Annotated in this window: 45 protein-coding genes and 1 pseudogene (2 of these 46 only partly in view); 27 read left to right on the plus strand and 19 right to left on the minus strand. The window is 73.2% G+C overall.

What is annotated here, in order from left to right; genetic code table 11:
- Positions 1-181: the 5' portion of a hypothetical protein gene (locus ACGFML_RS14170; protein ID WP_393543371.1), read on the minus strand. Its footprint begins 2 nt before the window's first position; only the first 181 of its 183 coding nucleotides appear in the window; the start codon lies at positions 179-181; the stop codon is cut by the window's left edge — 1 of its three bases falls inside, at position 1.
- Positions 182-329: 148 nt separating this feature from the next.
- On the opposite strand from ACGFML_RS14170, the gene ACGFML_RS14175 reads away from it, so the two are divergent.
- The 7 genes and pseudogenes from ACGFML_RS14175 (at position 330) to ACGFML_RS14205 (ending at position 11,340) form a co-directional block, all read left to right on the plus strand.
- Positions 330-3,254: a DEAD/DEAH box helicase gene (locus ACGFML_RS14175; RefSeq protein WP_393543373.1), complete on the plus strand. Its 2,925-nt coding sequence runs from the start codon at positions 330-332 to the stop codon at positions 3,252-3,254.
- Complete coding sequence (locus ACGFML_RS14180) at positions 3,251-4,591, plus strand: SWF or SNF family helicase (RefSeq protein ID WP_393543375.1); 1,341 nt, start codon at positions 3,251-3,253, stop codon at positions 4,589-4,591. The genes ACGFML_RS14175 and ACGFML_RS14180 overlap by 4 nt, the downstream gene beginning before the upstream one ends.
- Positions 4,592-4,818: 227 nt before the next feature.
- Positions 4,819-7,692 carry a glycoside hydrolase family 2 TIM barrel-domain containing protein gene (locus tag ACGFML_RS14185; protein WP_393543779.1) on the plus strand — a complete coding sequence of 958 codons (2,874 nt, stop codon included), beginning with the start codon at positions 4,819-4,821 and terminating at the stop codon, positions 7,690-7,692.
- Positions 7,693-7,767: 75 nt separating this feature from the next.
- The gene (mmuM, locus tag ACGFML_RS14190; protein WP_393543377.1) at positions 7,768-8,688 is read left to right on the plus strand and encodes a homocysteine S-methyltransferase; all 921 of its coding nucleotides are present in this window, start codon (positions 7,768-7,770) and stop codon (positions 8,686-8,688) included.
- 183 nt (positions 8,689-8,871) lie between these two features.
- Complete coding sequence (locus ACGFML_RS14195) at positions 8,872-9,675, plus strand: basic amino acid ABC transporter substrate-binding protein (RefSeq protein ID WP_393543378.1); 804 nt, start codon at positions 8,872-8,874, stop codon at positions 9,673-9,675.
- An 11-nt stretch (positions 9,676-9,686) separates the two neighbouring features.
- Positions 9,687-10,471 (plus strand): annotated as a pseudogene (locus ACGFML_RS14200) (amino acid ABC transporter permease).
- Between the two features lie 5 nt (positions 10,472-10,476).
- Positions 10,477-11,340, plus strand: coding sequence for an amino acid ABC transporter ATP-binding protein (locus ACGFML_RS14205; RefSeq protein WP_393543380.1), 864 nt, complete (start codon positions 10,477-10,479; stop codon positions 11,338-11,340).
- Between the two features lie 79 nt (positions 11,341-11,419).
- Here ACGFML_RS14205 and ACGFML_RS14210 read toward each other — a convergent pair whose 3' ends face one another.
- Positions 11,420-12,220, minus strand: coding sequence for a hypothetical protein (locus ACGFML_RS14210; RefSeq protein ID WP_393543382.1), 801 nt, complete (start codon positions 12,218-12,220; stop codon positions 11,420-11,422).
- Between the two features lie 266 nt (positions 12,221-12,486).
- Here ACGFML_RS14210 and ACGFML_RS14215 point away from each other — a divergent pair, with 266 nt between their 5' ends.
- Complete coding sequence (locus ACGFML_RS14215; protein WP_393543383.1) at positions 12,487-12,714, plus strand: acetylxylan esterase; 228 nt, start codon at positions 12,487-12,489, stop codon at positions 12,712-12,714.
- Between the two features lie 13 nt (positions 12,715-12,727).
- On the opposite strand, the gene xylA is transcribed toward ACGFML_RS14215, so the two are convergent.
- Complete coding sequence (xylA, locus tag ACGFML_RS14220) at positions 12,728-13,891, minus strand: xylose isomerase (RefSeq protein WP_393543385.1); 1,164 nt, start codon at positions 13,889-13,891, stop codon at positions 12,728-12,730.
- Positions 13,892-14,094: 203 nt separating this feature from the next.
- Between xylA and xylB the strand changes: the two genes are divergently transcribed.
- From xylB to ACGFML_RS14250, 6 genes are all read left to right on the plus strand, one after another.
- Positions 14,095-15,525: a xylulokinase gene (xylB, locus tag ACGFML_RS14225; RefSeq protein ID WP_393543387.1), complete on the plus strand. Its 1,431-nt coding sequence runs from the start codon at positions 14,095-14,097 to the stop codon at positions 15,523-15,525.
- A gap of 52 nt (positions 15,526-15,577) precedes the next feature.
- Complete coding sequence (locus ACGFML_RS14230) at positions 15,578-16,861, plus strand: ROK family protein (RefSeq protein ID WP_393543389.1); 1,284 nt, start codon at positions 15,578-15,580, stop codon at positions 16,859-16,861.
- Positions 16,862-17,032: 171 nt separating this feature from the next.
- The gene (locus tag ACGFML_RS14235) at positions 17,033-18,442 is read left to right on the plus strand and encodes a family 2B encapsulin nanocompartment shell protein (protein WP_393543391.1); all 1,410 of its coding nucleotides are present in this window, start codon (positions 17,033-17,035) and stop codon (positions 18,440-18,442) included.
- Positions 18,443-18,634: 192 nt separating this feature from the next.
- On the plus strand, positions 18,635-20,050 hold the full coding sequence (locus tag ACGFML_RS14240; protein WP_393543393.1) for a family 2B encapsulin nanocompartment shell protein: 1,416 nt from the start codon (positions 18,635-18,637) through the stop codon (positions 20,048-20,050).
- A gap of 243 nt (positions 20,051-20,293) precedes the next feature.
- Complete coding sequence (locus ACGFML_RS14245) at positions 20,294-20,923, plus strand: N-acetylmuramoyl-L-alanine amidase (protein ID WP_393543395.1); 630 nt, start codon at positions 20,294-20,296, stop codon at positions 20,921-20,923.
- A 116-nt stretch (positions 20,924-21,039) separates the two neighbouring features.
- Positions 21,040-22,281 carry a phosphodiester glycosidase family protein gene (locus ACGFML_RS14250; protein WP_393543397.1) on the plus strand — a complete coding sequence of 414 codons (1,242 nt, stop codon included), beginning with the start codon at positions 21,040-21,042 and terminating at the stop codon, positions 22,279-22,281.
- A gap of 153 nt (positions 22,282-22,434) precedes the next feature.
- Here ACGFML_RS14250 and ACGFML_RS14255 read toward each other — a convergent pair whose 3' ends face one another.
- Positions 22,435-22,629 (minus strand): hypothetical protein, encoded by a 195-nt coding sequence (locus ACGFML_RS14255; protein ID WP_361321389.1) that lies wholly within the window; start codon positions 22,627-22,629, stop codon positions 22,435-22,437.
- Between the two features lie 245 nt (positions 22,630-22,874).
- On the opposite strand from ACGFML_RS14255, the gene ACGFML_RS14260 reads away from it, so the two are divergent.
- Positions 22,875-23,432: an Ig-like domain-containing protein gene (locus ACGFML_RS14260; RefSeq protein ID WP_393543400.1), complete on the plus strand. Its 558-nt coding sequence runs from the start codon at positions 22,875-22,877 to the stop codon at positions 23,430-23,432.
- Positions 23,433-23,441: 9 nt separating this feature from the next.
- Positions 23,442-26,756, plus strand: a complete 3,315-nt coding sequence (gene lysX, locus ACGFML_RS14265; protein ID WP_393543402.1) for a bifunctional lysylphosphatidylglycerol synthetase/lysine--tRNA ligase LysX — start codon at positions 23,442-23,444, stop codon at positions 26,754-26,756.
- 102 nt (positions 26,757-26,858) lie between these two features.
- Here lysX and ACGFML_RS14270 read toward each other — a convergent pair whose 3' ends face one another.
- The 5 genes from ACGFML_RS14270 to ACGFML_RS14290 are packed head-to-tail and all read right to left on the minus strand — an operon-like array spanning position 26,859 to position 32,897.
- Positions 26,859-27,902, minus strand: a complete 1,044-nt coding sequence (locus ACGFML_RS14270) for a 2-hydroxyacid dehydrogenase (RefSeq protein WP_393543404.1) — start codon at positions 27,900-27,902, stop codon at positions 26,859-26,861.
- A gap of 29 nt (positions 27,903-27,931) precedes the next feature.
- Positions 27,932-28,558: a histidine phosphatase family protein gene (locus tag ACGFML_RS14275; RefSeq protein ID WP_393543406.1), complete on the minus strand. Its 627-nt coding sequence runs from the start codon at positions 28,556-28,558 to the stop codon at positions 27,932-27,934.
- Positions 28,555-30,054: an FGGY-family carbohydrate kinase gene (locus ACGFML_RS14280; protein ID WP_393543408.1), complete on the minus strand. Its 1,500-nt coding sequence runs from the start codon at positions 30,052-30,054 to the stop codon at positions 28,555-28,557. The genes ACGFML_RS14275 and ACGFML_RS14280 overlap by 4 nt, the downstream gene beginning before the upstream one ends.
- Positions 30,047-31,591, minus strand: a complete 1,545-nt coding sequence (locus tag ACGFML_RS14285; RefSeq protein WP_393543410.1) for an FGGY-family carbohydrate kinase — start codon at positions 31,589-31,591, stop codon at positions 30,047-30,049. The genes ACGFML_RS14280 and ACGFML_RS14285 overlap by 8 nt, the downstream gene beginning before the upstream one ends.
- A gap of 13 nt (positions 31,592-31,604) precedes the next feature.
- On the minus strand, positions 31,605-32,897 hold the full coding sequence (locus ACGFML_RS14290; protein WP_393543411.1) for an MFS transporter: 1,293 nt from the start codon (positions 32,895-32,897) through the stop codon (positions 31,605-31,607).
- 232 nt (positions 32,898-33,129) lie between these two features.
- Between ACGFML_RS14290 and ACGFML_RS14295 the strand changes: the two genes are divergently transcribed.
- The gene (locus ACGFML_RS14295) at positions 33,130-33,912 is read left to right on the plus strand and encodes a DeoR/GlpR family DNA-binding transcription regulator (protein ID WP_393543413.1); all 783 of its coding nucleotides are present in this window, start codon (positions 33,130-33,132) and stop codon (positions 33,910-33,912) included.
- Between the two features lie 29 nt (positions 33,913-33,941).
- Here ACGFML_RS14295 and ACGFML_RS14300 read toward each other — a convergent pair whose 3' ends face one another.
- The 3 genes from ACGFML_RS14300 to ACGFML_RS14310 all read right to left on the minus strand — a co-directional run bounded on the left by ACGFML_RS14300 (position 33,942) and on the right by ACGFML_RS14310 (position 37,971).
- Complete coding sequence (locus ACGFML_RS14300) at positions 33,942-34,415, minus strand: acyl-CoA thioesterase (protein WP_393543415.1); 474 nt, start codon at positions 34,413-34,415, stop codon at positions 33,942-33,944.
- 122 nt (positions 34,416-34,537) lie between these two features.
- On the minus strand, positions 34,538-35,767 hold the full coding sequence (locus tag ACGFML_RS14305) for an alpha-lytic protease prodomain-containing protein (RefSeq protein ID WP_393543416.1): 1,230 nt from the start codon (positions 35,765-35,767) through the stop codon (positions 34,538-34,540).
- An 833-nt stretch (positions 35,768-36,600) separates the two neighbouring features.
- A complete protein-coding gene (locus ACGFML_RS14310) occupies positions 36,601-37,971 on the minus strand; it encodes a hypothetical protein (protein ID WP_393543418.1) in 1,371 nt (456 codons plus the stop codon).
- Between the two features lie 241 nt (positions 37,972-38,212).
- On the opposite strand from ACGFML_RS14310, the gene ACGFML_RS14315 reads away from it, so the two are divergent.
- Complete coding sequence (locus ACGFML_RS14315) at positions 38,213-38,764, plus strand: hypothetical protein (RefSeq protein WP_393543420.1); 552 nt, start codon at positions 38,213-38,215, stop codon at positions 38,762-38,764.
- An 11-nt stretch (positions 38,765-38,775) separates the two neighbouring features.
- On the opposite strand, the gene ACGFML_RS14320 is transcribed toward ACGFML_RS14315, so the two are convergent.
- From ACGFML_RS14320 to ACGFML_RS14335, 4 genes are all read right to left on the minus strand, one after another.
- Entirely contained in the window at positions 38,776-39,924 is a 1,149-nt protein-coding gene (locus ACGFML_RS14320; RefSeq protein ID WP_393543422.1) for an acyl-CoA dehydrogenase family protein, read from the minus strand.
- Complete coding sequence (locus ACGFML_RS14325; RefSeq protein WP_393543424.1) at positions 39,921-41,102, minus strand: acyl-CoA dehydrogenase family protein; 1,182 nt, start codon at positions 41,100-41,102, stop codon at positions 39,921-39,923. Before ACGFML_RS14325 ends, ACGFML_RS14320 begins: the two co-directional genes overlap by 4 nt.
- The gene (locus ACGFML_RS14330; RefSeq protein ID WP_393543426.1) at positions 41,099-42,097 is read right to left on the minus strand and encodes an NADPH:quinone oxidoreductase family protein; all 999 of its coding nucleotides are present in this window, start codon (positions 42,095-42,097) and stop codon (positions 41,099-41,101) included. Before ACGFML_RS14330 ends, ACGFML_RS14325 begins: the two co-directional genes overlap by 4 nt.
- 230 nt (positions 42,098-42,327) lie before the next feature.
- Positions 42,328-43,419: a glycosyl hydrolase family 18 protein gene (locus ACGFML_RS14335; protein WP_393543428.1), complete on the minus strand. Its 1,092-nt coding sequence runs from the start codon at positions 43,417-43,419 to the stop codon at positions 42,328-42,330.
- 106 nt (positions 43,420-43,525) lie between these two features.
- On the opposite strand from ACGFML_RS14335, the gene ACGFML_RS14340 reads away from it, so the two are divergent.
- The gene (locus ACGFML_RS14340; protein ID WP_393543430.1) at positions 43,526-43,702 is read left to right on the plus strand and encodes a hypothetical protein; all 177 of its coding nucleotides are present in this window, start codon (positions 43,526-43,528) and stop codon (positions 43,700-43,702) included.
- Positions 43,703-43,779: 77 nt separating this feature from the next.
- A complete protein-coding gene (locus tag ACGFML_RS14345; RefSeq protein WP_393543431.1) occupies positions 43,780-47,115 on the plus strand; it encodes a CHAT domain-containing protein in 3,336 nt (1,111 codons plus the stop codon).
- Between the two features lie 18 nt (positions 47,116-47,133).
- Here the strand turns inward: ACGFML_RS14345 and ACGFML_RS14350 are convergent, their stop codons facing one another.
- Both ACGFML_RS14350 and ACGFML_RS14355 read right to left on the minus strand, forming a co-directional pair.
- On the minus strand, positions 47,134-47,616 hold the full coding sequence (locus ACGFML_RS14350; RefSeq protein WP_393543433.1) for a hypothetical protein: 483 nt from the start codon (positions 47,614-47,616) through the stop codon (positions 47,134-47,136).
- Positions 47,613-48,263, minus strand: coding sequence for a winged helix-turn-helix transcriptional regulator (locus ACGFML_RS14355; RefSeq protein ID WP_393543435.1), 651 nt, complete (start codon positions 48,261-48,263; stop codon positions 47,613-47,615). Before ACGFML_RS14355 ends, ACGFML_RS14350 begins: the two co-directional genes overlap by 4 nt.
- 123 nt (positions 48,264-48,386) lie before the next feature.
- Here ACGFML_RS14355 and ACGFML_RS14360 point away from each other — a divergent pair, with 123 nt between their 5' ends.
- Positions 48,387-49,598 (plus strand): pyridoxal phosphate-dependent aminotransferase, encoded by a 1,212-nt coding sequence (locus ACGFML_RS14360; RefSeq protein ID WP_393543436.1) that lies wholly within the window; start codon positions 48,387-48,389, stop codon positions 49,596-49,598.
- 60 nt (positions 49,599-49,658) lie between these two features.
- On the opposite strand, the gene ACGFML_RS14365 is transcribed toward ACGFML_RS14360, so the two are convergent.
- The gene (locus ACGFML_RS14365; protein WP_393543438.1) at positions 49,659-50,894 is read right to left on the minus strand and encodes an FAD-dependent monooxygenase; all 1,236 of its coding nucleotides are present in this window, start codon (positions 50,892-50,894) and stop codon (positions 49,659-49,661) included.
- 480 nt (positions 50,895-51,374) lie between these two features.
- Here ACGFML_RS14365 and egtA point away from each other — a divergent pair, with 480 nt between their 5' ends.
- The 6 genes from egtA to ACGFML_RS14395 all read left to right on the plus strand — a co-directional run.
- Entirely contained in the window at positions 51,375-52,721 is a 1,347-nt protein-coding gene (egtA, locus tag ACGFML_RS14370; RefSeq protein WP_393543440.1) for an ergothioneine biosynthesis glutamate--cysteine ligase EgtA, read from the plus strand.
- The gene (egtB, locus tag ACGFML_RS14375; protein ID WP_393543442.1) at positions 52,718-54,037 is read left to right on the plus strand and encodes an ergothioneine biosynthesis protein EgtB; all 1,320 of its coding nucleotides are present in this window, start codon (positions 52,718-52,720) and stop codon (positions 54,035-54,037) included. The genes egtA and egtB overlap by 4 nt, the downstream gene beginning before the upstream one ends.
- A 55-nt stretch (positions 54,038-54,092) precedes the next feature.
- Entirely contained in the window at positions 54,093-54,848 is a 756-nt protein-coding gene (gene egtC, locus ACGFML_RS14380; RefSeq protein ID WP_393543444.1) for an ergothioneine biosynthesis protein EgtC, read from the plus strand.
- Positions 54,845-55,807 (plus strand): L-histidine N(alpha)-methyltransferase, encoded by a 963-nt coding sequence (gene egtD, locus ACGFML_RS14385; RefSeq protein WP_393543446.1) that lies wholly within the window; start codon positions 54,845-54,847, stop codon positions 55,805-55,807. Before egtC ends, egtD begins: the two co-directional genes overlap by 4 nt.
- 196 nt (positions 55,808-56,003) lie before the next feature.
- Positions 56,004-56,915, plus strand: coding sequence for a phosphatidylinositol-specific phospholipase C domain-containing protein (locus tag ACGFML_RS14390; protein ID WP_393543448.1), 912 nt, complete (start codon positions 56,004-56,006; stop codon positions 56,913-56,915).
- Between the two features lie 222 nt (positions 56,916-57,137).
- Positions 57,138-57,671, plus strand: the 5' portion of a protein-coding gene (locus ACGFML_RS14395) for a trypsin-like serine peptidase (RefSeq protein WP_393543449.1). It continues 378 nt past the right edge of the window; the window shows 534 of its 912 coding nt (coding positions 1-534); it begins with the start codon at positions 57,138-57,140; the stop codon falls past the right edge of the window.

Consider the following 57,671-nt stretch of genomic DNA (forward strand, 5'->3'; position numbering starts at 1 on the left):
AGCGCCCGATTTCCTTGCGGGTGACGCGGCGCAGCCGGCGGCGTTGCGAGCGATCGAGCGTCAGATATGCGACGGCCGGGACCCCGATCATCACCAAAAGTGCCGCCCAGAGGGGCAGCAGCCACAGCAGGATCACTCCCACCGCGATGCCGCCGACCGCGACCTTCGCCTGTGTGGACATCCGTCACGTCCCTTCCGCGGCCCACGCCGCGCTCTGTGTATTCCATTGAACGCCGTTTTCGCTCCGCAGGTTCCCTCATGAGCCGTTCGATCCGGTACCCTCGGGCGCTTCAGGCGCCAGTAGTCAAATTTGAGGAGTCTTCGGCCCAGTGGCATCACTCCCCGCGGTCCCGACCGCACACCTCACCGAGCTCGGCCGCTGCGCAGCGGTGTTCCTGCCGTCGGACCCGCCCCGTACCGGAAGGGTGGCGTTCTGGCGCCCCGACGGCGAACCGATCGCGGTCGCCGACGACGGCCACGGGCCGACGGCGGACGAGCTCGCCGTCGTCCTACCGGACCAGAACGGCGAGGTGTATGTGTCCGCCGTCCCCGCCGTGTTCCTTCCGGTGGCCGCGGCGCTGCCCGTCCTGACCCGGGCCCGGGCCGCCCGCGGCGCCGATCCGGCCGCCGCCTTCTGGGGCTCCGCCGGTGTCCTGGCGCTCCAGCTGGCCGCCCGCGGACGGCTGCTGCCAGGGCTCAGCCCCGCCGATCACGACGCCTGGCGCCTGGGCCCGCTCGATCCGGCCGACGTGCAGCGGCTGCGCGAGCTGGCCGCCGCCATGCCACCGTACGCACACGCCACCCCGCTCTCCCCGGACACCGGCCTCCTCGAACTGCCCGAACCGGAGCAGCACGTACGGGCCTTCCTGGACGCGGTCGCCGACGGCCTGCCGCGCTCCCCCGCGGCGGAGCCGGCCGCCGGCGGACCGGCGTTCGCGGCGCCGGCCCCCCAGCACCTCCCCGAGCAGCGTGCCTGGGCGGCGGAGATCGCGGCCGGCCATGACGCGGGCGTGCGGATCTCGCTGCGGGTGGAGGTGCACGGGATCGACACACCCCAGGGAGCCACCTTCACCGCCGTGCTCCAACTGCACGGCCCGGCCGACCCGACGCTGGTCGCCGATGCCGCCGAGGTGTGGGCCGGGGCATCGGCGGCGGGGCGGGCGTTCGGACCGCGGGCCCGGATGGACACCCTGCTCACTCTGCGCCGTGCCGCCGGCAGCTGGCCGGCGCTCACCCCGTTGCTGTCCGCGGCGGTGCCGGACTCGCTGCCGCTGGCCGACGAGGAGGTCGCCGAACTCCTGGGACCGGCCGGCCGCGCGCTGGCCGCCGCCGGAGTGCAGGTCCACTGGCCCAAGGGGCTGGCGCGCAAGCTCACCGGCCGGGCGGTGGTGGGGCCGCCCGGCCCGATGGACGGGGCGGGCTCCCGGATGCCGTCGCTGCTCTCGGCCGATGCGCTGCTCTCGTTCAGCTGGCGGTTCGCGGTGGGCGGCCAGGAGATCGACAGGGCCGAACTGGAGCGGCTCGCCGAGACCGGGCGTCCGCTGGTGCGGCTGCGCGACGCATGGGTGCTGCTCGACCCGGAGGCGCTGCGCGGCGCCCGCGACCGCCGCGACCGTGAGGTCACCCCGCTCGACGCGCTCGGCGCGGCCCTCACCGGGACCGCCGAGGACGACGAGGGCCGCCCGGTGCCCGTGGCGGCGTCCGGCTGGCTCGCCGAGCTGCGCGACCGGCTCGCGGATCCGGAGCGGGCGGACGCGGCGCCCGTACGGCAGCCCGCAGCACTCGCCGCGACGCTGCGCGACTACCAGCTGCGCGGGCTCGACTGGCTGCACCGGATGACCTCGCTCGGACTGGGCTGCACGCTCGCCGACGACATGGGGCTGGGCAAGACCATCACCCTGATCGCGCTCCATCTGCACCGGCAGACCCTCCCGGGCTCGGCCGGGCCCACCCTCGTCGTCTGCCCCACCTCCCTGATGGGCAACTGGCAGCGGGAGATCGAGAAGTTCGCCCCGGGCACGCCCGTGCGCCGCTTCCACTCCGGGCGGCGCAGCCTGGCAGACCTGGCCGACGGCACCTTCGTACTCACCACCTACGGCACGATGCGGCTCGATGCCGGGAGGCTGGCGGAGGTGGGCTGGGGGCTGGTCGTCGCCGACGAGGCGCAGCACGTCAAGAATCCGTTCTCCGCGACCGCAAGGGCGCTGCGCACCCTCCCTGCCGGGGCCCGGGTCGCACTGAGCGGTACCCCCGTGGAGAACAATCTCTCCGAACTCTGGGCGATCATGGACTGGACGACCCCGGGGCTGCTGGGACCGCTGGGCCGGTTCCGGGCGCGCTGCGCCCAGGTCATCGAGAGCGGCACGGCGGGGTCGGCGGAGGCCGCTGCGGCGGCCGACCGACTGGCCCGGCTGGTGCGGCCGTTCCTGCTCCGCCGCCGCAAGACGGATCCGGGGATCGCGCCGGAACTGCCGCCGAAGACGGAGACCGACCGGGCGGTGGCACTGACCGAGGAGCAGGCCGGACTGTACGAGGCCGTGGTGCGTGAGGGGCTCGGCGACATCGCCGGGGCGGACGGGTTCGCGCGCCGTGGGCTGGTGGTCAAACTCCTCACCTCCCTCAAGCAGATCTGCAACCATCCCGCGCAGTATCTGAAGGAGGGGGAGGCGCACGGGACCTCCCCGGTGCACCCTGCGGACGGGAACCCGCCGCGCATCGCCGGTCGTTCGGGGAAGGTGGAGCTGCTGGACGAACTGCTGGACACCATCCTCGCGGAGGGCGCGAGTGTGCTGGTGTTCACGCAGTACGTGCAGATGGCACGGCTGTTGGAGCGGCATCTGGCGGCGCGTGGGGTGGCCACCCAGCTGCTGCACGGCGGAACACCGGTCGCGCGACGCGAGGAGATGGTGCGGCGGTTCCAGGAGGGTGCCGCTCCGGTGTTCCTGCTGTCGCTCAAGGCGGCCGGCACGGGCCTCAACCTCACCCGGGCCGCGCATGTGGTGCATTTCGACCGGTGGTGGAATCCGGCCGTCGAGGCTCAGGCCACCGACCGCGCGTACCGCATCGGACAGACCCGGCCGGTGCAGGTCCACCGCATGATCACGGAGGGCACGATCGAGGACCGGATCGCCGAAATGCTCTCCCGCAAACAGCAGTTGGCGGATGCGGTTCTGGGGTCGGGCGAGGCGGCGCTGACCGAGCTCACCGATGCCGAGCTGGCGGACCTGGTCACCCTGCGAGGGAGCGAGCGATGAAGACACCCGTGGAGAGGGACGCACCCGTGGATCAGTACGGCCCCGAGCGGACCTTCGCGGCGCTGCCGGCGGCTCGCGGTCGAGCGTTCGCACGGAGCTGGTGGGGGCTGGCCTGGCTCAAGGCACTCGAGGACACGGCGCTCGACGGCGAGCAGCTGAAGCTGGGGCGGCGGCATGCGCGCGCCGGTGCGGTGGGGGCGGTATCGGTACGGCCCGGCCGGATCACCGCCGTCGTGCAGGACCGTGACCACACCCGGCATCGCTCCGATGTGCTGCTGCAGCAGCTGAGCACGGCGGACTGGGACCGCTTCCTGGACATGGTCGCGGACCGGGCCGGGCACATCGCGGCGCTGCTGGACCGGGACATGCCGCCGGTGCTGGTGGAGGACGCGGCCGCGGCGGGCATCGAACTCCTGCCGTCCATCGGTGACCTGGAGTCCGCGTGCAGCTGTGAGGCATGGGACCACTGCGCGCATTCCGCCGCGCTGTGCTACCAGTTGGCACGACTGCTGGACGAGGACCCGTTCGTGCTGCTGCTGTTGCGCGGCCGCGGCGAAGAGGACCTGCTCGGCGAACTGCAGGCGCGCAGCGCGCCGCGGGCCGCCCCGGCGGGTGGGGCGGTCCGGCCCACCGCAGGCGTGCCGGCCGCGGAGGCGTACGCCGCGCGCGGCATCCTGCCGCCGCTTCCCGCCCCGCCGCCGGCCGTGCCGGCCCCGGGCCCCGCGCCGGCACTCGGCGGCGGCACCCCGCCCGCCCCCGGAGTGGAGGTGGCCGCGCTGGAGTTCCTGGCGGCGGACGCGGCGGCGCGCGCCCAGCGGCTGCTGGCGGACGCGCTCTCCGCCCGGCACCCGGACAGCCCACCGCCGCCCGTGCTGACGCCCGAACAGGACGCGGTGCGGCTGGCGGCGGCCGGTCCCGGCGAGCCGGCGACCGCGCGGCTCGCGGCCGGTTCGGGGCGTACGCCGCGAAGCCTGGCGCTTGCCGTGCGGGCCTGGGAGTTCGGGGGGACGGCCGGGCTCGCGGCCCTGGAGGAGGACTGGACGCCGGAGCCCGATGAGTTGGCCCGGGCCCGGGACCGGCTCGCCGGCGCCTGGGAGGAGGGCGAGGCCCGGCCGCGGCTGCGCGCCGTCGGCAACCGCTGGACAGTGGTCGGCGGCGGGGCCCAGCTGCGCTACGGCCGCGACGGCCGCTGGTGGCCGTTCCGCAGGGAGCACGGCCGGTGGGCGCCGGCGGGCCCGGCCACGGACGATCCGGCCGGTGCGCTGGCTGGGGTGGCGGACGCCGGCCGCGACGCGGACCACGACGGCCTCGGCCCCGGCCGTCCAAGGGAGGGCTGATCGGCCGAACCTGCCGAATCCGGCTGCGCCGCGCGCCCCGCCGTGATTCGCTGATCCGATCCCCCGACGCCCCGGCCGTCGCCCCGCAGCGAGGAGGACCAGTGACCGGCACTTCGCACCGCGCGCCGCAGCACACGTCGTACGAACCCCCGCAGGATGATCCGGGCCCGTCACCGGAGGCGGGCGTTCCGCCGTACTACGAGGACCGTTCGCCGGGCAGCGGGAGTCTGCCGCCGCGCGCCTGGTACGCGGCGTCGGACGCTGCCCGGCTCTCGCTGCACGGCACCTGGCGGTTCCGGCTCGCCACGACCGCCGCGGCGCACGACGAGTCCTTCGCCCGCCCGGACTTCGACGACAGCCAGTGGGAGGACCTGCGGCTGCCGGGCCACTGGCCGCTCAAGGGGCACGGCGCGCCGGCGTACACCAACACCGCCTACCCCTTCCCGGTCGATCCCCCGCGGGTGCCGGACGAGAACCCGACCGGCGACCACCGGCGCGTCTTCGACCTGCCGGGAGACTGGGGCGAGGGACCGGCGGTGCTGCACTTCGGCGGCGTGGAGTCGTGCGCCAGGGTCTGGCTCAACGGGCAGGAGCTGGGGCACTTCAAGGGCAGCAGGCTGCCGCACGAATTCGAGGTCGGCCAGTTGCTGCGGCCGCGCGGCAACGTGCTGGCGGTGCGGGTCCACCAGTGGTCCTCGGGCAGCTATCTGGAGGACCAGGACCAGTGGTGGCTGCCCGGCATCTTCCGCAACGTGTCGGTGCACCGCCGGCCCCGGGGCTCGGTCGTCGACCATTTCGTGCACGCCGGGTTCGACCACCTCACGGGCACGGGCACGCTGCGCGTGGAGTGCGAGCCGGCCGGACGGGTGACCGTTCCGGCCCTCGGCCTCGATCTGGCGACCGGCGAGAGCGCCACGGCGCCGGTACGCCCCTGGACGGCGGAGCGGCCGCATCTCTACGACGGCGAGCTGATCACCGCGGGCGAGCGGATCCCGCTGCGGATCGGGTTCCGTACGGTCCGGGTCGAGGACGGGCTGCTGAAGGTCAACGGCCGCCGCATCCTGCTGCGCGGCGTCAACCGCCACGAATTCCATCCACGGTACGGGCGCACCCTCGGCCCGGAGGCGATGCGCCATGACCTGGTGCTGATGAAGCGGCACAACATCAACGCGGTGCGCACCAGCCACTATCCGCCACACCCCGCCTTCCTCGATCTCTGTGACGAACTGGGGCTGTGGGTCGTCGACGAGTGCGATCTGGAGACGCACGGCTTCGCGCAGCAGGGCTGGCGGGGCAACCCGGTCGACGACGAGCGCTGGGAGCCCGCGCTGCTGGACCGGGCCCGGCGGATGGTCGAGCGGGACAAGAACCACCCCAGCATCGTCCTGTGGTCGCTGGGCAACGAGTGCGGCACGGGCCGGGGACTGTCCGCCATGGCCGCCTGGATGCGCGAGCGGGACCCGTCCCGGCCGCTGCACTACGAGGGCGACCGCAGTTGCGCCGACACCGATGTGTACTCCCGGATGTACGCGGACCACACCGAGGTGGAGCGCATCGGGCGGCGCGCGGAGGAGGCGCTGGACGACCCGGAGCTGGACGCCCGGCGCCGCCAACTGCCGTTCTTGCTCTGCGAGTACGCCCATGCGATGGGCAACGGCCCGGGCGGTCTCAGCGAGTACCAGCGGCTGTTCGAGAGATATGAGCGCTGTCAGGGCGGCTTCGTGTGGGAGTGGATCGACCACGGGCTGCGGCAGCGGACACCCGACGGCGGGGTCTTCCACGCCTACGGCGGCGACTTCGGCGAGGAGCTGCACGACGGCAACTTCGTCTGCGACGGGCTGGTCTTCCCCGACCGGGTGCCGTCACCGGGCCTGGTGGAGTTCAAGAAGGTCGTCGAACCGGTACGGATCGAGGAGGTGCCGGGCGGCGACGGCGCGACGTGCGCGGTCCGGATCACCAACCTCCACGACTTCGCCGATCTGGGGCATCTCACGTTCGTCTGGCAGTACGCGGTGGTGGGACAAAGCCGCGGTCACGGTTGGCTGGAGGTTCCTGCGGTGGGGCCCGGGGAGTCGGCCGAGGTGACGCTCCCGAGGCCGCCGGCGCCGGAGGACGGGGCCGGGACCGGGGAGGCGTGGTGGACGGTCCAGGCGCTGCTCGCCGCGGACACCCCCTGGGCGGAGGCGGGCCACGAGGTCGCCTGGGGCCAGATGCCTGCTCCCGTGCTCCCGCCCCCCGCTCCCCCGGCCACGGTGCGCGCCGCTCCGCGCCGCGGCGAGGGCAATGTGATCGTCCTCGGCCCGGGCACCTTCGACGCAACCAGCGGAGCGCTGCGCTATCTGGACGGCGTAGAGCTCGTCGGCCCCCGCCTCGATGTGTGGCGGGCGCCGACCGACAACGACGAGGCGGCACCCTGGCAGCCGGGGCCGCGCCCGGCGTCGGAATGGCGGCGGCTCGGGCTGCACCGGATGCGGCACCGCGTCGATGCCGTCGAGGCCGGGGCGGACGCCCTGGTGGTGCGCACCCGGATCGCCCCGGCCGCCACGGACCTGGGGCTGCGCACCGTCTACCGCTGGACGGCCGGGCCCGCCGTGCTGCGGCTGGAGGTGGCCGTCGAACCGGAGGGCGACTGGCCCGGGCCGCTGCCGCGGCTGGGGGTGACGATGGCGGTGTGCGGGAGCCTCGGGCTGGCCGAGTGGTTCGGCGGCGGCCCCGGCGAGGGCTATCCGGACACCGGGGCCGCGGCGCGGGTGGGCCGCTGGTCGATGCCAGTGGACGCGCTGCAGACGCCGTACGTCCGGCCTCAGGAGAACGGCGCCCGGCCGCAGGTGCGCTGGGCACAGCTGACCCGCGGCGACGGCTCCGGCCTGCGGGTCGAGGGTGACCCGCACTTCTCCTTCACGGCACGCCGCTGGTCCGTCGAGGAACTGGCCGCGGCCCGGCACACCACCGATCTCACGCCCGGCGACCGGCTCTGGCTGCATCTCGACCATGCACAACACGGCATCGGCAGTCAGTCGTGCGGCCCGGGGGTGCTGCCGCAGCACCGGCTGGAGGTGGCGCCGGCGCGGTTCTCGTTCGCGTTGTCGACCCTGGGATGACCCCTCGGCCTGCGGCGATACGATCCCGAGGACGGCCGCGTCCCCGCGTCCGGAAGCACCGAGAGGGTAGGCACCATGGTCGGCACGTCCCCGTCGTTCGTCGAAGCGCTTGCCGCGGGGCCCCTGGTGCTCGACGGCGGACTCTCCAACCAGCTGGAGTCCGCCGGGCACGATCTCAGCGATGCGCTGTGGTCGGCCCGGCTGCTCGCCGAGGAGCCCGAGGCCGTCGTGGCGGCCCATGAGGCGTACTACGCGGCGGGGGCGCAGGTGGCGATCACCGCCAGCTATCAGGCGACGTTCGAGGGGTTCGCACGGCGCGGTATCGGCGCCGCGGCCGCCGCCGAGCTCATGGCGCGAAGTGTGGAGCTGGCGCGCGAGGCGGCGCGCCGGGCGGAAGCGGGCGGGGCCGCCGGGCCACTGTTCGTCGCGGCGTCAGCCGGTCCGTACGGGGCGATGCTGGCGGACGGCTCCGAATACCGCGGCCGTTACGGGCTGTCGGTGGAGGATCTGGAGCATTTCCACCGGCCGCGGCTGGAGGTGCTGACCGCGGCGCGGCCGGATGTGCTGGCGCTGGAGACGGTGCCGGATGCCGACGAGGCCCGAGCGCTGCTGCGGGCGGTGCGCGGGCTGGGCGTGCCGGCGTATCTGTCGTACAGCGTGGCGGGCGACCGGACGCGGGCCGGGCAGCCGCTGGCGGAGGCGTTCGCGCCGGCCGCGGAGGCCGACGAGGTGGTCGCGGTCGGGGTGAACTGCTGCGCGCCGGACGACGCGGACCGCGCGGTGGACATCGCGGCCCGCGTCACCGGCAAGCCGGTGGTGGTCTACCCCAACAGCGGGGAGAGCTGGGACGCCGAGGCGCGGGCGTGGCGGGGCAGCGCCGCATTCGACACGGACCGGGTCGCCGGGTGGGTCGCGGCGGGTGCTCGGCTCATCGGCGGCTGCTGCCGGGTCGGTCCGGACGCCATCGCCCGGCTGGCGGCCGGCTTCGGCCGCTGAGCGGGGCGGGCGGCACGTCAGGGGGACGGCACGTCGGCGGGGCGGGCACCGCACGCAGGGCCCGGGGCAGCGTTACTCAGCCGCAACCTGCACGACGGCGGCAGAAGCCCTGGCCAATGGCAGGATGCAGCCAAATATCAGCATGCACGGCTTGGTTGCTCTTCATGTCGCCCTGGAGGACCCGTGTCCGCTCGCTCCGCGTTGCCCGTCATAGCCGCCGCCGCGGCCGTAGCCGTCCTGGCAGGGTGCACCAGCACCGCACCCGGTGGGAAGAAGAACTCCGGTTCCGAACTCGTCTCCGCCGGGAAGCTGACGACCTGCACCCACCTTCCGTATGCGCCGTTCCAGGTGAAGAAGGACGGCCGGATCGTCGGGTTCGACGTGGATCTGGTGGACCTGGTCGCCAAGGACATGGGGGTGGCACAGGAGATCGTCAACACGCCCTTCGAAGGCATCGAGACCGGCCAGGACTTCACCATCCGCAAATGCGACCTGGCCGCCGCGGGCATGACGATCACCCCGGCCCGCGACAAGGTGATGGATTTCTCCGACCCCTACTTCAATGCCACTCAGGCGCTGCTCACCAAGAAGGGCAAGCCCTTCAAGAAGGTCGAGGACCTCAAGGGCAAGAAGCTCGGCTATCAGAAGGCGACCACCGGCGGGATCTTCGCCAAGAAGCACGGCGAGGGCGTCGAACTGGTGGAGTTCGAGGATCTGGGACTGCTGCTGACCGCCGTGAAGTCCGGGCAGGTCGATGCCGGCATCAACGACAACGGCGTGCTCTTCGACTATGTGAAGCAGAATCCGGACACCGAGGTGACCGCGGAATTCAACACCGGTGAGCACTACGGCATCGGCGTCCGCACCGGAAACGACGCGCTGCGCAAGAAGATCAATGCGGCCGTCAAGAAGGCGAAGTCCGACGGGAGTTACGACCGGATATACAAGAAGTGGTTCGGCACCGCGCCGAAGAGCCCGCAGAACTGAGGCCGGCTCCGATGCCCCTTTCCAAACGACGGCGCGCACGGGTCGTCCGCGGCGTCCAGTACGGCGTCCTCGTCGTCGCGGTGGCGGTCTTCGCCCTGGTCGCCGACTGGCATCAGCTGCGGACGGCGTTCTTCGACATCGACGTCGCCAAGGCCCTCTTTCCCGAGATCATCACCACCGCCCTGGTCAACACCGTCGTCTACACCCTCCTCGGCTTCGGCTTCGGTCTCGCGCTCGGACTGCTGCTCGCACTGATGCGGCTGTCGTCGGTGCCGCCGTACCGCTGGATCGCCGTCACCTATATCGAGTTCTTCCGCGGGATTCCGGCGCTGCTGGTGTTCATCGCGCTGGGATTCGGGGTGCCGCTGGCCTTCCAGGTGGCACTCGACATGAACGTCACGGTGATGCTCTCGCTCGGCCTGGTGGGTGCCGCCTACATGGCGGAGACGATCCGGGCGGGAATTCAGGCGGTGCCCAAGGGCCAGACGGAGGCGGCCCGTTCGCTGGGTATGTCCCATGGGCGGGCAATGGTCTCGATCGTCATCCCGCAGGCGTTCCGGATCGTACTGCCGCCGCTGACCAACGAACTGATCCTGCTGACCAAGGACTCTTCGCTGGGTATCTGCTGGGGCTCTCCCTCTCCCAGTTCGAGCTGGCCAATTTCGGCCGGGACGCGCTCAACGAGCACAAGAGCCTGACCCCGATCCTGATTGCCGGGCTGTTCTACCTCGTGATCACCCTTCCGCTCGGCCACCTGGTCCGGCGGCTGGAAGCCCGTACCGCGAAGGCCAGGTGACCCGCATGACCACGGACCGGAAGACGGCGAGCGACCCGGACCGGAACCCGGCGGACGCCGCGGAGACCGCCAACGCCAAGGCCATCGACGTACGGGGCCTGCACAAGTCGTTCGGCGATCTGGAGGTGTTGCGCGGCATCGACTTCTCGGTGGGGCGCGGCGAAGTGGTGTGTGTCATCGGGCCCTCGGGGTCCGGCAAGTCGACACTGCTGCGCTGTGTGAACCTGCTGGAGGAGCCGAGCGCGGGCCATGTCACGGTGGCCGGCACCGAGGTGACCGATCCGGAGGTGGACATCGACCTGGTCCGGCGCCGGATCGGGATGGTCTTCCAGTCGTTCAACCTCTTCCCGCACCTGACCGCACTGGAGAACCTGACCATCGCCCAGCGGCGGGTGCTGCGCCGCGACCGCACCGCGGCGGAGCGGATCGCCCGCGCCAACCTGGAGCGGGTCGGGCTGAGCGACAAGGCGGCCGCCTATCCGGCGCAGCTGTCGGGCGGGCAGCAGCAGCGGGTGGCGATCGCCCGCGCGCTGTCGATGGATCCGGAGCTGATGCTCTTCGACGAGCCGACGTCGGCGCTCGACCCGGAGTTGGTGGGCGATGTGCTGGCCGTGATGCGCTCGCTGGCGCAGGACGGCATGACCATGCTGGTCGTCACCCATGAGATGAGCTTCGCGCGGGAGGTCGCCGACCGGGTGGTCTTCATGGACGGGGGTGTGATCGTGGAAGAGGGCGCGCCGGCGCAGGTGGTGGGCGCGCCACGGCACGCACGGACCCGGACGTTCCTGGCCCGGGTGCTGGATCCGGCGGCGGCGCAGGTGGGCGAGGTCGCGGACTCCGGGGCGGCGGGCAAGCGCGCCGACCGGTGACGGGTGGCGCGGTGCCGGCCGGGCGCGTTGTGCGTCCGGCCGGCGTCGCCGGGCCGCCCGCCCGCACCCGCCGCCCGGCTCAGGAAAGGGGTTTGGTGAGCTTCTTGGTGTTGGAGCGGTTGCCCATCAGGCTGCAGCTGACGGACTTGATGCCGATCTTGTAGCCGCGGATGTTGGGGAACTGGACGTAGGTGCCCTCGGCGGTGCCGGAGCGCTGCCGGGACGCCTTGCTCTCCAGCTCGCGCTTGCACAGCTTGGACGCCTCCGACTCGATGGCCGCGTCCGTCGTGAAGCCGGAGCCCAGACGGTGGGTGGTGACGACCTCGGCATCGTGCGGACCGTTGCAGGAGGCGGCCTTGTTGTTGCCGCCACCCCCCGCCGGCGCGTCGAAGCAGTCGCCCACCTTCATCCGGAAGAAGGGCAGGCTGCCGTCGGTGGGCGTCGGCATGGTGCTCGCCGGGTCCGTGTCGGTCGGCGTCGCCGACGGGGCGGGGTCGTCGGACGACGTGGCCGAGGCGGAGTCCGAGGGGGTCGCGCCGGAGCTGGAGGTGGCGGGCTGCGCGCGGTGCTTGGTGGCACCACCGCTGTTGAGCGCCACGACCGTGATGACGATCGCCACCACCAGGACGCCGCCTGCGATGATCGCCGCGATCACCTTTCCGTTGCCGCCACCGCCCGATGGCGGGCCGGACGGCTGCTGCCAGCCACCGGGGCCGGCCGGGCCGCCGGGGCCGTAGCCGCCGGACGGGCCGTAGCCGGCGGGCGGCTGGCTGCCGGCGGGCGGACCGTATCCGCCCTGGCCGAAGCCGCCGGCCGGCGGGCCGAAGCCGCCCGGGTTCTCGCTCGGCGGCTGGTTCGGCGGGGGCGGAGGAAAGCTCATGACAGAAATCATGGCTGCTTCCCGGGGCTCCGGACGACACGGTGACCAATCTGGAACATTCCGCGGCTGAACCGGCCTGCCGCCGGGCACAACTGACGACGGCCGGCACACACCCTCAAGGCCCGGAGGACTCCCGTGTTCACCGACCTTCCCCTGGACGAGCTGAGACGCTACCGCCCGCCCCTGCCCGAGCCGCCCGGATTCGACGCCTTCTGGCAGCGCACCCTCCGCTGCTGTGGCCGTCCGCCGGTTGCGCGACGCTGGTCATGGACGCCCGCGGGCCGAGCGGCCCCCACCGCCCCGGTGGCACGCCGGATCCGGTCGCCGCCACCGACCCGGGCGTACCCGGCAAGACGACCCAGGGGCTGCTCGACCCCGACGACTACTACTACCGGCGGCTGTTCACCGATGCGCTTCCTCACGCACATCCGGCGCACGATCGACATCACGGACGCGGGCCGCGGAGCCGGCGTTCGTCCGCGCTCTTCGGCTGACCCGCCGGGGCGCTCAGGCGGCGCCGAGCAGGTGGTCCAGGGCCAGCTGGTCCAGATGCTCGAAGGCCATGCCGCGCGCGGCCGCCGCCTCGACGTCGAAGGACTCGAAGGCGCTGCGGTCGGCCAGCAGCCCGGCCAGGCCGTCCTCGGCGGTGGGCCGGGCCAGCTGGTCCAGACGCGCGGCGCGCAGCGCCTCCTGGACCGCCGGGTCGGCGCGGAAGGCCGCGGCGCGCTCCTTGAGGATCAGGTAGTTGCGCATGCAGCCCGCGGCCGAGGCCCAGACGCCGTCCAGGTCCTCGGTGCGCGGCGGCTTGAAGTCGAAATGCCGCGGCCCGTCGTAGCCGGCCGTCTCCAACAGGTCGACCAGCCAGAAGGCGGACCACAGATCGCCCGCGCCGAAGCGCAGGTCCTGGTCGTACTTGATCCCGCTCTGGCCATTGAGGTCGATGTGGAAGAGCTTGCCGGCCCACAGTGCCTGGGCGATGCCGTGCGGGAAGTTGAGGCCGGCCATCTGCTCGTGGCCCACCTCCGGGTTGACGCCGTAGAGGTCGGGGCGCTCCAGCCGTTCGATGAAGGCCAGGGCGTGGCCGACGGTGGGCAGCAGGATGTCGCCGCGTGGCTCGTTGGGCTTGGGCTCGATGGCGAACCGCAGGTCGTAGCCCTGCTCGACGACGTACTGGCCGAGCAGGTCGAACGCCTCCTTCATCCGGTCCAGCGCGGCCCGAACGTCCTTGGCGGCGCCGGACTCCGCGCCCTCGCGGCCGCCCCAGGCCACATAGGTGTGGGCGCCGAGCTCGGCGGCGAGGTCGATGTTGCGGAGCGTCTTGCGCAGGGCGTAGCGGCGGACGTCGCGATCGTTGGCGGTGAAGGCGCCGTCCTTGAAGACAGGGTGGGTGAAGAGGTTGGTCGTGGCCATCGGGACGGCCATGCCGGTGGCGTCCAGGGCCTGCCGGAAGCGTGTGACGGCCGCCTCGCGCGCGATGTCGCCGGCGCCGAACGGGATCAGGTCGTCGTCGTGGAAGGTGACGCCGTACGCGCCGAGCTCGGCGAGGCGGTGGACGGATTCGACGGGGTCCAGCGCGCGGCGGGTGGCGTCGCCGAACGGGTCGCGTCCCTGCCACCCGACGGTCCACAGGCCGAAGCTGAACCTGTCCGCGGGTACCGGCTGATGACTCATGCCGAGACCTCCCTTCGCCCGGCCCCGCATTCGCGAGGGGCGCGCCTCCCGATGACTGGCTCACTGCGTTCACTCATCGCGACTCCCCGGCCATTTCGTCAACTGGCTTTACAAATTCCGTCGCGGCCAAACTAATATGCGGCAGCACGCCAGGGAACCCCCGGGAACCGGGCCCCGGACCGAGCCGTTGAGGAGAGTGCACGATGGGCGCACAGGCAGCCGGACCGCTCGTCGTCGGCGTGGACAGCTCCACCCAGTCCACCAAGACGCTGGTAGTGGACGCGGAGAGCGGTGTGGTCGTCGCCCGGGGCCACGCGCCGCACACCGTCAGCGGCGGCGAGGGCAAGGAGAGCGACCCGAGGCAGTGGTGGCGGGCGCTGGGCGAGGCGCTGCGGCAGTGCGGGGACGCCGCACGGCAGGTGTCCGCCGTGTCCGTCGCGGGACAGCAGCACGGCCTGGTGACGCTGGACGCCACCGGGGAGCCGGTGCGCCCCGCGATGCTCTGGAACGACGTGCGGTCCGCGCCCCAGAGCGAGCGGCTGATCGCGGAGCTGGGCGGCGCCGCGGCCTGGGCGGAACGGACCGGAAGCGTGCCCGGGCCGGCGTTCACGGCCGCCAAGTGGGCCTGGCTGCGGGAGAACGACCCGGAGGCGGCGGCCGCCACGGCCGCGGTGCGGCTGCCCCACGACTACCTCACCCAGCGGCTGACCGGCGAGGGCGTCACCGACCGCGGCGACGCCTCCGGGACGGGCTGGTGGGCGTCGGACACCGAGTCGTACGACGCGCGGACCCTGGAGCACATCGACCTGTCCCCCGACGCGCTGCCGCGGGTCGCCTCCCCCGGGGAGGCGACCGGAACCGTCCACACCGGCGATCTACCGCTGCCCCACGGCGCGTTGGTGGCGGCCGGCACCGGGGACAACATGGCGGCGGCGCTCGGCCTGGGCCTGCGCCCCGGACAGCCGGTGGTGAGCCTGGGCACCTCGGGGACGGTCTACGCGGTCTCCACCCACCGGCCCGCCGACCCGACCGGCACCGTCGCGGGATTCGCCGACGCGCGCGGCGACTGGCTGCCGCTGGCCTGCACCCTGAACTGCACGGTCGCCGTGGACCGGATCGCGGCACTGCTCGGCCGGGACCGCGAGGCCGTCGAGCCGGACGGCAGCGCGGTGCTGCTGCCCTTCCTCGACGGCGAACGCACCCCGAACCTGCCCGCCGCCGCGGGCCTGCTGCACGGACTACGGCACGAGACCACCGCGGGCCAGGTGCTCCAGGCGGCCTACGACGGCGCGGTGTTCACCCTGCTGCGTGCCCTGGACCGGGTGCTGGACGAGGGTGCCGCGTCCAGCACCCCGCTGCTGCTGATCGGGGGCGGCGCACAGGGCGTGGCCTGGCGGGAGACGGTGCGGCGGCTGTCCGGCCGCCCGGTGGTGGTCCCCGATGCCCGGGAACTGGTGGCCCTCGGCGCCGCGGCCCAGGCGGCCGGGCTGCTGCTGGGCGAGGACCCGGCGGCGGTGGCCCGGCGCTGGGGTACGGCCCGCGGTGCGTCGTACCCGGCGCGCGAGCGGGACGAGGCGGCTTGGGAGCGGCTGGCGGCGACGCTGGCGCGCGGCGCCGAACTGCTGCGGGGGTGACGAGCCGCACGCCCCGCGCCCGCCCGCACGCACGCCCGTCCCGAGGAGTCCCGTGTCCACCGCCGACACCCAGCGCGCCCTCCGCCGCCGCAACCTGTCCCGGGTGCTGCGCGTGGTGGCCGCCGCGGGAACGGTGTCCCGGGCGGGGGTCGCGGCGCGCATCGGGCTGACGCGGGCGGGGGTCGCGCCGCTGGTGGACGAACTGCTGCGGGTGGGGCTGCTGGTCGAGGCCGGGCGGGCGGCCCCCAGTGGGCGGGGCCGGCCGGGGAGCGAGCTGGCGGTCAGCGACAGGGGCCCGGCAGGGATCGGGGCCGAGATAGGCGTCGACCACCTGGCCGTGTGCGCGGTGGATCTGCGCGGCCGGGTCCGCGCCCGGGCGGCGGCCGGCGCGGCCAACCGGCACAGCGCGCCCGGGCCCGTGCTCCACCGACTGTCCGCGCTGCTGGGGCAGGTGGCGGCGGAGATCGCCGACGAGGGACTGCGGCCCGCCGGCCTCACCGTCGCCGTCCCGGGCCTGGTGGCCCGCGGCTCGGCGACCGTCGTCCACGCCCCCAACCTCGGCTGGCGGGCAGCGGATCTCGCCCCGGGTCTGACCGCCGCCCTCACCGGCCGCCCGGACGGACGGGCCGCGGACCACGCCCCCCTGCCCCTCGCCGTCGACAACGAGGCCAACCTCGGCGCGCTGGCCGAACTACGGCTCGGCGGCGACGCCGGCGGGCCCCTGCCACCGGCGGATTTCGTGCATGTCTCGGCGGAGGTCGGGATCGGCGCCGCGGTCGTCGTGGACGGTCAACTCCTGCGGGGAGCCCGGGGTTTCGCGGGCGAGCTGGGACATGTGCCGGTGTATCCGGACGGCCGCCCGTGCGACTGCGGAGGCCGCGGCTGCCTCGAGCAGTACGCGGGGGAGGCTGCCGTACTGCGCGCGGGCGGGCTGACGCCCCAGCAGGCGGCGGCGCACCCGGGGCCCGGGGCCCGCATCGCGCTGCTCGCGCGGCGAGCCGCAGACGGGGACGCCGCCACCGTCGGGGCGCTGCACGAGGCGGGGGCCGCACTGGGCATCGCGCTCGCCGGGGCGGTGAATCTGCTCGATCCCCGGACGGTGGTCCTGGGCGGCGCGCTGGCGCGGCTCGCGCCCTGGGTCCTGCCCTCCCTGGAAAGGGAGTTGGCCCTCCGCACGGCCGTCGCCCCGGCAGCAGCAGAGCCCGGCGGATGCCCCGTGACGGTCTCCCGGCTCGGCGCCGACGGGCCGCTTCTGGGAGCGGCACACGACGCATTGCGCACGGTCTTCGACAATCCTGTTCCTTCCTGCGCCCCGGCACACTCTCCCCAGGGCTGAACTGGCTAAACCTTTCCATGGAAAGGGATTTCCATGCCACCCATTCGAGCGATTGTGCTGATTAAAACAGCACCGCTATCTTCGGTTCAGCGAGCCACCGGCGAGGCGAACTCCCTTGAATAGGGGGTGTGTTCCGGCAGTGCCCGCGCCCTTCAAGAGATTGGCGGAGTTGTGACGATTGCCGACGAGACGGTCACCGGAAGCGCTGAGGATGCCTCGCATTCGAGTCTGACCACCACCGCAGCACGGAATTTGGCGACCACCACCAAAACCGTTCCGCAGATGCAGGGAGTCACCTCCCGTTGGCTGCTGCGACTGCTGCCCTGGGTCCAGGTCTCCGGTGGCACGTACCGCGTCAACCGCCGGCTGACGCACACCGTCGGCGACGGTCGCATCGACTTCGATATCTCCGGCACCGATGTCACCGTCATCCCCGAGGAGTTGCGCGAGCTGCCCGCCCTGCGGGACTTCACCGACACCGAGGTGCTGGCCGCGCTGGGCGAGCGGTTCACCCAGCGCGAATACGCCCCCGGGGAGCTGATCGCCGAGGCCGGCGCCCCCGGGGACCGGCTGGTGCTGATCGCGCACGGCCGGGTGGACCGCATCGGCACCGGCAAGTACGGCGACGCGACCGTACTGGCCGCACTGGCCGGCGGCGACCACCTCGGCGACACCGCCCTCATCGTCGACGACGCGGCCTGGGAGTTCAGCTATCGGGCCGTGACCCGCGTGACCGTCATGACGCTGCCCCGGCAGGCGGCCTCGGAGATCATCGATCGCGCCCCCGAGCTGCGTGAACACCTCGCGAGCATCGGTCAGGGCCCGGTGCTTCCGGCGAACGCCAGCGGGGAGTCGGCGGTCTCGGTCGCTTCCGGACACCACGGTGAGCCATCGCTGCCGAACACCTTCGTCGACTACGACCTGGCGCCGCGGGAGTACGAACTCAGCGTCGCGCAGACGGTGTTGCGCACACACACCCGCGTCGGCGACCTCTACAACGACCCGATGAACCAGGTCGAGGAGCAGCTCAAGCTGACCATCCAGGCGCTGCGCGAGCGCCAGGAGCACGAGATGGTCAACAACCGCGAGTTCGGGCTGCTGCACAACGCCGACCTCAAGCAGCGCATCCACACCCGCAGCGGCCCGCCCACCCCCGACGACCTCGACGAACTGCTCGCGACGGTCTGGAAGGACCCGGGCTTCCTGCTCGCGCACCCCAGGGCGATCGCAGCGATCGGCCGGGAGTGCAGCGCCCGGGGGCTCTACCCGACGGCGGTGGACGTCAATGGGCACTCGCTGCCGTCGTGGCGGGGGGTGCCGATCTTCCCGTGCAACAAGATCCCGGTGACCAAGGAGGGCACGAGCTCCATTCTGCTGCTGCGTACCGGCGAGGAGAAGCAGGGCGTCGTCGGCCTGCACCGCAGTGGAATTCCCGACGAATACGAACCGAGCCTCTCGGTGCGTTTCATGGGAATCGACGACCGGGCCGTCATCAACTACCTCGTCAGTGCCTACTATTCGGCGGCCGTTCTCGTCCCCGATGCGCTGGGCGTCCTCGAGGACGTGGAAATCGGTCACTGAACGGCTGGAATTGCTCGGTCGGGCAAGAGGCGGCGGACGGTAATTCCCAGCGGCTCGTGACCGGCCGCCAGGCGACGGGCCGATCGGTCCGGCCGCACTCTCCCGCCCCCGCCCTCCCCCGGCCGGCGCTCCGCACATCCCGCGGCACTCCGCAGTAATCACAGCACCGATCAGAACAGGTGAACTTTCTCCATGAGCACATCCGTGGATCCGACCTCCGGCCCGCAGGCGTCCGACATCGAGCAGAACCGTTCCAGCCTGGACACCGCGGCCGCGCGCAAACTGGCGACCACGACCAAGACCGTGCCGCAGATGCAGGGGATCTCGTCCCGCTGGCTGCTGCGCGTCCTGCCCTGGACACAGGTGTCCGGCGGCACGTACCGGGTCAACCGCCGCCTCAACCACACGCTCGGCGACGGCCGGGTGGAGTTCGTGACGACCGGCGCCGACGTCCGCGTGATCCCGGAAGAGCTGCGCGAGATGGCGCCGCTGCGCGGCTTCACGGACTCCACGGCGCTGGAGGCCCTTGCCGACCGGTTCGCCCAGCAGGAATTCGCGCCCGGCGACGTGGTGGCGCAGGAGGACCATCCGGCGGACCGGATCATCCTGATCGCACACGGCAAGCTGGAGCGCCTCGGCACCGGAAAGTACGGCAACGAAACGGTTCTGGGGACGCTGGCCGACGGCGGCCATCTGGGCGACGCGGCGCTGCTGGCCGCTGACGCGACGTGGGAGCAGACCGTTCGGGCGGTGACCCGGGTGACGGCCCTGACCCTGTCGCGCGCCGACTACGAAGAGGTGCTGGGGCGGTCGGAGGCGCTGCGCGAGCATGTCGAGGACTTCCGGGCGGCGCTGGTGCCGGCACAGAACAAGCACGGTGAGGCGGCGATCGAGGTGGCCGCGGGCCATGTCGGCGAGCCGTCCCTGCCCGGCACGTTCGCCGACTACGACCTGGCGCCGCGGGAGTACGAACTCAGCGTCGCGCAGACCGTCCTCAAGATCCACTCGCGGGTCGCGGACCTCTACAACGACCCGATGAACCAGCTGGACCAGCAGCTGCGACTGACCGTGGAGGCGCTGCGCGAGCGCCAGGAACACGAGATGATCAACAACCGCGAGTTCGGACTGCTGCACAACGCCGACCTCAAGCAGCGCATCCACACCCGCAACGGCGCGCCCACGCCCGACGACCTCGACGAGCTGATCTCGCGGCGTCGTAAGACCCAGTTCCTGCTGGCGCACCCGCGCACCATCGCGGCGATCGGGCGGGAGTGGAACGCCCGCGGCATCTACCCGACCGGTGCGGAAGTGGCCGGAACCCCGGTCCGCGCATGGCGGGGCATTCCGCTGCTGCCCTGCAACAAGATTCCGGTGAACCCGGACCAGACGAGCTCCATCCTCGCGATGCGGGTGGGCGAGGAGAACCAAGGCGTGGTCGGTCTGCACCAGACCGGCATTCCGGACGAGTACCAGCCGGGGCTGTCGGTGCGCTTCATGGGCATCAATGAGCAGGCCGTCATCAAGTACCTGGTCAGCACGTACTACTCGGCCGCGGTCCTGGTGCCCGACGCCCTGGGCATCCTGGAGGACGTCGAGATCGGTCACTGAGCGGCAGCGGTCCCGTCACCCGGGTGCCGCGCCCCCGTCCGTCCGCCAGGACCGGGGGTGCGGCACCCGGGTGACGTCCGATCAGGTGCTTGTCGTTTTTCTGACCTGCGGAGTTCCGTCTTTGGTCGAGCCCATTGGCAGAACTTCCCTTCTCTTGGCAGAGAGTGAGCTGTTGCGCATCATGAACGCATCACCCGTGTGTGGCATGTACGCGACCATCTCCCGGTTCTGTCAGGAGTTCACATGGAGCCCGACCGCCACTCCCCGGCCCGCAGACGCCTGCTCACGTGCGCCGCCGTGATCGCCGCGGCCGCCGCCCTCGGCCCGCTCGGCGCGGGCACCGCGCGCGCGACCCCGCTCCCCGACGACCTCATCGACGCCGACGGCTATCCGCCCCTCCACTGGACCCCGGCCGACCCCGCCAACTTCACCAACGCCGACCGCCCGGACCAGTACCCGATCGAGATGGTCGTGGTGCATGTGACGCAGGAGACGTTCGCCGACACCATCAAGCTCTTCCAGGACCCGGCCCACAAGGCCGCCGCACACTACGTCGTCCGGTCCGCCGACGGCTATGTCGGGCAGTGCGTGGACGAGAGGGACGTCGCCTGGCACGCCGGGAACTGGGACTACAACACCCGCACCATCGGCATCGAGCACGAGGGCTGGATCGACGATCCGAAGTGGTTCACGGACGCGCTGTACAAGCAGTCCGCGCTGCTGACCGCCGCCGTGTGCGACCGCTACGGAATCCCCAAGGACCGCGAGCACATCATCGGCCACGTCGAGGTCCCCGGCACCGACCACACCGACCCGGGACAGTACTGGGACTGGGCGCGGTACATGGAGCTGGTCACCGCAGCACACCACTGAGGTGCGGCATCGGACGACACGACGGCCGTACAGCGGGTGTGCAGATTCCCGACATCTGCGGGTCATCGTGGGCGTCTCCGGCACCTGCAACAGTTGACGCAACGTCAGGGGGGCTCGTGAAGCAGCGATTCGGTCGTGTTCGCGTAGTACTGACGGCAGTGGTGGCCTGGGCCGTGCTGGCCGGCGGAGGAGTGGCCGGCGGGGCGCAGGCCGTCGCCGCGGGCGCCTCCCTGGACCGGTCGTCCGCCGTGCCGGTGGCCCTGGGCGTGGAGTACGGGGAGTTCCGGACGACGGTGCCGCGGGGCACCGCACACGGGCATCTGCTGACGGTCGATCTGGACAGTCCCGGGGTGTCGGTCGATCTGCTGTACCCGGGGGCGGTCGGGGCACGCTCGCCGGTGTCCCAACTCGCAGGGGCGCGGGGCGCGGTGGGAGCGGTGAACGGCGACTTCTTCAACATCTCGGAGACCCAGCACCCCGGGGTGGAGGCGACCGGCTCCTCGGTCGGGCCGGCGATCTCGTCCGGACGGCGACTCAAGGGCGCGGTGCCCGACGGGCAGCGGTTCGGCCCGGTCATGTCGCCCGGCGCCACCACCGAGGACGTCATCGGCATCGGCTACGACCACCGTGCGCGGCTGGACCGTCTCTCGCTGCGCGGCACGGTGCAGACCCCCGACGGACCGCTGCGGCTGCGCGGGCTGAACCAGTACGCGCTGCCGGTGGACGGCATCGGCGCGTACACCGAGCTGTGGGGCCCGGTCTCCCGGGTGCGCGCCACCTGCGGCACGGACGTCGACCGGGCGGCGCCGTGCAGCACGGAGACGGCGGAGGTGACGGTCCGGCACGGCCGGGTGGCGGAGGTGGCCGAACGCCCCGGCTCGGGCGGCGTCGCCGAGGGCGACGTGGTGCTCCTGGGGCGGGAGGAGGGGGCGCGGCAGCTGCGCAGGCTGCACGAGGGCGATCCGGTGCGCATCAGCCACCGGCTGATCGGCCAGGGGCCCGTTCCCCTGCGGTTCGCGGTCGGCGGGTTCCCCATCGTGCGGAACGGGCAGCCGCTGGAAGGTCTGGACGAGGCCGCGGCGGCGGTGCGCACCGCCGCGGGAATCGGGGACGGCGGGCGGGTGCTGTACCTGATGTCCCTGGACGGCACGCCCGGGGAGGCCGGCATGACGGTGCGTGAGCTCGGTGAGCTGATGAACCGGCTCGGGGCACGGGACGCCGTCGACCTGGACGGCGGCGGGTCCTCCACGCTGGTCACCCGCGATCCGTTCAGCCGGGATGTGGCGGTGCGCAATCATCCGTCGGGCGGGGCGGAGCGGCCCGTGGCGAACGCGATCGGGGTCTTCTCGTTCGGGTGACGGACGGCGCCGGTGGTCCGCCGAGCGGCGGGCCGTTCCCCTAAGACCGGCCGGCCGCCGGGCCGTTTCGGCGGCGCCGCCGGGCCGGGGCGGCTCCCGCAGGCGACGGTGCGCCCGGGGCGGGGAGTAACACGTTTCGGCCGTCCGTCGCTGTTACGGACGGACGCTGCTGACGACGTCGGCGGCGCCGGCGAGTCCCTGGTGGATGTCGGGGGCGAGGCTGCTGCTCGCGAGATAGAAGCCGAGCAGTGCGCACACCAGGGCGTGCGAGAACTTGAGCTTTCCGCTGCGCAGGAAGATGACGGTCAAGATCACCAGCAGCAGGACGACCGAAATGGAAATTGCCATGATGCGCCTCCTCGACCGCCGCCCGAACGGACGGCAATGAGTGGCCAGTTTGGCGCATTTCGGGTATGTCCGGTTCGCACTCGGCTCCACCGATCGGGTGATCACTGCATGTCACCGACCTGCCGCACGAGCCGCTCCGCCGCCGTGTGGCGCGCATCACGTCACTCCGGGCAACGAAGTATGGGGGTTGACCGTCTTAGCGACCGACGCTCCCGTACCACCGAGAAAGCCGGAAAGCCCCGCTCATGCGCCAGCCCCCCTCCCCTCTCCGTGCCCGGCCCCGCCGGACGCCGCGCGGTGCGCTCCTCCTGGCGTCGCTGGTCGGCGTCGGTGCGCTCAGCGGATGCGGGAGCGGCCCGGTGTCGGCGAGCGAGGGCGCCTCGGTGCAGGTGGGGCTGGGGGCGGCGAGCGGCACCAGGACGGTGCAGGCCGGCGACCGGCTCCGGGTCACCGCGCGCGGTGGTGTGCTGACCGAGGTGACGGTCACCGATCCCCGGGGCGAGCAGCTGACCGGCGGGCTCGGCGACGGCGGCACGGTCTGGACCTCACGCATCCGGACCGCGCCGGCGACCAAGTACTCCGTCGTCGCCCGCACGGAGAACGCCCACGGAGCGAGGGGCGAGGTCAAGGAGTCGGTGACCACGGCCAAGGCCGGCGGTCTCGCCGCATCGGGGACGAGCCCCGGGCGGACGGCTCCGCAAGGGCAACCGGATCGCCCGAACGGGGGAAAGCCGACACGACCGATGGACCGGAGACCGGACGGTCGCACAACCCCACAGCAGCCGGCCCCCTTCCAAGCCTAATCTGACGGAATGAGCAGCGTGCAGGACCAGGATCAACTCACGGCGTGGCGGCGCTTCCGGCGCCGTGTGCCCAACGGCTTCGCCATCACCTTCAGCTTGCTGGGGCTCTTCTGCGCCCTGACAGCACTGATCGGGCCCTTGCGGCGCGGTCTTCAGCCGGTGATCTACTGGCTGGACACCCTCACCATCCCGGTGGCACCGAACTTCGCGTACGCCGCGTTCCTCTTCCTGCTCGGTGCGGCGCTGGCCGCCCGCAAACGGGTCGCGCTGTGGTTCGTGGTGGCGTACATGCTGCTCGTCGCCCTGGCGGACGCACTGTTCCTCGCCGCCGGCTACTGGGAGTACGCGTTCTCCGTCGTGCTGTGCACCGGCGCGCTGGTGCTGCTGCTCGTCGCGCACCGCGAGTTCTACGCGATCACCCGACGCGGGGCGTTCCTGCGGGCCATCGGGGTGCTGGTCGGCGGGCTCGTCGTCGCGGTGCTGGTCGGCTGGGGGCTGGTCTCGCTGTTCCCCGGCACGCTGGAGCCCGGCGGCGGGAACCGGCTGCTGTGGACCGCCAACCGCGTCTGCGGCGGGCTGGTCGGCGGCCGCCACTTCACCGGGCATCCGCCGCACGGGCTGATGACGGTACTGGGCCTGCTGGGCGCGCTCGCCCTGCTGAACGCCGCCGCCGCGCTGTTCCGTTCCCAGCGGATGGAGGCCGCACTGCACGGCGACGAGGAGGCCCGTATCCGGGCGCTGCTCGCCCGCTACGGCAGCCAGGACTCGCTGGGCTACTTCGCCACCCGGCGCGACAAGGCCGTGGTCTTCTCCCCCAGCGGCAAGGCCGCCGTCACCTACCGCGTGGAGACCGGCGTCTGCCTGGCCAGCGGCGACCCGGTCGGCGACCGGGAAGCCTGGGGGCCGGCCATCGAGGCCTGGTTGGAGGTCGCCGTACGGTACGGCTGGCAGCCCGCCGTCATGGGCGCGAGCGAGGACGGTGCCAAGGCGTTCGCGCGCAGCGGGCTGGGCGCGCTGCAGCTGGGCGATGAGGCGATCCTGCACGTCAAGGACTTCGACCTGGACGGCCGCGAGATGCGGGTTACCCGGCAGGCCGTCAACCGCGTCGAGCGCACCGGCGCCACCTTCCGGCTGCGCCGTCACTCGGCGCTGTCCGACGAGGAGATGCAGGAGATCATCCACCGGGCGGACGCCTGGCGCGACACCGAGACCGAGCGCGGTTTCTCGATGGCGCTGGACCGGCTCGGCGACGAGGAGGACGGGGACTGTCTGCTGGCGGAGGCGTTCGACGGCGACGGCAAGATGATGGCGCTGCTGTCCTTCGTCCCGTGGGGTGCGGACGGCATCTCGCTGGACGTGATGCGCCGCGACCGGGCCGCGCCCAACGGCGTCATGGAGTACATGGTCGCCCAGCTGTGCGCGCAGGCCGGGCAGCTCGGGGTGCGGCGGATCTCGTTGAACTTCGCGGTGTTCCGGTCGGCCTTCGAGGAGGGTGGCCGGATCGGCGCGGGGCCGGTGCTGAAGTTCTGGCGCAAGCTGCTGCTGTTCTTCTCCAAGTGGTGGCAGCTGGAGGCGCTCTACCGCTCCAACGCCAAGTACAACCCCGAGTGGTATCCGCGGTTCCTGTGCTACGCGGACGCCGGTGCGCTGGCCCGGATCGGGCTCGCGTCCGGTATCGCCGAGGGCTTCGTGGCGGTGCCGAGCCTGGGCAAGCTGTGGGGCAAGGGACACAAGAAGCGGGTGCTGGCCCCGGCGAGCACCGCCGGGCTGCCGTCGCTGCACGAGCTCGGGCTGGTGCACACCCCGGTCACCGAGGAGGAGCAGCGCGCGCAGGAACTGGCCGCGCTGCCCGAGCAGGTGCGGGTGCGCCACCACAAGCTGGAGCGGCTGCGGGAGACCGGCACGGACCCGTATCCGGTGGGGGTGGAGCGTACGCACACGCTCGCCGAGGTGCGGGAGGAGCATCCCGACCTCGCGCCGGGGGCCCGTACCGGCAAGTCGGTGAGCGTCGCCGGGCGGGTGCTGCTCGCCCGCGACCACGGCGGGGTCCTCTTCGCGGTGCTGCGGGACTGGTCGGGCGATCTGCAGATCGCCCTGACCCGGGACGGCAGCGGTGCTGAGCTGCTGGACCGCTTCGGCTCGGACATCGACCTGGGTGACCACGTCGAGGCCGAGGGCGAGGTCGGCGCGAGCGAACGCGGTGAGCTGACGGTGTTCGTGACGCGGTGGCGGCTGACCGCCAAGTGTCTGCGGCCGCTGCCGGACAAGCGACGCGGCCTGTCCGACCCGGAGGCCAAGGTCCGCCAGCGGTATGTGGACCTGGTCGTCTCGCCGGACGCGCGGGACACGGTCCGGGCGCGCAGCACGGCCGTGCAGGCGCTGCGCCAGGGGCTGATCGACCGGGGCTACCTCGAGGTCGAGACGCCGATGCTCCAGCAGATCCACGGCGGCGCCAACGCCCGCCCGTTCCACACCCACATCAACGCCTACGACCTGGACCTGTATCTGCGCATCGCACCGGAGCTGTACCTCAAGCGGCTGTGCGTGGGCGGCATGGAGAAGGTCTTCGAGATGGGGCGGACGTTCCGCAACGAAGGCATCTCCTACAAGCACAACCCCGAGTTCACGATGCTGGAGGCGTACCAGGCGTTCGCCGACTACGACGTGATGCTCGATCTGACCCGGGAGCTGATCCAGGGCGCGGCCGTCGCGGCGTTCGGCAGCGCCACCGCCCGTAAGGCGGATGCGAACGGCCGGCTGGTCGAGCACGACATCTCGGGGCTGTGGCCGGTCAAGACCGTCTACGGCGCGATCTCCGAGGCGCTCGGCGAGGAGGTCGACGCGGATACCGAGCCGGATGTGCTGCGGCGGCTGTGTCTGCGGGCCGCGGTGCCGGTGAAGCCGGAGATGGGGCGCGGCGACGTCGTGCTGGAGATGTACGAGCGGCTGGTGGAGGAGAAGACCCAGCTGCCCACGTTCTACAAGGACTTCCCCACCGACGTCTCCCCGCTGACCCGCCAGCACCGGCGCGACCCGCGGCTCGCCGAGCGCTGGGACCTGGTCGCCTTCGGCACCGAACTGGGCACCGCCTACTCGGAGCTGACGGACCCGGTCGAGCAGCGGCGACGGCTCACCGCCCAGTCGCTGCTGGCGGCCGGCGGCAATGTCGAGGCGATGGAGCTGGACGAGGACTTCCTCCAGGCGCTGGAGTACGCGATGCCGCCGACGGGCGGTCTGGGCATCGGCGTGGACCGGCTGGTGATGTTCCTGACCGGGCTCTCGATCCGCGAGACGCTGCCGTTCCCGCTGGTGCGGCGCCGCTGACGCCCGCGCCCAGGGACCCGTTCACCACGGGCACGAGAACGGAGAAGGCCACCCCTGACGCGGGGTGGCCTTCTCCGTTGCGGTCGGCCGGCGGCCGTCCGGTCAGCGGGCCGCCAGCACCTCGGGGTTGGCGCAGTGCGCCGGCGCCTCACCGCGCAGATGGCGGGCGACGTCCCCGGCGACGATCCGTGCGGCCTTGTGCGCGACCTGCCGGCTGCCGCCCGCGATGTGCGGGGTGAGGACGGCGCCGGGGGCGGACAGCAGCCGGGATCCGGCGGGCAGCGGCTCCTCGGGGAAGACGTCGAAGCCCGCGCCGGACAGGTGCCCGGAGTCCAGGGCGTCACAGACCGCGTCGTAGTCGAGGAGCGCGCCGCGGGCGCAGTTGACGAGGACGGAGCCGCGGGGCATGGCGGCGATCTGGTCGCGTCCGATCATGCCGGTGGTCTCCTCGGTGACCCGCGCGTGCAGGGAGACGATGCGGGAGCGGGTGAGCAGCTCGTCCAGACCGACCTGTGCGGCGATGCCGGCCAGCGCCTCGGGGCGGACGTACGGGTCGTGTACGAGGACCGTGGCGCCCATCGCGGCGAGGACGGCGGCGACGCGGCTGCCGATGGCGCCGTAGCCGATCAGGCCGACGGTGGTGCCCTCGATCTCGATGCCGCAGTTGTCGTAGTCGTAGTAGTCGCCGCGCCAGACACCGCGGCGCAGATCGGTGTGGGTGTCGCCGACACCGCGGGCGGCGGCGAGCAGCAGGGTGAGGGTGTGCTCCGCGGTGGCGGTGGCGTTCCGCCCGGGGGCGTAGCAGACCGCGACGCCGTGCCGGGTGGCGGCTTCCAGGTTGGCGTTGACCGGGCCGCCGCGGCTGGTGCAGAACAGCTTCAGATCGGGGCAGTTGGCGAGGATGCGCGAGGTGAGCGGGCCGTGCTCGGTGACACAGATCTCGACTCCCCGGAGTGCCTCGATCATCTCGTCCTCGCTGCCGGACGCCTCGATGACCTCGGCGACCGGGCCGAAGGGGGTGTGCGGCCAGCCGAACTGGAGCTCCCGGATGTCCAGCGGTATGTCCCCGGCCGCGGTGCGTACCGCCTCGGCGAACAGGCTCGGGCGGATGAAGTGGTTTCCGGCGGCGAGGACGGTGGTGGTCATGGTGGGGGTACTCCTGGGGTGACGTGCGGTCAGTGGAGGGCGGGCGCCTGGGTCAGGGCCGGGGTGTTGAAACTGAGCAGGGCGGCCTGCCCGTTCTCGATGCGGATCTCGGTGAGGGCGCCGTTGTGCAGCCGGGGGAAGACCCGTCGGTAGTCGGCGAGCGGGATGCCGAGGAGGTGGCAGAGGAGCAGCCGCACCAGGGTGGAGTGGGCGACGACGAGGATGCGGCCGTCGGGCTGTTCGCGGGCGAGGCCGGTGAGGCAGGCGGCGGCGCGCTCGGCGGCCCGGCGCGGGTCCTCGCCGCCGGGCAGGTGGCTGCCGACCGGGTCGGCGAGGAAGGCCGCCACCTGGTCGGGGAAGAGCTGCCGCATCTCGTTCCGGGTCAGGCCCTCGCCCCGGCCGAAGTCGAGCTCGTAGAGGCGGTCGTCGACGCGGGGGATGAGGCCGCAGGCGTCGGCGGCGGGGGCGGCGGTGAGCCGGGCGCGGGCGAGGGGGGAGCTCCAGACGGCGGTGAGGGAGGCGGTGGCGGCCCAGAGGGCGAGGGCGGCGGCCTGGTCGCGGCCGTGGTCGGTCAGGGGCACGTCGGTGCGGCCGGCGTAGCGGTTCTCCGCATGCCAGACGGTCTCGCCGTGGCGTACGAGGATGAAGTCGGTCACGGAGCGGCCCTCCTGCGGGCGTGGTCGGCCACGGCGGGGTCGAGCCAGCCACGGCGGGTGAGTTCGTCGACGAAGCGGAGGTAGACGGGGGTGTAGCGGGCGGTGCGGTGCGGCGACGGCTGGATCTCGGTGGCGGTGGGGGTCATCGCGGCGGCCGTCGTCCGGAGGCCGACGCCGGAGGACGTGGCGGCCAGGACGGCCATGCCGAGGGCGCTCTCGGCATGGGCGGGCAGGCGTACCGGGCGGCCGAGGACATCCCCGCGCAGCCGGCACCAGTAGCGATTGCGGGCGCCGCCGCCGGTGAGAGTGAGCGGCCCGTCGACGGGCGCGCCGAGCCGGTCGAGGTAGTCGAAGCAGAGCCGTTCGAGGCAGGCGACGCCGAGGAGGTAGGCGTGGAACTCGCCCGCGCGGTTGACGACGTCCCCGATGATGAAGGGTTCGGCCTCGGGGGCGTGGAACGGGAAGCGCTCGCCGCCGGTGGAGACCAGGGGGTAGGCGACCGCGTCCGGATCGAGGGCGGCGGCCTGTTCCGTGAGCACGTCCAGGTTCTCGCTGTGGAAGTACTGGGAGATGACGCCCGCGCCGCTGCTGGAGGCGCCGCCCGGCAGCCAGTTGTCGCCCGGCCCGCGGTGGCAGTAGACGACCCCCGCCGGGTCCCGGACGAGGTGCGGGCTGGTGCCTTTGAGGACGAGGGTGGTGCCCAGTACCGAGTTCCAGGCGCCGGGTGCAAGGGCTCCGGCGCCGATCTGGGCCGCGCAGCCGTCGGTCATGCCGGCGACGATGGTGGTGCCCACCGGGATTCCGGTGGCGTCGGCGGCCGCGGCGCATACCGTGCCCAGCACGGCCCCGGGGCGCACGACCTCGGGCAACATACCCTCGGGGACGCCGAGTTCGTCCATCACCTCGGTCGGCCACCGCTCCTCGATCAGGTGGTAGCCGGTCTTGAGCGCATGGCTGGCGTCGGACGCGACCTGGTGCCCCGCCAGCTGCCAGGTGATCAGGTCGACCTGGTGCAGCAGCCGGGTGCCCTCCGCCGTCGCGGCCGGTACGTGCGTCAGCAGCCAGCGGAGTTTGGGCAGTGCCCAGGACGGCTGCATGCTGCGGTAGCCCAGTTCCCGCCATACCTCGGCGCCCGCCTCGTTGGCGGCCGCGGCCTGGGTGTCGGCGCGCCCGTCGTCGTACATCAGACCCGGGGTGAGCGGGGTGCCGTGGGCGTCGGCGAGCAGGATCGTGCCGGAGGTGCCGTCGATGGCGAGCCCACGGACGCGCCGCGGGTCGATGCCGTCCAGGGCCTCCCGGCAGGCGGCGGCGAGCGCGGTCCACCATTCCCGCGGATCCTGCTCGTGGCACCGGCCCTCGCGGTGACCGGTCAGCGGGCGGGACGCGGTGGCGAGCACCTGGCCGGTGCCGTCGACGGCGGCGCAGCGGGCGCTCTGGGTGCCCAGGTCGAGGCCGAGCCAGATGCCGTCGAGGGTGGGGGCCTGGGGGTCAGACACGGGTTCCTCCGAGGGGGGTGGGGGTTTCGGCCGGCGGCCCGTTCGACGGGCTCCCGCGCCACGCCGCGCCGCTGCGCCAGCCGGCCGCACGGGCCAGGCCGCGCCAGGTGAGGAAGTCCTCGTAGAGCGCGGTGTAGAACTCCGCCCGCTCCGGGTCCGGCTGCCAGCTCCGGCTCATCCGGACGTACTTGGCGGCCGCACTGTGCATGCTGGTCTCGGCACCGGTGCGGACCAGGCCGGTGAGGAAGGCGCCCTTGGCACCGAGTTCGGTGTCGCCGGAGCGGGCGGTCGGCACGCCCGTCGCGTCGGCGATCAGCGCGCACCAGGCGTCGCTGTTGGCGCCGCCGCCGCACAGTCGCAGTTCGCTGACGTCCGTACGGGCGGCGGCCAGCGAGTCGCGCAGGACCAGGGAGAGGCCGTCGAAGACGGCGCGGGCCAGGTCGGCGGGGGTGTGGTCGAGGGACATGCCCCAGAACGCGCCGCGGGCGTGCGGGTCGAGGAAGGGGGCCCGCTCGCCCGCCGGGGAGAGGTACGGCAGGAACGTCAGGCCGCGGGCTCCCGGCTGCGAGGCGAAGGCCAGCTGTGCCAGTTCGGGCGGGCCGGGCAGGTGCAGCAGCCGCGCCGCCCAGCCCAGCACCTCGGCGCCGTTGAGCGTGGGGAAGGCGCGCAGCACGCGCTCGCGGCCGCGGTAGGCGATGTTGATGCCGGAGGGTTCGCCGCCCGTGTCGATGCCGGTGCGGACGATCTCGGTGCACAAGGTGGTGCCCAGGATGCTGCACGCCTGGCCGGGGTTGACCACTCCGACGCCGCGCGCGGTCGCGGCGATGTCGTACGGGGACATCACGACGGGCAGCCCGGCCGGCAGGCCCAGCCGGTCGGCGGCCTCGGCGGTGAGCTCGGCGATGCGCTCCGACTCCCCCAGCACGGTGGGCAGCAGCCGCCGGTAGGCGCTCAGGCCGAACAGCTCGAGGATCTGCGGGTCGTAGTCGCCGGTGGCGTGGTCGAGGAACGGTGCCGAGGCGTCGGATTCGTCGCTGGCGCGGACTCCCGTCAGCCGCAGGAAGAGCCAGCCGGCGGCGGTGAGCGAGGTGGCCGAGCGGGCGAGCCGGTCCGGGTCGTGCGCGGCGAGCCAGCTGAAGAGGGCGTTGGGCATGCCGGTGCAGGTCAGCGAGCCGTTACGGCGGAAGGCCGCTTCGAGGACGCCGTCGCGCTGCCAGGCGCCCAGCAGGTCCCCGGCGCGCCCGTCGGACCACAGGATGGCGGGTCCGGTGGGGCGGCCGTGGTCGTCGACGAGCCAGGCGCCGTCGCCCTGCGCCGTGAAGGACACCAGCCATACGGGGTCGGCCGTCTCCTCGAGGACTTCCCGGACGGTGTGGACGACGGCGCTCCAGACGGCGTCCATGTCCTGTTCGGCCCAGCCGGGGTGCGGGCGCAGGACCTCGGTGGCCCGGCGGGCGACGGCGATCTCGGTGCCCTGGTCGTCGAAGACGACGGACTTGATCACCGTGGTGCCGACGTCGATGGTCAGTACGGACATCAGTGGGGTCCTCTCACGCCGGAGCCGGGGCGGCGGCCGGCGCGTCGGACTGCGGCGCGCCGTCCGCGGTGCCCGGCTCGCCCGGCAGCTTCAGGAAGAGGGTGAGCACACAGCTCACCGCATACATCCCCGCGAAGATCCAGACAACCCCTGCGACGCCGAGCGGCCCCACGAAGGCCGCGACCACGGCGGGACCCACGAAGGTGCTGGCGCCGGCGCCCAGGTTGAGCGCGGCCAGCGCCTGCCCCTTGTGGTGCGGTTCCAGGGAGGGCATCAGAGCTGATATCGGGACATAACCCGCAAGTGTAGCGCCGTAGAAGGCGGCCACCAGCAAGGCGAGCGGGAAGTTGGCGCCCGCGGCGTTCGGTACGTAGAAGAGCAGCAGGGTGCTCACGGCGCAGCCGGCGCCGCCGAACCAGGCGATGGTGCGGCGCCAGCCGATCCGGTCGCCGAGCACGCCGAACAGCAGGTTGGCGAAGATATTGGTGGCGAACATCGCGCTGAGCAGATGCAGCCACTGGGTGAGGCTGAAGCCGACCGTCCTGGTGAAGTGGATCGGCATGATCACGAAGAAGCCGAACTGCGAGGAGGTGTTGATGACGCGGACCACCGCACCCACGCCGACGCGGGGGTTGCGCCACAGGATGGTGATGCTGCCGAGCAGCGTGTCGAGCGGACCGTCGGCCGCGAGCCGCCTGCCGCCTCGCTCGTCCCGCACCAGCAGCAGGGCGATGAGCCCGCCGGCGGCCACCAGGGCCAGCGCGGCCCACAGGGTGGCGTAGGAGCCGATGCCCGGGATCAGCGCGCCGGCGACGAGGGAGCCGAGCGTGGGCAGGCCGCCGGTGAAGGCGAACCAGAACCACCCCATGGCGGTGCCGAGCCGGGCACGCGGCGCCACCGCGGCGACCCAGACCAGGAAACCGTAGGCGAAGAGCGGGTAGCCCAGGCCGCGCAGACCGTAGGCGAGGAGCATCAGCGGATAGCTGGACATCGGGATGGCCAGGGCGAGGAAGAGCAGTTGGAAGACCGCCCAGACGCCCAGCCCGGCCCACATGACGCGGCGCGGGCCCCACAGGTCGCAGAGCGCCCCGGAGAGCCAGGCCGCAAGGGCGGCGGCGATCCCGTAGACGGTGAACAGCAGCGCGACGCGGGATTCGGAGAAGCCCTGGTCGGTCAGGTACGGCGAGAGGTAGCCGGACTCGACACCGTCCCCGACCATGAAGAGGAGCAGTCCGACGTATCCCCACACGAGGGTCGGCGGGATGCCCAGGCGGGTGATCAGCGAACGCGGCGGAGAGTTCGTCATCGAATCTCCCTTTCTGCGGCGGCGGGGCAGGAGGGGTGAACGGGAGCGATGGAACCGCCGCGCGGAATCGGGCGTCAATGGCCGCCGGAATCTTCGCATCGCGGCCGCGACCAGCCGTGTTGCCTCGTAGCGGAACCGCACGTGGACACCGTCGGCGCCGCGTGCGCGGTGTTAATTCCGTGCGAACATAACGCGGCGAATTCACGCGGCGGGCTACCCAGGGAGCGGTGCGATGGACCGGGTCGAGGCCCAGGAGGAGCGGCGGCGGCGGATGCGCGAGCGCGTCATCGCGAGCGGCTTCGTGCGCACCTCGGACCTCGCCGAGGAGTTCGGCGTGAGCCTGATGACCGCGCACCGCGATCTGGACGCCCTCCAGGCGCAGGGCTGGCTGCGCAAGGTGCGCGGCGGCGCGACCGGGCTGCCCTCGGCGCAGTTCCACGGCAGCGTCGCGGAGCGGATGGCCACCATGGCGGCGACGAAACAGCTGCTGGCACGGGCCGCGGCGACGCTGCTGGTCCCGGGGCAGACGGTGCTGCTGGACGACAGCACGACCTGTCTGCTGCTGGCGCACCAGGCCGTCGAGCACACCCCGCTGACCGTGCTCACCAATTCGCTGCCGGCGATCACCACCCTCGCCAAGGAACCCGGTATCTCACTGATCACCCTGGGCGGCGCCTACTTCCCGGCCTACGACGCCTTCATGGGGCTGCACACCGCGGACGCGGTGCGGGCCTTTCGCGCCGATGTGCTGTTCATGTCCACCACGGCCGTCACCAACGGCCGCTGCTATCACACCTCACCGGAGACGGTGCAGGTCAAGCGCGCCATGATGGAGAGCGCGGCGCGCCGGGTGCTGGTCGCCGACCACACGAAGTTCACCAAGGACGGGCTGTACGCGCTCGCGCCGCTGAGCGACTTCGAGTTGCTGATCGTGGACGACGGGCTGGCCGCGGAGCACCTCCGGGCGGCGCGGGCGGGCGGCACCGAGGTGATGGTGGTGCCGCAGAAGCCGTAGGCGCCCCGCCGGTCACCGGGGCGCCGGGATCACGCGTCCGGCTGACCGCCGAGGCCCAGCAGCGCGGGTTCGGTGGCCAGCGTGCGGAACACCTCGCGCGGGTCCGGGAGGAGCGTGCGCCGCTCGAGGTCGAGCAGCCCGCCCACGGCGCTCAGCTCGGCGGCCACCGTCCCGTCGGCCGTGCGCACGGTCTGCTCGATGACGAACGTCCTGCCGTCGCGCCAGACGAAGGCACAGCTGACCTCCACTTCGTCGCCGGCACGCAGTTCGCGCCGGTAGCGGATGGTGGTCTCGATCGTCACCGGGCCGATGCGCCGCTCCAGCATGGCGCTCTGCCGGATGCCGCTCGCCTGGAGCAGCGACCAGCGGGCGTGCTCGGCGTACTGGAGGTAGACGGCCTGGTTGAGGTGGCCTTGCGTGTCGGTCTCGTAGCCGCGGACGGTGATCCGGACGGCGAAGGCCGCCGGGTCGTCCTTCGCCGCTGTGCCCGTTGCCGCTGCCATGACGTCTCCGCTCCCCGTGGCGCCGACCCTCGGGACGGACGCGTCGGACCTCATTGGTCACTTGCGTCCCATCGTAGGCACCGGGGGCCGGTTGCCGGGAGCGGTTCCCGGCAACCGGCCCGTCAGGCACCGCCCGTCTTCAACGTCAGGTCCCACTTCGCCAGCGCCTCCTCGACCGGCTGGAAGATGGTGATCGTGTCACCGCCGCCGTTGCTGCAGGTGGCCGTGCCGCCGCCGGAGTGCAGCCCGACGGCCTTCGGGGCACCGGGCTGCGTGACGTAGGAGCCGCCCGAGTCGCCGGGCGCGGAACAGGCGTTGGTGAACGACAGCCCGTCGACGATGGTGGTGCCGTAGTCCACCGTCTGCTCGGTGCGGGTGATTTCGCCGCAGTGCCAGCCGGTGGCTTCCCCGGAGTGGCAGACGGACATGCCCGTCACGCCCTCCTGCGAGCCGGTGACGGCGACCGGCTGGCCGCCCTGGCCGGCCACGTTCGGGGACAGGCTCCAGCCGGGCTTGTCCACGGTGACCAGACCGAAGTCGCCCTCGCGGCCGATCACACTGTGCTCACCGCCCTCGTTGGAGGTGCCCAGGAGGCTGCCGTCCTTGCCGTACGCGGGCTGATCCTCGTCGTTGGTGCAGTGACCGGCCGTCAGGAACCCCTCGAAGTCCGCCGTGTCGGTCACCGAGAAGCCGATGGAGCAGATGCCCTCCTGGCCGGGCATCCAGCGCTCCCCGCCGATCACCGTGCCGCCCTGCTGGCGCGGCGCCTGGGCGCTGCGCTCGATGGTCACGGGGATGCGGGACGGGGCGGCCATCGAGCGCACCGCGTTCTCGAAGGCGTTGGTCGCCGCGGTGCCGGCCCGGCGGTCGATACGGACCACGACGCCGTTGGCCCGCTCGTCCACGCCCCAGCCGGTGACGCCGGGCACGCCCTTGCCGGCCCGGGTGCCGATCTGCCGGACCAGTTCGATGAGCTCGGCCCGGCTGTGCGCGACGGTCTTGGGCACGGCGCCCGCGGCCCGTACCCGCTCCGCGTCGGTGGGCACGGTGACCGCGACGATCAGCTTCCCGACCGTCTTGTCGAACCACATACCGGCCGGTGGTGCGGAGAGCACCCGGCGCACGGTGTCGGCGGCCCGCTGCGCCTCGGCCTCCTGCGCGAGCCGGGTTCGGGCCTGGTCGGGTGTCAGACCGAGGTCGCGGCGCATCGCGTCGAGCATGCCGCGGGGCGAGGGCTGAGGCGTGGGGTCGGGCTGCGGCGCGGCATGCGCCGGGCTGAGCGGGCCGGTGGCGGCCAGGACGGCGGCCATGGTCGCGCCCCAGAGAGCGGCCTTGCGGAAGCGGCGGTGCATCGGGGATCTCCTCGGGGTGTTGAGTACACGTCGAGTGCCGGTCTGCCGAGCCTTGTCGACCGCACGGCACACGGCATCGGGAAGATCCCTTGCAGAACAGCCCGGTGACCTCACCCGCTCCCCGCCAATTCCCTTTGCCCCACGGCCCGGACGCCCGCTGCCGCCTGCCGGAGGTGTTCCGCAACGTCAGCTACTCGGGCGCCCGCCATCCGGGAGCGGGGCACCTGAATGCCCGTCACCGGAGCGGGACACGGCCGCCGCTGCTCTTGCCGGGGGCGCGAACCGCCGGGGCTACGCCTGTGCCGTACTGCGGCAATTCGGCCCGGCGGTCCCGCCACCGCGCTCGGCGGGACTGTGGGCGGACGGGCTGTCGACCGTAGGGACCGAGCGGCCGCGCCCGCTGGACCCGGTGCACTGCAGCCCCGGGCCCGTCCCGGACCGCCGGCCGGCTACGGCGCGCAGTCGGCGTCCACCTGGCGCCCGGTCAGGTGCTGCACCTGTGCCGGGAGGTCGGCCGGCCCGTCGTGCGGACATATCGCGCCTTCGCCGAGCGGCCGCGCCATGCGCGCCTTCCGGGCGCCGAGCGGGTGGTCGTGCCCGCCGGACGACGGGCGGCGGGCCCGCCGGCTCGGGCCCGGGCGCCGGTTGGTCGGCAGCACGGCGGCGGCAGCGCCCGTGCCGCCGCCAACGCCCGAGGATCCGGCGGGAGTTGGGCCGACCGTGGGCAAGGGCGCCGGTGGGCGGGGGCACGCCGCCGCCCCGGATGGCGCAGAGCGCGCTGCGAGCCGTGGGCTCACCGGAGGCGGGACACCCGGCCTCCGCTCGGTGACGGCTCAGAAGCCCCCGTCGAATCCCCCGCCCCCGCCACCGTCCCCGAACCCGCCACCGCCGCCGAAGCCACCGCCGTCGCCGAAACCTCCACCGAAGTCGTCCGAGTTGAAGTCGGATCCGGAGACGTCGCCGCCCTCGGCACCGGTGGGGCCACCGAAGTCGGCGCCGTACGCGTTCGACGACATCATCAGATTGCCGAGCAGGGTGCCCACCAGGAGGCCGGGCAGCAGGCCGCCGCCGAAGTAGCCGCCCGCCCAGGGGCCATAGGCGGGACCCGCGTCCCAGTAGGGGCGGTCGCCGTCCGCGGTGCGGACGGTGCGGGCCAGCGGCTCCCGGCCGTCGTCCAGGCGGCTCTTGTCGGCCGCGCACACCGGTACGGTGCGCTCCGCGCCGCCGGCCGGCGCCCACCGGGCGTCGACCACGGACGGGCCGTGCCGGGGGTCGAAGAAGCAGGGCAGCCGGCGTTCGGGCAGCGGCTCGCCGGCGCGCCGGGCGGCGAGAGTGGCGAGCGAGAAGCGGCCGTCCTCCAGGGCGGTGGTCACCGCCTGGACGTCACCGGGGTGCTCGGCCTTGGCCATCGCCGACTTGGCGCTCTCGTACGCGTCCAGCGCATGGGCGTAGTCGGCGCGCATCGCGTCGTCGGCACCGGGTTCGCCGGGGCTGAAGTCGAGCCGGTCCAGCTCCTCGCCGAAGGCCGTGATGTCCTCGTCGACGACGACGCGCAGGTCCTCGAGGGCGGCGCGCTCCTCCTCGGCCCGCCTGCGGCGGTTGCGGCGGGCGATGGCGTACGCGCCGCCGCCACCGATGACGACCAGCGCGCCCAGCCCGATGGCCGCGCCGACACCGGGGCCGGAGTCCGCCGCGCCGCCCCAGGAGTCGGGGGCGTGGCCGTTGGCCTGCTGGTCGGCACTGTCGACGAAGCTGTTCAGGCGCTGCGAGACCGTGGAGTAGTCGGAGCGTTTGACCGAGCCGACCAGATTCCGGACCGCGTTGTGGGACATCACCCGGGCGTCGGCGCCGGCGTTGAAGCCGTTGCCGAGTTCGACGGCGTAGACGCCGCTGACGCCGACCTTGGTGCGCAGGTCCTGGAGCAGCGTCTTGGGCGGGTACTCGGCGGCCCGCGGCAGCACCGCGACGAAGATCGGTTTGCCGGAGCTCTTGATCTTCTTGGACAGCGCGCTCGCCTCCGCGGCGGAGAACTGGCCGGAGGCGCGGGGATCGACATAGACCGGCCCCTGTTTGAGGGCCGCCGCGGCCGCGTCGAGTCCGCCGACGGCACGGGCCCCGGGCGCGAGCGCCGTGACCACCGCCAGGAGGGCGGCCACCAGCAGGAGCATCGGACCGAACAGCGCACGACGGGTTGCGGTCTTCATACATATGACGCTACCCGAAGCGCACTTTCAGGACATCACCGATGACCGGGGCGGCAACGGACGGGCGCGGTCGGCCATTGGGGTGACCGGAAAGTGACCGTCGCCGGTGCAGTGTCCCGCGCCGGCCGCGCCCTGTCGCGCCGGGAATGTCCATCCAGGTGATCGCTCAGCGTGGCGTTTTTGATGATGAAATGACCGGGGATGTTCCGGCTCGTCCCTCCCCCGAGGAAACGAGATCAGGATGCGAAGGGCCACCTCGCTGCTCCTGTCCGTGGTCGTCGCCATCGCCGCCACCGCCGTGGGCTGTCTGCTGGTGCTGACGCTGCTTCCATCACACGCCCGCCCCTGGCCGACGGCGCCGATGGCCACCGGCGCCCCCGCCCCCGCCGCCGCGCCCCGCCAGGCGAGCATCACGGGCCACGGCGGGTCCGCGGCACGCGCGGCCACCACCGGCCTGGGCACCGACACCCACCGGCCCCGGCACGCACCGCGCAGGGGACGGATCGCGGTGACGGCTCCGATGGCCGGGCTGAGCTTCCGCGTGAACGGCAGCTTCAGCGTGGCGTGGACGAACAACACCGGCCACGACGTGGACGTGTGGCTCAGTGTGCGCACCAAGGGGAAACGGACCCAGCGCCTGGCACTGGTCGCGCCGCGGGCCGGCAGCGCGTCCGTCGGCGAGGCGCTGGTGACCCTGCCGCGGGTCAGCCCGGGCCGCGCCTACGCGCTGGAGGTGGCCGCCGGTGACGGCGTGACGCGCGCCTTCAGTACGCCCTTCGCCGTCACCAGCTGACCGCCCGCTCGCTACGGCGCGCCGAGCGCGACCAGTTCCGCCAGGGCTTCCCGGTGCTCCCCCGGTGCGCCCAGGGCGATCTCGTCGCTCTTGGCCCGCTTGAGGAAGAGATGGGCAGGGTGTTCCCAGGTCATTCCGATGCCGCCGTGCAGCTGGATGCACTCCTCCGCGGCGCGCACCGCCACCGGGGCGCAGTAGGCCTGGGCGACGGCCACCGCCACCGGGGCGTCGGGGCTGTCGGTGGCCAGTGCGTCGGCGGCGTTCCGGGCGGCCGCCCGGGCCGAGGCGACCTCGAGCCACAGGGCCGCCATCCGGTGCTTGAGCGCTTGGAACGAGCCGACCGGGCGGCCGAACTGGGTGCGTTCGCCGGTGTGGCGCACGGTCTCGGTCAGGCACCATTCGGCGAGGCCGAGCTGTTCGGAGGCGAGCAGCCCGGCACCGGTGAGCAGTGCGCGCTCGACGGCCGCGCGGGCGCGGTCCCCGGTGGCCAGGAGGCGGCCGCGGGCGCCGTCGAAGGTGAGACGGCCGAGGGGCCGGGTGAGGTCGAGCGGGGTGACGGCTTCGGTGCGTACGCCGTCGGCGGCGGCCTCGACGGCGTAGAGGGCCGGGCCCTCCGGGCGCCGGGCCCACACCAGCAGGAGCTCGGCCGCCGCGGCGTCGGCGACCGGGGTCACCGTGCCGGTCAGCGTGCCGTCCGCACCGGCCCGTACCGGCGGCTGCGCCGCGCCACCGGGGGGCGTGGGCCACGGCAGGGCGAGCACGCCGACCGTCCGGCCGTCGGCGAGTGCGGCCAGCGGACCGGCGACGTCCGCCCGTTCGGTGTCGCAGCCGAGCAGCGCGGTGACCGCGATGACGGCGCTGGTCAGATACGGCACGGGGGCGACGGAGCGGCCCAGCTCCTCCAGCACCACGGCGGCCTCGCGGGCGCTCGCGCCCTGGCCGCCGAACTTCTCGGGGACCAGCAGTCCGGCGGCACCGATCCCGGTGCCGAGCGCGCGCCACAGACCGCTGTCGCGGGGGCTGTCCGACTCCAGGCCGGCCAATACGGTGGCGGGGTCGCCGCGGTCGGCGAGCAGGGACCGCACGGCGTCGCGGAGCGCCTCCTCCTCGGCGGAGTAGAGGAGGTCCGGGTCGGGCGTCGGGGTGGTCTCGGCAGTCATCGGGGGAGGTCCTTCCACGCGACGTCCTTGTCGGTGCGCGGCTCGGGCGGCAGCCCCAGCACGCGTTCGGCGACGATGTTGAGGAGCACCTCCGAGGTGCCTCCCTCGATGGAGTTCCCCTTGGCGCGCAGATACCGGTAGCCGGCCTGGCGTCCGGTGAAGTCGACCCCGTCGGGGCGGCGCAGCGTCCAGTCGTCGTAGGCCAGTCCGTCCGCGGCGAGGAATTCCACCTCCCAGCCGCTGATCTCCTGGGCGAGGCGGGCGAAGGCCAGCTTCATACCGCTGCCTTCGGGGCCGGGCTGGCCCTCGGTGAGCTGCTGGCGCAGCCGCTCGCCGGTCAGCCGGGCGACCTCGGCGTCCACCCACAGTTTCAGCAGCCGCTGGTGCAGGTCGTGGGTGCGCAGTTCGGGGCGCTCGCGCCAGTCGGCGGCGGCGACGCCGATCATTCCCCCCTCTCGGGGGATCCGGGCGCCGCCGATGGCGACGCGCTCGTTCATCAGGGTGGTCTGGGCGACCTTCCAGCCCTCGCCCACCTCGCCGAGGCGATGGGCGTCGGGGATGCGCACCCCGGTCAGGAACACCTCGTTGAACTCGGCCTCGCCGGTGATCTGCCGCAGCGGCCGCACCTCGACACCGGGGTCGGTCATATCGCACACGAAGTAGCTGATGCCGCGGTGTTTGGGCAGGCCAGGGTCGGTGCGGGCGATCAGGATCGCCCAGCGGGCCTGGTGCGCGCCGGACGTCCAGACCTTCTGGCCGTCGACGGTCCAGGTGTCCCCGTCCCGGACGGCTCGGGTGGCGAGCGCGGCCAGGTCCGATCCCGCGCCGGGCTCGCTGAACAGCTGGCACCACACCTCCTCCCCGGTCCACAGCGGGCGCAGGAAACGCTGCTTCTGCTCGTCGGTGCCGTAGCGGAGGATGGTGGGCGCTGCCATGCCCAGGCCGATACCGATGCGGCCCGGGTCGTTGCCGGGGGCTCCGGCGGCGTCCAGTTCGGCGTCCACCACCGCTTGGAGACCGCGCGGCGCGTCCAGCCCACCGAGCCCCTGGGGGAAGTGGACCCAGGCGAGGCCCGCGTCGAACCGGGCGCGCAGGAAGTCCGGCCGCGCGGTGGTGGCGGGCGGGTGCGCGGCGAGCAGGTCGGCGGTGCGGCGGCGCAGGTCGGCGGCGTCGGTCATCGTCCCTCCTCCGCCTGGGGGAGGACGACCAGGCGGCCGGTGGACGTGCCGTCGGCGACCCGCTGTACGGCCTCGGCGGCGTCCGCCAGCGTGACCCGCCCCCCGATCAGTGGCTTGATGACGCCCTGGGCGGCGAGCTTGGTGAGCTCCTCGTGGCAGGCGTCGACGGCCCCGGGGTCCTTGGTGTTGTAGAGGCCCCAGTGCAGGCCGAGAACCGCGTAGTTCTTCACCAGGGCGTGGTTGAGGGCGGGGCTGGGAATGACGCCGCCGGCGAAGCCCACGACGATGATCCGGCCCTCGAAGGCGATGCACTTGACGGACTTGGCGTAGGCATCGCCGCCGACCGGGTCGTAGACCACATCGGCGCCGCGGCCGTCGGTGGCCTTCTTGACCTCGGCGACGATGTCGTCCACGCGCCGGTCGAGGACGAGGTCGCAGCCCAGTTCGCGGGCGATCCGGGCCTTCTCCTCGCCGCCGACCACACCGATGACCCGGGCGCCGGCGGCCTTGCCGAGTTGAACGGCGGCGCTGCCGACGCCGCCTGCCGCGGCATGCACCAGCAGGGTCTCCCCCGCCTGGAGCCGGGCCCGCCGGTGGAGTCCGAACCAGCCCGTCTGGTAGCCGACGTGCAGGGCGGCGGCCTCGGCATCGTCCAGCGCCTCGGGGGCGGGCCGCACAGTGGCGGCATCGACGGCCACGAATTCGGCGAAGCCGCCGTCGGGCAGCGGCGGCTGGGCGAGCACCCGCTGCCCGATCTCACCGGCCGCGCCCTCACCGACCGCCAGGACCTCGCCGCAGATCTCCACGCCCGGGGTGAAGGGCAGCGGCGGCCGTACCTGGTACTGGCCCCGGCACAGCAGGGCGTCCGGGAAGTTGATGTTGGCGGCCCGTACCCGCAGCAGCAGCTGACCCCGTCCTGCCTGCGGGTCCGGCACCTCCTCCAGCCGCATCACCTCGTGCGGCTCGCCGTTCGCGTGCACGCGCCATGCCTTCACCTGGTGCCTCCACAGACCTCGGATACGCGGGTGGGGGCGACGGCACCACGACTCCCTTGCCGTCACCCTGCGGCGACATACTAAGCGGTCGGTATCCCCGAGGGAACAGTTCCCGGCCACCCGTCCCCCGGGCTGCGACTCCCCCGGACCGCACACCCGCACACCCGCACACCCGCGAGTCGTACCCGGCCCGGGGCGCGGAGACTCCCCGGGCCGTCGGCCCGTCGCGGCTACTGGCCGCGGAGTGCGGTCCAGACCTCCGGGTCCTCGAAACCGAGCGCCCACAGGCCGGTGCCCCGGACTCCGTACTTCTTGAGCAGCGGCAGCTGCTCGGCGACACCGCGGGCGTCCTGGTACCAGACGTCGTGGTCCGCGCCGTTCTGCCGGTACCGGAAGTGCGGGGTGCCCGACTGGGCGTCGAAGTTGTAGTCGGCACCGGTCTGCCGCCGCAGCGACTCGGCCTCCTTCCAGGTCAGATGGCCGGCCCGCCCCTTGGTGCCCCTGGTCCAGTCCCAGCCGTAACCGGGGAAGGCCACCTCGATCTTGTTCCGGGGGATGGTGTCGGTGGCGTAGCGCAGAAACTCCTCGTACCAGTCCTTGGAGGAGAGCGGGCCCGCGTCGCCGCCGGACCAGTGCAGGTCGTAGCCCATGATCCGGACCCGGTCGGCGACCGCGCCCAGGCGCTGGTAGTCGTAGGCCTCCCCGGAGCCGCGGACCCGGGCCAGAACGGTGACCACGCATTGCTTGCCCCGCGCGTGCAGCCGCGCGCACAGGTCGCGGGTGAGCAGGTTGTAGCCGGTCCGCACCCGCTCGCGGGCGGCCCGGTCGCCGGTGACGGCCATGGTCTCGTAGTCCAGGTCGATACCGTCGTACGAACGGCTCTGCACCATCCGCAGCAGGGCTTCGACGTGGACGGCCCGGCGCCTGGGATCGTGCATCAGACCGGCCATCTCGGACGCGCCCGGCGTCTCGGTCACGGTGGGCACGACGTTGATCCCGGCGCGGTGCAGCCCGTCGATGACGGCCTCGCTGCCCGCGCCCTCGTGCCCCTTGACGGTGTCGGCCGACGCCTCGTACCAGAAGGGGCTGACGGTGTGCAGCTGGTCGGCGTGTTCCAGCGCGTCCTGATAGGCGGCCTCGGTGTCGCCCCAGTAGGGCATCCAGGCCGAGACGGTGCGGCGGTCGGCGGAGAGTTCGACGCCGGCTTCGGTGCCCGGTGACGTGACGGCCGCGGCCACCGGGGCGAGCGGTCCGGCGAGCGCCACCGCGGTCAGCAGCAGCGCGAGCCCGGGGCGGCCCCGGGTAACTGATACATGGTCCATGTCCCGAGCTTCACCCCGTACGGTTCCTGGCGCTCCGTCAGATCGGCCGAACGGAGGGCCGGCATCCGTGCACATATGCCGTCCGGGTGACCGCACCTGACGAGGTATGAGAGGCGCCCGGCGCGCACCCCGCCCGGGGGTCCGCGGCGGCGCACCCGCCCCGGAGGCCGGGGCCCGGCCGGGTGCGGCGGCCGCCCGGCGCGGCCCCGGCCGCAGGCCCGGCTGCCGGCCGTCCACCACCGCCGTCACCGTCACCACCGCCGTCACCGTCACCACCGCCTAGCACAGCGGCCTCGCGGAATGCGGGGCATCGGGCGATCCGGCCTGTCCGAGGGCCAGTTGGGGCTACGTTGGGTGCGCATGAGCGAGGCACACCTCGCCGCGGTACGGCTGCGGCTGCGACGGATCGACGAATCCGGCGACACGGGACCGGCATTGGAGCAGGGCGCGCTCGCGGAGGCCGAGCGGCTCGCTCAAACACTCGGCGTCGAGGGCGACTTGGCGGCGCGGGCGGCACTGGGACGGCTGTACTGGATCAGGTCCCGGGCACTGCCCGGCGAGGAAGGGTCCCGGGAGCGACAGCAGGCGGTGGACATCCTCCGGCCGTGCTTCCTGGCCGGCACGGCCGGGCTGCCGGCGCCGCTGCTGCCGGAGCTCGCCGACGCGACCGCGGCCGAGGCGGCCCGGGTGCTCCAGCAGGCGATGGCCGGGACCGATCCCGCCGCGCTGACCCGCTCCGCCGAGCTGTGGCAGCGGATCCTGGACGCGACGCCGAAGGACCACCGCCACCGGGTGCGCTACCTCGCCCGTCCCGCGACGGCGCTGCTGGGCCGGTTCCGATGCACCGGAGCCACCGCGGACCTGGACGGCGCGATCGCGTCACTCCGGGCAGCGGTCGACGCGGCAGCGGCGGACCACCCCGAGCGGAAGACACATCTGACCAGCCTGCGGGCCGCCCTGATGACCCGGTACGAGCGGCTGGGCGACGGGGCGGATCTGGACGAGGCGATCGCCCTGGGCCGGTCCGCCGTCGCGACCGCGGACCCGGGAGATCCGGCGCGCTACGCCGGCCTCGTCGAGGTGTGCACCCTGCTCCAGGTCAGATTCGCGCGCTCGCACCGGACGGCGGACCTGGACGAGGCGATCGCCGCGGGCTCCGAGGTCGTGGAGCGGGCCCCGGCCGGTTTCGCGGAGCGTCCGGTGGCGGTGAGCAATGTGGCCGTCGCTCTCCAGACCCGGGCGCAGCGCACCGGCGCGGGGGCCGATCTGGACCGCGCCGTCGACCTGCTCCGGTCCGCCGTGAACGACTTCCCCGCGCCGGACCCCAGCCGCCTGTCCGCCCTCGCCAACCTCGGCAGCGCGCTGCGCAACCGCTATCAACTGGCCGGCAGGTTCGCCGACCTGGACGCGGCCGTCGCCGCCGGCCAGGAGGTGCTGACCGCCACCCCGGCCCACCATCCGCAGCGGGCGGCGCGGCTGTCGAACCTGGGGCTGGCCCTCCTGCTCCGCTTCGACGCCCGCGCCAACGCCGCCGACCTCTACACCGCGATCGACCTGACCCGCTCCGCGCTGGCCGTGATGCCGGCCGGTGATCCGGTGCGGCCGGGCGTGCTCAACCATCTCGGGCTCGGGCTGTGGTCGCGGTTCCTGCGCACCCACGACACCACGGATCTGGCCGCCGCGGCCCGTGAGTTCCGGGCCGCGGCCGAGGCGACGTCCGGGGCCGACCCGGCGCGGACGCAGTATCTGGCCAACCTCGGCAACGCCCTGCGCCTGCGCTTCGCCACCACCGGCGACCGGTCCGATCAGGACGAGGCGATCGCCGCCCTCCGCGCGGCGGTCGCCGCCGCCCCCGACGGCCTGCCCGACACCGCGGCCTTCGCCGCCCATCTCGGGGACGCGCTGGACGACCGGTACCGCCGCACCCGGGATCCGGTGGACCGGGACGCGGCGGTGGCGGCGTACACCAAGGCGGCGGACGGCCCGGCGACGCCGCCCTCCGTCCGGGCAGCCGCGGCGTACCGCGCGGGCCGGCTGCTGGCCGCCGACGCACCCGGCCGGGCCGCGGACCTGCTGGAGACGGCCGTACGGGCACTGCCCGGGATGACGCCCCGGCGGCCGGAGCCGGGCGCCGGGCAGCAGACCGCTGACCCCTTCGCCGGGCTCTGCGCGGACGCGGCAGCGCTGGCGCTCAGCGATCCGCGCGGTACGCCCGGCGAACGTGCCGCGCGGGCGCTGCGGCTGCTGGAGGCCGGGCGTGCGGAACTCCTCGGGCGGGCGCCGGACACCCGTGACGGTCTCACGGAGCTGCGGCTCGCCCACCCGGAGACGGCGGCCCGTTTCACCGCGCTCCGCGACCGCCTGGACCGGCCCGCGGGTGACGGGCGCGGACGCGGTCTGCCGAGCGTGGAGCTGGAGTTGACCGCGGCGACGGGGCGGCCGCCGCTACCGGAACGGGACCGGACGGCGGCCGAGTTCGCCCAGGCGCTGGCCGCGGTCCGGGCGCTCGACGGGTTCGAGTCCTTCGGGCGTCCGCCCACCGCCGCCGAGCTGCTCGGCGAGGCGGCGCATGGCCCCGTCGTGGTCTTCAACATCAGCCCACGTCGCAGCGATGCGCTGCTGTTGACCGGGGACGGCATCCGTTCCGTCCCCCTGCCCGGGCTCCGGCACGACGCCCTCACCCGGACGGTGGCCGCCTTCCACCAGGAGCTGCGGGTGGCGTCCGCCCACCGGCACCGCAGGCGCCGGCGGGCGGCCCAGCTCGCGCTGACCGACATGCTCGGCTGGCTGTGGGACGCCGCGGCGGAGCCGGTGCTGCGGGAGCTGGGGTACCACGACCCACTGCCGCCGGGGGCTCCGTGGCCGCGGGTGTGGTGGGCGCCCGGCGGACTGCTGGGTCTGCTGCCACTGCACGCCGCGGGCCACCACACCGATCCGCCCGATGCCCCGGACCGGCGTACGGTCCTGGACCGTGTGGTCTCCTCCTACACCCCGACGGTGCGCGCGCTGCACCGGGCCCGGCGGCACGCCCCGGAGTCCGCCGCCGCACCGCCCCGGGCGCTGGTCGTGGCCATGCCCACCACGCCCGGCCTGCCGGGCGACGGCCGGCTGGAGCATGTCGCCGCCGAGGTGGGCGTGCTCCGCGACCGGCTGGACGATCCCCTCGTGCTGTGGGGATCCGACGGCCGCCGGGGCTCCGGCCCCGGCGGGCCGGTGCCCACCCAGGCGCAGGTCCTGGAACGCCTGTCGGCCTGCCCCGTCGCCCATTTCGCCTGCCACACCGAGAGCCACCCCACCGATCCGTCGCAGAGCCGGATCCTGCTCCACGACCACGAGAGCGATCCGCTCACCGTCGCCGGCCTGGCCTCCGCAGGGCTCGACGGGGCACAGCTCGCCTATCTGTCGGCCTGTCACCCGGCCGTCACCCCGACCGCCGCGCCCGCCGACGAGGCGATCCATCCGACCGCCGCGCTCCAGCTCGCCGGATTCCCCCACGTCGTCGGCACCCTGTGGGCGATCGACGACAAACTGTCGGTCACCGTCGCCGACACCTTCTACGCCCGGCTGCGCACCGACGACCGCACCCTGGACACCCGCCGCTCGGCACTGGCCCTGCACCACACCGTGCGGACGCTGCGCGAACGGTTCCCGCGTGCACCGTCGCTGTGGGCGGCCTACCTCCATGCCGGGGCGTGAGGCCGGGAGCCGCCGTGACTACGTACGGCCCGCGCGCTCCTGAGCATCCTTCAGGGTCGCGGACGGAGCGGCCCACCGCGCCCGGACGACCGCGAACCCCGCCGCCTCGCAGTCGTCGCACACCAGCTCGTCGTCGTCGACGACGTGCCGGACCTCGCGGTCGCGGGCGATGCGGCGGAGGATCTCCAGCTTGGTCCGGCGGGCGGGGCGCCGGTCGTTGTGCGGGCGCATCCACAGGGCGCCCTCGGGCAGACCGTGCCGGGCGAGCCAGTCGAGGGTGTCGCGCCGGCAGCGTTCGGGGCGGCCGGTGAGGTAGACGACCTCGCAGTCCTCGGCACTGCGCAGGGCGAGGGCCACTCCCTGGGTGAGCGGAGGGTCCTCGGTGGCCGCCTTGAAGAAGGCCCGCCAGTCGCGCGGGGTGCGCTGGAGCAGATGCTGGCGATGACCGGAGTCGGCAAGGGTGCCGTCCAGGTCGAAGACCGCCAGGGGGCGCGTCGTCATGCCGTCGTCGTCCTCTTTCGTCGCTGCCGGCCGCCGGATCCTTCGGGGAGGCCCACCACGATCCTGCCGGATTCGATTCCCTGCGCGAGGGAGAGCTGGTCGTACGCGATGTCGGCGCAGGTCGCGGCGTCCATCCGCAGCCGGATGTCCGGGTGTTCGGCGGGGCCGTCGGCGTAGCCGGGGCCGTCCGGGCCGTCGAGTGTGACATGGAACTCCCCCTCGTCCAGGGCGATGTCGACCACGTCCGTGCCGTCCGTGAAGTGGCGGCCGAGCCGGGTGACGAGCGGGAGCGCGAACCAGTGGGCGCGGACCGCGTCCGTGGGGCGCTTCTCGTCCAGGTCGGGGGCGCCCCAGTCGGCGAGCGCGGTGAGCGCGGGCAGCAGGGTGCGGCCGCGGTCGGTGAGTTCGTAGACGAAGGCGGCACCGGGCGGGGCGAGCCGGCGGCGGGTGAGCAGTCCGTCGCGCTCCATGTCCCGCAGGCGGGTGGCGAGCATGTCCGTGCTGACGCCGGGCAGATCGGCGTGCAGATCGGTGTACCGCCGGGCGCCGCCGAGGAGCTCCCGGACGATCAACAACGTCCAGCGGTCACCGACGGCGTCCAGGGCTCGGGCGAGGGCGCAGTACTGGTCATAACTTCGGCGCGGCATGCCGTCAGCATAGACAATGGTTGGACTTTCCAAGTCGCTACTTGGTAAAACCAAGCAGGCAAGTACGGTGTAACGAGAGTGCAGCCGCACCGCGCGGTGCGCAAGGGACCGGGAGACCACCGCATGCAGTTCAAGCAGTCCAGCAAGATGGCCGACGTCTGCTACGAGATCCGCGGGCCGGTGATCGAGCACGCCAATGCGCTGGAGGAGGCGGGGCACAGCGTGCTGCGGCTGAACACCGGCAACCCCGCGCTGTTCGGCTTCGAGTGCCCCGAGGAGATCCTCCAGGACATGGTCCGCAATCTCTCCGGCGCACACGGCTACACGGAGTCCCGCGGCATCCTCCCGGCCCGCCGCGCAGTCGCCCAGCGCTACCAGGATGCCGGGTTCGCCGAGGTCGGCGTCGACGACGTCTACCTCGGCAACGGCGTCTCCGAGCTCGTCTCGATGACCGTGCAGGCCCTTCTCGACGACGGCGACGAGGTCCTCATCCCCGCGCCGGACTTCCCCCTGTGGACGGCGGTCACCACCCTCGCCGGCGGCAGGGCCGTGCACTACCTGTGCGACGAGTCCGCGGACTGGCTGCCGGATCTCGACGACCTCGCCTCGAAGATCACCGACCGGACCCGGGCGATGGTCATCATCAACCCCAACAACCCGACCGGCGCGGTCTATCCGCGCGAACTGCTGGAAGGCATGCTCGATCTCGCCCGCCGCCACCAGCTGATGGTCTTCGCCGACGAGATCTACGACCGGATCCTCTACGACGACGAGGTCCACCACCACGCCGCGGTGCTCGCCCCCGACCTGGTGTGCCTGACCTTCAGCGGCCTGTCCAAGTCGTACCGCGTCGCCGGCTTCCGCTCCGGCTGGGTGGTCGTCTCCGGCCCCAAGGAGCACGCCGCCGACTATCTGGAGGGCCTGGACACCCTCGCCTCCATGCGGCTGTGCCCCAACGCCCCCGCGCAGTACGCCATTCAGGCCGCGCTCGGGGGACGCCAGAGCATCCAGGACCTCGTCCTGCCGGGCGGCCGGCTGCGCGAACAGCGCGACATCGCCTGGGAGAGGCTGAACGAGATCCCGGGCGTCTCCTGCGTCAAGCCCAAGGGCGCACTGTACGCGTTCCCCCGCCTCGACCCCGCCGTGCACCGGATCCACGACGACGAGAAGTTCGTGCTCGATCTGCTGCTCCGCGAGAAGATCCAGGTCGTCCAGGGCACCGGCTTCAACTGGCCTCGCCCGGACCACTTCCGCATCCTCACCCTGCCGCACGCCGACGACCTCGACGCCGCGATCAGCCGGATCGGCCGGTTCCTGGCGGGCTACCGGCAGTGAGGGCCCCCCGGGCACGACCCGGGGCGCCGCCCGGCCCCGCCGTCGACTCCCGGCCTCGCCTCAACTCCCGGCCTCGACGACTCCGTCGGCGGACGCGGCGAGGCGGTCGTAGTCCGGCAGGTCGATGTCTCCCGCCTTGGCGAACTGCGCGGCAAGCAGATTCCGCATCGGCCAGCGGGTCATCGAGTTCATCGAGGCGTTCCGCAGTCGGATGCCGAGCGCGCTGGAGGGCGCGTATCCCGCCGCGCCGCCGGGCGGCAGCTCCTGGGCCCGGCCGACGTAGGGACGCATGACCCGGTCGTAGTTCCGGAAGGCGACGCGGTGGTCCCCCTCGGCGGCGGCCAGTTCACCGGCGAGGACGTAGGCACCGACCAGCGCCAGGCTGGTGCCCAGGCCGGTGAGCGGCGTCGGGCAGTAGCCGGCGTCGCCGAGCAGCACCACCCGGCCGCGGGACCAGGAGTCGAGGCGCACCTGGCCCATGGAGTCGAAGAAGAAGTCCGACGCGGAGCGCATCGCCCGCAGCAGGAGCGGCACCTGCCATCCCGCACCGGCGAAGCGCCGGGCCACCAGGTCCTGCTGCGCGGCGGTGTCGCGACGGTCGTACACGAGGGGCGCGGACCGGAAGCTGAGGCCCGCCTTGATCTCGCCGGGGAGCCGGCCGGGCCGGGCCGACGCGACGAGCCCGCCGGGCGCGTTGTGCATCTGGTACCAGCCGTCGAGAGGCAGTTCCTCGGTGGCGGTGAACCAGGCGGTGTAGAGGTCCAGCGGCCGGACGTACTGCGACTCCGGGCCGAAGGCCAGCGCGCGTACCACGGAGTGCAGCCCGTCCGCGCCGACGACCAGCCCGAAGCGGCGCGGGGCGGCCTTCTCGAAGGTGACGGTGACGCCGTCGTCGTCCTGGTCGAGCCCCGTGACGGTGTCGTCGAAGAGGTACTCGGTGTCCGGCACGGTGGCGTCGTACAGCAGGCGGCCGAGGTCACCGCGGAGGATCTCGATCTCGGAGACGATCCCCTCGCCGCCGAAGCCGTCGGCCGGCATGCGCGCGGCGATCCGGCCGGAGGCCCGGACGATCGCGAGGCCGCGCTGGTCGACGGCGGCCCGGCGGGCTCGGTCCATCAGACCCATGCGCGTGATCACCGTGCGGCCGGCGCCGCGCAGATCCACGGTCTGGCCGCCCGGCCGGGGCGCCGGGGCCCGCTCGACCACGGTGACCGTGTGGCCGGCCCGGCGTAGCCAGTAGGCGAGTGCGGGTCCGGCGATGCCGGCGCCGGAGATGAGTATGTCGGTGTTCCCCATGGAGCGAATATACGACGTAAACAACAGTGCCCACAAGCCCTGAACTGGGGGCAGGGACAGGGAAATTCACCCATAGCGCACTAGTGCCCTACCTCTTCCCCGCCCCTTTTCGTCCGTCTGTTTCGGTGGGGCGCGGCGCCCTTCCCCGCACAGCGGGAGACCCGGCACGCCCCAAGCCGCACTAGTGCACGGAGCGGCTCGCGACAGCGCGGCGGGCGGGGCCCGGAGTGAGGGCGAACCGGGGCCGTCCAGCGGGCGGCGGCACGGTCGGTCGCTCCGCGTGCCCGGCGGTCACCCGGCGGCACCGGCCCTCACCCCAACGGACCCATCGCTCACGAATTGTTGCCGCCCGCCGACTTCAGCGGCCTTCGGCCGCCCGCCACCGTCCGCAGGGGCCGATGCGCCCTTGAGCGCGGGGCGGCGAGCCGCTTAGGTGGAGGACGGTAGACCTGCCGGTGCCCCGGAGGGGAGAAGGACCCGATGCCCGTAAGACCAGCGGCGACCGAGGCGGACCTCGAAGCCCACCTGCGCGGAATATGTTTCAAGACCGGCCCGCCACGGCGGCTCGGCGTCGAGATCGAACTGCTGGTCCACGACGCCCGCAACCCCCGATGTCCGGTCGAACAGTCCCGGCTGCACACCGCGGCCACGGCGCTGCGCGCCCTGCCCCTGCACTCCCTTCTGACCTTCGAACCCGGCGGCCAGCTGGAGCTCAGCTCGCTCCCCGCCACCTCCCTCACCGCCTGCATCGACTCCGTCGCGGCCGATCTGGCGCTGGTCCGTCCCGCCATGCGTGCCATGGGGCTGGGCCTGGCCGGACACGGCCACAATCCGTGGCACGCCCCCCACCGCATCCTGACCGATCCCCGCTACGACGCGATGGAGTCCTATTTCGACCGCTGGGGCGGCGCCGGTCGCGCCATGATGTGCGCCACGGCGTCCGTGCAGGTCTGCGTCGACGCCGGGTACGAGGAGCCGGGGCCGCTCGGGTACGGCCGGCGCTGGCTCTTGGCGCATCTGCTGGGCGCGGTGCTGGCCGCGGCCTTCGCCAATTCACCGACCAGCGAGGGCTGCCCGACCGGCTACCGCACCACCCGCCAGGTCGTCTGGTCCCAGCTCGACCCGGACCGCACCCTCGCGCCGCCCCAGGAGGCGGACCCCCGCGCCGCCTGGGCCCGCTACGTGCTGGACGCCCCGGTGATGTGCCTGCGGTCCGAGAACGGCCCCTGGGACGCGCCGCAGGGACTCACCTTCCGTGAGTGGATCCGTACGGGCCTGCCCAGAACCCCGACCCAGGAGGATCTCGACTACCACGTCACCACCCTCTTCCCGCCGGTCCGGCCGCGCGGCCACCTGGAACTGCGCATGATCGACGCACAGGCGGGCGACGGCGGCTGGATCGTGCCGCTGGCCGTGACGGCCGCACTGTTCGACGACCCGGAAGCGACGGAGACCGCCTACCGCATCGTCAAACCCCTTGCGGAGACGGCCGGTTCGCGACCCGCACCGCGCAATCCGCTGTGGCGGCGCGCGGCCCGCGGCGCGCTGACCGACCCGGAGCTGCACGCCGCGGCGGTGGCCTGTTTCGCCGCCGCGCAGGAAGCGCTGCCCCGGCTGGGCGCCTCCCCCGCCGTGCGCGCGGCCGTCGCGGACTTCACCGAACGCTATGTGGCGCGCGGCCGCTGCCCCGCCGACGACCATCTCGACGCCCTGTACGCCGGGGAAGCCGACCCCGCGTACGCCGCCGACCCCGCGTACGCCGCCGACGCCCCGGACGTCACCGAGCCCCCGGCCGGCGGTCGCATTCCCTGGAAGGACATCCAGTGACCATCGACCCCGAGTCGCTTCGTGAGCGGGCGGCCTCGGCGCTGCTCGCCGCCCGCGACCGTACCCGCCTGCTGACCACCTGCGTCGAGGAACCCGACCTCCTCGCGCAGCACTCCCCGCTCATGTCCCCCCTGGTCTGGGACCTGGCCCACATAGGCAACCAGGAGGAGCAGTGGCTGCTGCGGACGGTCGGCGGCCGAGACCCGCTGCGCCCGGACATCGACTCCGTCTACGACGCCTTCGAGCATCCGCGCGCCATGCGCCCCTCGCTGCCGCTGCTGGCACCCGCCGAGGCACACGGCTACGTCGCCGAGGTGCGCGGCCGGGTGCTGGACATCCTGGAGTCCAGCCCGCTGCACGGCGGCCCGCTGCTCGAGTCCGGCTTCGCCTTCGGCATGATCGCGCAGCATGAGCAGCAGCACGACGAGACCATGCTGATCACCCACCAGCTGCGGCGCGGGCCCGCCGTGCTCACCGCGCCCGCCCCGCCGGCCGCCTCCGACGACATCCTCCCCTCCGAGGTCCTGGTCCCCGGCGGCCCGTTCACCATGGGCACCTCCACCGAGCCCTGGGCACTGGACAACGAGCGTCCCGCGCACCGCCGGCTGGTGCCCTCCTTCCTGATCGACACCGCGCCGGTCAGCAACGGCGCGTACCGGTGTTTCCTCGAGGACGGCGGCTACGACGAGCCACGCTGGTGGACCGAGGCGGGCTGGGCCCATGTCCGCGAGCACGGGCTGCGTGCGCCGCTGTTCTGGAAGCGGGACGGCGCCCAATGGCTGCGCCGGCGATTCGGGGTGACCGAGCCGGTGCCGCCGGACGAGCCGGTGCTGCACGTCAGCTGGTACGAGGCGGACGCCTACGCGCGCTGGGCGGGCCGCCGGCTGCCGACGGAGGCGGAGTGGGAGAAGGCCGCCCGGCACAATCCGGCCGACGGGCGGGCGAGGCGCTACCCCTGGGGGGACGAGGACCCGACCCCGGCCCACGCCAACCTCGGCCAGCGCCACCTCGGGCCCGCTCCGGTCGGCAGCTACCCCGACGGCCGGTCGGCCTTCGGCGCGGGGCAGTTGATCGGTGACGTGTGGGAGTGGACGGCGAGCGACTTCCTGCCGTATCCGGGCTTCGCCGCCTTCCCCTACCGGGAGTACTCGGAGGTGTTCTTCGGCGACGAGTACAAGGTGCTGCGCGGCGGGTCCTTCGCGGTCGACGCGGTCGTCTGCCGGGGAACGTTCCGCAACTGGGACCTGCCGGTGCGGCGGCAGATCTTCTCCGGGTTCCGCACCGCGCAGGACGCCGACCCGATGGCGGGCGCATGAGGGCCGCCCGGAGCACGGCGGGCGGCGCCCTCCACCACCGGGGAGGCATCGGCTGATGTGCCGTCACCTCGCCTACGTGGGGCCGGAGATACCCGTCCGCCAGGTGATGCTGGAGCCACCGCAGGGGCTGTACCGCCAGTCGTGGGCACCGCGCCGCCAACTGCACGGGACGGTCAACGCCGACGGGTTCGGGGTCGGCTGGTACGCCGCCGATGACCCGGTACCGGCCCGCTACCGCCGGGCCGGCCCGATCTGGGCCGACGACCTGCTCCCCGACCTGGCGCGGGTGGTGCGCACCACAGCGCTGCTCGCCGCCGTCCGGGACGCCACCGAGGCGGGGGCGGACGCCGAGGCCGCGGCGGCACCCTTCGCCGCCGGCCGGCACCTGTTCAGCCACAACGGCGCGGTGCTCGGCTGGCCCGACTCGCTCGCCCCCCTGGCCGCCGCGCTGCCTGCCGTCGAGCTGCTGCGGCTGCCCGCCCGCTGCGACGCGGCGTTCCTGTTCGCGCTGCTGCGGAACCGGCTGGCGGAGGGGGAGGAACTGGGCGAGGCGCTGGCCGGCACCGTCACGGCCGTCGCGGCGGCCGCGCCCGGTTCCCGGCTGAATCTGCTGGCCACCGACGGCACCACCATCGCCGCCACCACCTGGGGCGACACCCTCTTCCACCTGACCGTCCCAGGAGGCGGCACCGTCGTAGCCTCCGAGCCCTACGACGACGCCCCCCAGTGGACCGAAGTCCCGGACCGCACCCTGGTGCGTGCCACACGGACCGACGTCCACCTCACCCCGCTCAAGGAGCCCGCCGCGTGAGCAGCCTCAGCATCACCCGCACCCTCCCCGCCGACGACACCTCCGCCGCGCTGCGCGCCGATGTCGCCCGGGGGCTGACCCGTACACCCAAGCAGCTGCCGCCCAAGTGGTTCTACGACGCGCGCGGCAGCGAGCTCTTCGAGGAGATCACCAAACTTCCCGAGTACTACCCGACCCGCGCGGAGCGGGAGATCCTCCTCACCCGCGCCGCGCACATCGCCGCGGCCACCGACGCCCGCACCCTGATCGAGCTGGGTTCCGGCTCGTCCGACAAGACGCGCCACCTCATCGGCGCGCTCACCGGTCTGCACACCTATGTGCCGGTCGACGTCAGCGAGTCGGCCCTGGCCGCGGCGGGCAAGGCGCTGCTCGTCGAGCACCCCGGGCTGACGGTGCACGCCCTGGTGGCCGACTTCCAGCGCGGCCTCACCCTCCCCGAGTCGCCCGGCCCGCGGCTGCTCGCCTTCCTCGGCGGCACCCTCGGCAATCTGCTGCCCGAGGAGCGGGCCGCGTTCCTGCACTCTGTGCACGGCCTCCTGGAGCCGGGGGACGCCCTGCTCCTCGGCACCGACCTGGTCAAGGACGAGGCCACGCTGGTCGCGGCCTACGACGACGCGCAGGGCGTGACGGCCGAGTTCAACAAGAACGTGCTGCATGTCATCAACCGCGAACTGGGCGGCGACTTCGACCCCGCCGACTTCGCGCACGTCGCGCGGTGGAACGCCGAGCGTGAGTGGATCGAGATGCGGCTGCGGGCCCGCAAGGACCTGACCGTCAAGATTCCCGGCGTGGACCTGGCCGTGTCCTTCGCCGAGGGGGAAGAGCTGCGCACCGAGATCTCCGCGAAGTTCCGCGAGGACGGCGTGCGCCGGGAACTCGCCACCGCCGGCATGGAATTGAGCCAGTGGTGGACGGACAGCGCGGACCGCTTCGCGCTGTCCCTGTCGGTCCGCACCTGACACCGGCCGGGCGCCGCCGCCACTCCCGCCCCGGCCGTTGCGGCCCCGCCCGGCCGGGGCCGCCGGCCGGGTGCCGCTTTCGCCGCCCGTATGGTTCGATGCCCCGATCACACGTTCGTAGACGGGCGTACGCGGGCCTGCGCGTACGCGTCGGGCAGCCGTGCGGCATGCAGCGTCGAGGGGCAGGGGTGGCGGAATGGGACTGGACCGGCGGGGTTTTCTCCGGGGTGCGGCCGGATTGTCGGCGGCGGGAGTGCTGGCGGGCGTCGGCAGCACGCAGTTCACGGCCGGCGCGGCGGGGCGGGGTTCGCCGCTCGCCGCGGCCTCCGTCCAGGACTGGATGTCGGCCCTGGCCGACGCGACCCCCGTCCAAGGGCTGACGATCCCGGGCACCCATGACTCCGGTGCCCGCCTCGGCGGCCCCTGGGTCGCTTGCCAGAACACCGCCATCGACGCCCAGCTCGCCTCCGGCATCCGCTTCCTGGATGTCCGCTGCCGGGCGACAGACGATGCCTTCGCCATCCATCACGGCGCCTTCTACCAGGAGCTGATGTTCGGTGACGTGCTCAATGCCTGCCGGGCGTTCCTGGGGTCCCACCCGACCGAGACGGTCCTGATGCGGGTCAAGCAGGAGTACTCGGAGGTCGCCGCCGAGGAGTTCCGCCGGATCTTCGACCGCTACCTCGACGACAAGGGCTACCGCTCGCTCTTCCGCCTCGACGGCGGCCTGCCGACACTGGGCCAGGCCCGGGGGAAGGTCGTCCTACTGGCGGACTCCGACGGGATGCCGGGGGTGCGGTACGCGGACCCCGCGCTCTTCGACATCCAGGACGACTACATGGCCGAGCCGTTCGGGAAGTGGCCGAAGGTCGAGGCCCAGTTCCGCAAGGCGGCCGCCGGGCCCGGAAAGCTGTACGTCAACTACGTCAGCACCTCGGCCCTGCTGCCGCCGCGGTCCACCGCGGACCGCCTCAATCCGCAGGTCAAGAGCCTGCTCACGGGCTCCGGCGCGAGCGGTTGGCGCGGCCTGGGCATCGTCCCGATGGACTTCCCGAACGAGTTCGGGCTGGCGCAGACGCTGATCGGGCACAATCCGGCGACCGCGTAGCGGCGGAAGCCGGACTGCCGGGCCGCCATGCCGCAGACTAGGCAAGATGTCTTAAATGTCTGGTTCTGGGTCGACCTGTCCGTACGACGGGGCGGGCCCGCTGATGCGGCGAGGCGGCAGCTGGTGGAGACGGACGAGTGCGGACGGACCACGGCGGGCGGGCCGCCGCGGCCCACGGAGGCGGCCGGGCGCGGGCGGGCCCGGGGCGGAGCGCCCTTGCGGGTGACCCTGGCACTGCTGGCGACGACGCTGATGGCGGGCGGTACGGCGGTGGTGCTGTGGTCCGGGGGGCGCGATCCGTACCTGGCCTCCGGGGACCCCGTCGCGGGCGTGTACGTTCCCGGGCTCCGCGCCGGGAACGCGGCCGCCGCCGCGGTACTCGCCGGGCCGTACCGGGAACGGCCGGGACCGCCGCCGCACCTGGCGGCGGAGCGCGCCGGCCCGCCCGCCCCGTTCTCGGCGTCCCGTCCGCCGGTCGCGTCACCCACGACGCCCCTGCCGCCGGTGGGCGCGCTCTTCTCCCCCGGCGACGACGGCGACCCCACCCACCACTGCACGGCGAGCGTGGTGCACTCCCGCGCGGGCGATCTCGTCGTCACCGCCGCGCACTGCGTCCATGACGGCGGCTTCCGCACGCGGCTGGTCTTCGCGCCCGGTCTGCACGACGGGATCGCACCGTACGGCCTGTGGGTGCCCAGCCGGATCGACGTCGACCCGCGCTGGATCCGCGACCGGGACCCCGACCGGGACGTGGCC

Origin of the sequence: Streptomyces sp. NPDC048650, assembly GCF_043199095.1 — a bacterium.
GTDB lineage: Bacteria > Actinomycetota > Actinomycetes > Streptomycetales > Streptomycetaceae > Streptomyces.

What these genes read in the sequence shown, in the direction of transcription:
- ACGFML_RS14180 (WP_393543375.1), top strand. Translation starts at nt 3,251, where the DNA reads ATGAAGACACCCGTGGAGAGGGACGCACCCGTGGATCAGTACGGCCCC.
- mmuM (WP_393543377.1), top strand. Translation starts at nt 7,768, where the DNA reads ATGGTCGGCACGTCCCCGTCGTTCGTCGAAGCGCTTGCCGCGGGGCCC.
- ACGFML_RS14205 (WP_393543380.1), top strand. Translation starts at nt 10,477, where the DNA reads ATGACCACGGACCGGAAGACGGCGAGCGACCCGGACCGGAACCCGGCG.
- ACGFML_RS14210 (WP_393543382.1), bottom strand. Translation starts at nt 12,220, where the DNA reads ATGAGCTTTCCTCCGCCCCCGCCGAACCAGCCGCCGAGCGAGAACCCG.
- ACGFML_RS14215 (WP_393543383.1), top strand. Translation starts at nt 12,487, where the DNA reads ATGGACGCCCGCGGGCCGAGCGGCCCCCACCGCCCCGGTGGCACGCCG.
- xylA (WP_393543385.1), bottom strand. Translation starts at nt 13,891, where the DNA reads ATGAGTCATCAGCCGGTACCCGCGGACAGGTTCAGCTTCGGCCTGTGG.
- xylB (WP_393543387.1), top strand. Translation starts at nt 14,095, where the DNA reads ATGGGCGCACAGGCAGCCGGACCGCTCGTCGTCGGCGTGGACAGCTCC.
- ACGFML_RS14240 (WP_393543393.1), top strand. Translation starts at nt 18,635, where the DNA reads ATGAGCACATCCGTGGATCCGACCTCCGGCCCGCAGGCGTCCGACATC.
- ACGFML_RS14245 (WP_393543395.1), top strand. Translation starts at nt 20,294, where the DNA reads ATGGAGCCCGACCGCCACTCCCCGGCCCGCAGACGCCTGCTCACGTGC.
- ACGFML_RS14255 (WP_361321389.1), bottom strand. Translation starts at nt 22,629, where the DNA reads ATGGCAATTTCCATTTCGGTCGTCCTGCTGCTGGTGATCTTGACCGTC.
- ACGFML_RS14260 (WP_393543400.1), top strand. Translation starts at nt 22,875, where the DNA reads ATGCGCCAGCCCCCCTCCCCTCTCCGTGCCCGGCCCCGCCGGACGCCG.
- lysX (WP_393543402.1), top strand. Translation starts at nt 23,442, where the DNA reads ATGAGCAGCGTGCAGGACCAGGATCAACTCACGGCGTGGCGGCGCTTC.
- ACGFML_RS14270 (WP_393543404.1), bottom strand. Translation starts at nt 27,902, where the DNA reads ATGACCACCACCGTCCTCGCCGCCGGAAACCACTTCATCCGCCCGAGC.
- ACGFML_RS14285 (WP_393543410.1), bottom strand. Translation starts at nt 31,591, where the DNA reads ATGTCCGTACTGACCATCGACGTCGGCACCACGGTGATCAAGTCCGTC.
- ACGFML_RS14290 (WP_393543411.1), bottom strand. Translation starts at nt 32,897, where the DNA reads ATGACGAACTCTCCGCCGCGTTCGCTGATCACCCGCCTGGGCATCCCG.
- ACGFML_RS14295 (WP_393543413.1), top strand. Translation starts at nt 33,130, where the DNA reads ATGGACCGGGTCGAGGCCCAGGAGGAGCGGCGGCGGCGGATGCGCGAG.
- ACGFML_RS14300 (WP_393543415.1), bottom strand. Translation starts at nt 34,415, where the DNA reads ATGGCAGCGGCAACGGGCACAGCGGCGAAGGACGACCCGGCGGCCTTC.
- ACGFML_RS14305 (WP_393543416.1), bottom strand. Translation starts at nt 35,767, where the DNA reads ATGCACCGCCGCTTCCGCAAGGCCGCTCTCTGGGGCGCGACCATGGCC.
- ACGFML_RS14310 (WP_393543418.1), bottom strand. Translation starts at nt 37,971, where the DNA reads ATGAAGACCGCAACCCGTCGTGCGCTGTTCGGTCCGATGCTCCTGCTG.
- ACGFML_RS14315 (WP_393543420.1), top strand. Translation starts at nt 38,213, where the DNA reads ATGCGAAGGGCCACCTCGCTGCTCCTGTCCGTGGTCGTCGCCATCGCC.
- ACGFML_RS14320 (WP_393543422.1), bottom strand. Translation starts at nt 39,924, where the DNA reads ATGACTGCCGAGACCACCCCGACGCCCGACCCGGACCTCCTCTACTCC.
- ACGFML_RS14325 (WP_393543424.1), bottom strand. Translation starts at nt 41,102, where the DNA reads ATGACCGACGCCGCCGACCTGCGCCGCCGCACCGCCGACCTGCTCGCC.
- ACGFML_RS14335 (WP_393543428.1), bottom strand. Translation starts at nt 43,419, where the DNA reads ATGGACCATGTATCAGTTACCCGGGGCCGCCCCGGGCTCGCGCTGCTG.
- ACGFML_RS14340 (WP_393543430.1), top strand. Translation starts at nt 43,526, where the DNA reads ATGAGAGGCGCCCGGCGCGCACCCCGCCCGGGGGTCCGCGGCGGCGCA.
- ACGFML_RS14345 (WP_393543431.1), top strand. Translation starts at nt 43,780, where the DNA reads ATGAGCGAGGCACACCTCGCCGCGGTACGGCTGCGGCTGCGACGGATC.
- ACGFML_RS14350 (WP_393543433.1), bottom strand. Translation starts at nt 47,616, where the DNA reads ATGACGACGCGCCCCCTGGCGGTCTTCGACCTGGACGGCACCCTTGCC.
- ACGFML_RS14355 (WP_393543435.1), bottom strand. Translation starts at nt 48,263, where the DNA reads ATGCCGCGCCGAAGTTATGACCAGTACTGCGCCCTCGCCCGAGCCCTG.
- ACGFML_RS14360 (WP_393543436.1), top strand. Translation starts at nt 48,387, where the DNA reads ATGCAGTTCAAGCAGTCCAGCAAGATGGCCGACGTCTGCTACGAGATC.
- ACGFML_RS14365 (WP_393543438.1), bottom strand. Translation starts at nt 50,894, where the DNA reads ATGGGGAACACCGACATACTCATCTCCGGCGCCGGCATCGCCGGACCC.
- egtA (WP_393543440.1), top strand. Translation starts at nt 51,375, where the DNA reads ATGCCCGTAAGACCAGCGGCGACCGAGGCGGACCTCGAAGCCCACCTG.
- egtC (WP_393543444.1), top strand. Translation starts at nt 54,093, where the DNA reads ATGTGCCGTCACCTCGCCTACGTGGGGCCGGAGATACCCGTCCGCCAG.
- ACGFML_RS14390 (WP_393543448.1), top strand. Translation starts at nt 56,004, where the DNA reads ATGGGACTGGACCGGCGGGGTTTTCTCCGGGGTGCGGCCGGATTGTCG.